General features: G+C 72.0%; 64 protein-coding genes (2 of these 64 running past the window's edge). 32 read left to right on the top strand and 32 right to left on the bottom strand.

The genetic code is table 11. The annotated features are described in order from the left end of the window. Both ACIA3K_RS13615 and ACIA3K_RS13610 read left to right on the top strand, forming a co-directional pair. A protein-coding gene (locus tag ACIA3K_RS13615) for an ABC transporter permease (RefSeq protein WP_396801137.1) crosses the window boundary here: on the top strand, positions 1-314 show its final stretch. 871 nt of this gene lie to the left of the window's left edge; the window shows 314 of its 1,185 coding nt (coding positions 872-1,185); its start codon lies beyond the left edge, outside the window; the stop codon is at positions 312-314. Between the two features lie 8 nt (positions 315-322). Next, positions 323-865: a hypothetical protein gene (locus ACIA3K_RS13610; RefSeq protein WP_396801135.1), complete on the top strand. Its 543-nt coding sequence runs from the start codon at positions 323-325 to the stop codon at positions 863-865. 74 nt (positions 866-939) lie between these two features. Here ACIA3K_RS13610 and ACIA3K_RS13605 read toward each other — a convergent pair whose 3' ends face one another. The 4 genes from ACIA3K_RS13605 to ACIA3K_RS13590 form a co-directional block, all read right to left on the bottom strand. Further along, positions 940-1,290 carry a DoxX family protein gene (locus tag ACIA3K_RS13605; RefSeq protein WP_396801134.1) on the bottom strand — a complete coding sequence of 117 codons (351 nt, stop codon included), beginning with the start codon at positions 1,288-1,290 and terminating at the stop codon, positions 940-942. A gap of 100 nt (positions 1,291-1,390) precedes the next feature. Continuing rightward, positions 1,391-2,158, bottom strand: a complete 768-nt coding sequence (locus tag ACIA3K_RS13600) for a hypothetical protein (RefSeq protein ID WP_396801132.1) — start codon at positions 2,156-2,158, stop codon at positions 1,391-1,393. A gap of 55 nt (positions 2,159-2,213) precedes the next feature. Beyond that, positions 2,214-2,813 (bottom strand): ClpP family protease, encoded by a 600-nt coding sequence (locus ACIA3K_RS13595; protein ID WP_396801130.1) that lies wholly within the window; start codon positions 2,811-2,813, stop codon positions 2,214-2,216. A gap of 136 nt (positions 2,814-2,949) precedes the next feature. Next, positions 2,950-3,537 (bottom strand): helix-turn-helix domain-containing protein, encoded by a 588-nt coding sequence (locus tag ACIA3K_RS13590; RefSeq protein WP_396801128.1) that lies wholly within the window; start codon positions 3,535-3,537, stop codon positions 2,950-2,952. Positions 3,538-3,714: 177 nt separating this feature from the next. On the opposite strand from ACIA3K_RS13590, the gene ACIA3K_RS13585 reads away from it, so the two are divergent. Further along, positions 3,715-4,728, top strand: a complete 1,014-nt coding sequence (locus tag ACIA3K_RS13585; RefSeq protein WP_396801126.1) for a potassium channel family protein — start codon at positions 3,715-3,717, stop codon at positions 4,726-4,728. A gap of 12 nt (positions 4,729-4,740) precedes the next feature. On the opposite strand, the gene ACIA3K_RS13580 is transcribed toward ACIA3K_RS13585, so the two are convergent. Beyond that, positions 4,741-5,223, bottom strand: coding sequence for a MarR family winged helix-turn-helix transcriptional regulator (locus ACIA3K_RS13580; RefSeq protein WP_396801124.1), 483 nt, complete (start codon positions 5,221-5,223; stop codon positions 4,741-4,743). 82 nt (positions 5,224-5,305) lie between these two features. Between ACIA3K_RS13580 and ACIA3K_RS13575 the strand changes: the two genes are divergently transcribed. After that, positions 5,306-5,950 (top strand): FMN-dependent NADH-azoreductase, encoded by a 645-nt coding sequence (locus tag ACIA3K_RS13575; protein ID WP_396801123.1) that lies wholly within the window; start codon positions 5,306-5,308, stop codon positions 5,948-5,950. A gap of 70 nt (positions 5,951-6,020) precedes the next feature. Here the strand turns inward: ACIA3K_RS13575 and ACIA3K_RS13570 are convergent, their stop codons facing one another. The 3 genes from ACIA3K_RS13570 to ACIA3K_RS13560 all read right to left on the bottom strand — a co-directional run bounded on the left by ACIA3K_RS13570 (position 6,021) and on the right by ACIA3K_RS13560 (position 10,559). After that, positions 6,021-7,055 (bottom strand): 2-oxoacid:ferredoxin oxidoreductase subunit beta, encoded by a 1,035-nt coding sequence (locus ACIA3K_RS13570; protein ID WP_396801121.1) that lies wholly within the window; start codon positions 7,053-7,055, stop codon positions 6,021-6,023. Continuing rightward, complete coding sequence (locus ACIA3K_RS13565) at positions 7,048-8,895, bottom strand: 2-oxoacid:acceptor oxidoreductase subunit alpha (protein WP_396801119.1); 1,848 nt, start codon at positions 8,893-8,895, stop codon at positions 7,048-7,050. The genes ACIA3K_RS13570 and ACIA3K_RS13565 overlap by 8 nt, the downstream gene beginning before the upstream one ends. 224 nt (positions 8,896-9,119) lie before the next feature. Continuing rightward, the gene (locus ACIA3K_RS13560; RefSeq protein ID WP_396801118.1) at positions 9,120-10,559 is read right to left on the bottom strand and encodes a hypothetical protein; all 1,440 of its coding nucleotides are present in this window, start codon (positions 10,557-10,559) and stop codon (positions 9,120-9,122) included. A 128-nt stretch (positions 10,560-10,687) separates the two neighbouring features. On the opposite strand from ACIA3K_RS13560, the gene ndhC reads away from it, so the two are divergent. After that, a complete protein-coding gene (ndhC, locus tag ACIA3K_RS13555; protein WP_355049038.1) occupies positions 10,688-11,065 on the top strand; it encodes an NADH-quinone oxidoreductase subunit A in 378 nt (125 codons plus the stop codon). A 166-nt stretch (positions 11,066-11,231) separates the two neighbouring features. On the opposite strand, the gene folP is transcribed toward ndhC, so the two are convergent. Further along, on the bottom strand, positions 11,232-12,101 hold the full coding sequence (gene folP, locus ACIA3K_RS13550; RefSeq protein ID WP_396801117.1) for a dihydropteroate synthase: 870 nt from the start codon (positions 12,099-12,101) through the stop codon (positions 11,232-11,234). Between the two features lie 153 nt (positions 12,102-12,254). On the opposite strand from folP, the gene ACIA3K_RS13545 reads away from it, so the two are divergent. From ACIA3K_RS13545 to ACIA3K_RS13530, 4 genes are read left to right on the top strand one after another with little or no spacing between them, the layout of a single operon-like run. Then, a complete protein-coding gene (locus ACIA3K_RS13545; protein ID WP_396801116.1) occupies positions 12,255-12,947 on the top strand; it encodes a DivIVA domain-containing protein in 693 nt (230 codons plus the stop codon). Beyond that, positions 12,944-13,441 (top strand): SRPBCC family protein, encoded by a 498-nt coding sequence (locus tag ACIA3K_RS13540; protein ID WP_396801115.1) that lies wholly within the window; start codon positions 12,944-12,946, stop codon positions 13,439-13,441. Before ACIA3K_RS13545 ends, ACIA3K_RS13540 begins: the two co-directional genes overlap by 4 nt. Before the next feature lie 57 nt (positions 13,442-13,498). Then, a complete protein-coding gene (locus ACIA3K_RS13535; protein ID WP_396801113.1) occupies positions 13,499-14,068 on the top strand; it encodes a DNA-3-methyladenine glycosylase I in 570 nt (189 codons plus the stop codon). A 25-nt stretch (positions 14,069-14,093) separates the two neighbouring features. Beyond that, complete coding sequence (locus tag ACIA3K_RS13530) at positions 14,094-14,717, top strand: hypothetical protein (RefSeq protein ID WP_396801111.1); 624 nt, start codon at positions 14,094-14,096, stop codon at positions 14,715-14,717. On the opposite strand, the gene ACIA3K_RS13525 is transcribed toward ACIA3K_RS13530, so the two are convergent. Genes ACIA3K_RS13525 through ACIA3K_RS13510 form a run of 4 tightly spaced genes read right to left on the bottom strand, consistent with a single transcriptional unit; the run spans position 14,714 to position 18,952 of the window. Then, positions 14,714-15,961 carry a DUF1501 domain-containing protein gene (locus tag ACIA3K_RS13525; RefSeq protein ID WP_396801110.1) on the bottom strand — a complete coding sequence of 416 codons (1,248 nt, stop codon included), beginning with the start codon at positions 15,959-15,961 and terminating at the stop codon, positions 14,714-14,716. The genes ACIA3K_RS13530 and ACIA3K_RS13525 overlap by 4 nt on opposite strands. Positions 15,962-15,979: 18 nt before the next feature. Further along, positions 15,980-17,278: a DUF1800 family protein gene (locus ACIA3K_RS13520; RefSeq protein WP_396801109.1), complete on the bottom strand. Its 1,299-nt coding sequence runs from the start codon at positions 17,276-17,278 to the stop codon at positions 15,980-15,982. Positions 17,279-17,337: 59 nt separating this feature from the next. After that, a complete protein-coding gene (locus ACIA3K_RS13515) occupies positions 17,338-18,129 on the bottom strand; it encodes an enoyl-CoA hydratase-related protein (RefSeq protein WP_355049030.1) in 792 nt (263 codons plus the stop codon). Positions 18,130-18,133: 4 nt separating this feature from the next. Continuing rightward, positions 18,134-18,952: a PaaX family transcriptional regulator C-terminal domain-containing protein gene (locus tag ACIA3K_RS13510; protein WP_355049029.1), complete on the bottom strand. Its 819-nt coding sequence runs from the start codon at positions 18,950-18,952 to the stop codon at positions 18,134-18,136. Between the two features lie 190 nt (positions 18,953-19,142). On the opposite strand from ACIA3K_RS13510, the gene ACIA3K_RS13505 reads away from it, so the two are divergent. Next, complete coding sequence (locus ACIA3K_RS13505) at positions 19,143-19,310, top strand: DUF3117 domain-containing protein (protein ID WP_007455245.1); 168 nt, start codon at positions 19,143-19,145, stop codon at positions 19,308-19,310. A gap of 146 nt (positions 19,311-19,456) precedes the next feature. Next, positions 19,457-20,932, top strand: coding sequence for a leucyl aminopeptidase family protein (locus tag ACIA3K_RS13500; protein ID WP_396801107.1), 1,476 nt, complete (start codon positions 19,457-19,459; stop codon positions 20,930-20,932). Between the two features lie 3 nt (positions 20,933-20,935). On the opposite strand, the gene ACIA3K_RS13495 is transcribed toward ACIA3K_RS13500, so the two are convergent. After that, the gene (locus tag ACIA3K_RS13495; RefSeq protein WP_396801105.1) at positions 20,936-21,523 is read right to left on the bottom strand and encodes an O-methyltransferase; all 588 of its coding nucleotides are present in this window, start codon (positions 21,521-21,523) and stop codon (positions 20,936-20,938) included. A gap of 299 nt (positions 21,524-21,822) precedes the next feature. Between ACIA3K_RS13495 and ACIA3K_RS13490 the strand changes: the two genes are divergently transcribed. Both ACIA3K_RS13490 and ACIA3K_RS13485 read left to right on the top strand, forming a co-directional pair. Then, positions 21,823-23,214, top strand: coding sequence for a S1C family serine protease (locus ACIA3K_RS13490; RefSeq protein WP_396801310.1), 1,392 nt, complete (start codon positions 21,823-21,825; stop codon positions 23,212-23,214). A gap of 76 nt (positions 23,215-23,290) precedes the next feature. Further along, positions 23,291-23,713, top strand: coding sequence for a preprotein translocase subunit TatB (locus ACIA3K_RS13485; RefSeq protein WP_355049027.1), 423 nt, complete (start codon positions 23,291-23,293; stop codon positions 23,711-23,713). 199 nt (positions 23,714-23,912) lie between these two features. Here the strand turns inward: ACIA3K_RS13485 and ACIA3K_RS13480 are convergent, their stop codons facing one another. From ACIA3K_RS13480 to ACIA3K_RS13470, 3 genes are all read right to left on the bottom strand, one after another. After that, positions 23,913-25,061: an Mrp/NBP35 family ATP-binding protein gene (locus ACIA3K_RS13480; protein ID WP_396801104.1), complete on the bottom strand. Its 1,149-nt coding sequence runs from the start codon at positions 25,059-25,061 to the stop codon at positions 23,913-23,915. 76 nt (positions 25,062-25,137) lie between these two features. Next, the gene (locus ACIA3K_RS13475) at positions 25,138-25,746 is read right to left on the bottom strand and encodes a DUF1003 domain-containing protein (protein ID WP_396801103.1); all 609 of its coding nucleotides are present in this window, start codon (positions 25,744-25,746) and stop codon (positions 25,138-25,140) included. Next, entirely contained in the window at positions 25,739-27,025 is a 1,287-nt protein-coding gene (locus ACIA3K_RS13470; RefSeq protein ID WP_396801101.1) for a magnesium transporter MgtE N-terminal domain-containing protein, read from the bottom strand. The genes ACIA3K_RS13475 and ACIA3K_RS13470 overlap by 8 nt, the downstream gene beginning before the upstream one ends. Positions 27,026-27,058: 33 nt before the next feature. Here ACIA3K_RS13470 and ACIA3K_RS13465 point away from each other — a divergent pair, with 33 nt between their 5' ends. Then, positions 27,059-27,934 (top strand): PhzF family phenazine biosynthesis protein, encoded by an 876-nt coding sequence (locus ACIA3K_RS13465; RefSeq protein ID WP_396801100.1) that lies wholly within the window; start codon positions 27,059-27,061, stop codon positions 27,932-27,934. A 12-nt stretch (positions 27,935-27,946) separates the two neighbouring features. Further along, complete coding sequence (locus tag ACIA3K_RS13460; protein WP_396801098.1) at positions 27,947-28,477, top strand: hypothetical protein; 531 nt, start codon at positions 27,947-27,949, stop codon at positions 28,475-28,477. A gap of 5 nt (positions 28,478-28,482) precedes the next feature. Here ACIA3K_RS13460 and ACIA3K_RS13455 read toward each other — a convergent pair whose 3' ends face one another. Then, positions 28,483-29,196, bottom strand: coding sequence for an HAD family hydrolase (locus ACIA3K_RS13455; protein WP_396801096.1), 714 nt, complete (start codon positions 29,194-29,196; stop codon positions 28,483-28,485). A gap of 94 nt (positions 29,197-29,290) precedes the next feature. On the opposite strand from ACIA3K_RS13455, the gene ACIA3K_RS13450 reads away from it, so the two are divergent. Beyond that, complete coding sequence (locus ACIA3K_RS13450; protein WP_396801094.1) at positions 29,291-30,250, top strand: DMT family transporter; 960 nt, start codon at positions 29,291-29,293, stop codon at positions 30,248-30,250. Between the two features lie 8 nt (positions 30,251-30,258). Here ACIA3K_RS13450 and ACIA3K_RS13445 read toward each other — a convergent pair whose 3' ends face one another. The 3 genes from ACIA3K_RS13445 to ACIA3K_RS13435 form a co-directional block, all read right to left on the bottom strand. After that, a complete protein-coding gene (locus ACIA3K_RS13445; protein ID WP_396801093.1) occupies positions 30,259-30,903 on the bottom strand; it encodes a hypothetical protein in 645 nt (214 codons plus the stop codon). A gap of 99 nt (positions 30,904-31,002) precedes the next feature. After that, positions 31,003-31,278 carry a hypothetical protein gene (locus ACIA3K_RS13440; RefSeq protein WP_396801091.1) on the bottom strand — a complete coding sequence of 92 codons (276 nt, stop codon included), beginning with the start codon at positions 31,276-31,278 and terminating at the stop codon, positions 31,003-31,005. 10 nt (positions 31,279-31,288) lie between these two features. Beyond that, positions 31,289-32,113 carry an SDR family NAD(P)-dependent oxidoreductase gene (locus tag ACIA3K_RS13435; RefSeq protein WP_396801309.1) on the bottom strand — a complete coding sequence of 275 codons (825 nt, stop codon included), beginning with the start codon at positions 32,111-32,113 and terminating at the stop codon, positions 31,289-31,291. A gap of 125 nt (positions 32,114-32,238) precedes the next feature. Between ACIA3K_RS13435 and ACIA3K_RS13430 the strand changes: the two genes are divergently transcribed. Beyond that, positions 32,239-33,195 carry an HpcH/HpaI aldolase/citrate lyase family protein gene (locus ACIA3K_RS13430; RefSeq protein WP_396801090.1) on the top strand — a complete coding sequence of 319 codons (957 nt, stop codon included), beginning with the start codon at positions 32,239-32,241 and terminating at the stop codon, positions 33,193-33,195. Positions 33,196-33,272: 77 nt separating this feature from the next. Here the strand turns inward: ACIA3K_RS13430 and ACIA3K_RS13425 are convergent, their stop codons facing one another. Beyond that, complete coding sequence (locus ACIA3K_RS13425) at positions 33,273-33,815, bottom strand: DUF4190 domain-containing protein (RefSeq protein WP_396801089.1); 543 nt, start codon at positions 33,813-33,815, stop codon at positions 33,273-33,275. 117 nt (positions 33,816-33,932) lie between these two features. Between ACIA3K_RS13425 and ACIA3K_RS13420 the strand changes: the two genes are divergently transcribed. Beyond that, entirely contained in the window at positions 33,933-34,838 is a 906-nt protein-coding gene (locus tag ACIA3K_RS13420; protein WP_355049015.1) for an SDR family NAD(P)-dependent oxidoreductase, read from the top strand. Here ACIA3K_RS13420 and ACIA3K_RS13415 read toward each other — a convergent pair whose 3' ends face one another. Next, positions 34,839-35,378: a DUF4190 domain-containing protein gene (locus ACIA3K_RS13415; protein WP_396801088.1), complete on the bottom strand. Its 540-nt coding sequence runs from the start codon at positions 35,376-35,378 to the stop codon at positions 34,839-34,841. Between the two features lie 176 nt (positions 35,379-35,554). Here ACIA3K_RS13415 and ACIA3K_RS13410 point away from each other — a divergent pair, with 176 nt between their 5' ends. After that, positions 35,555-36,751 (top strand): acyl-CoA dehydrogenase family protein, encoded by a 1,197-nt coding sequence (locus tag ACIA3K_RS13410; RefSeq protein ID WP_396801085.1) that lies wholly within the window; start codon positions 35,555-35,557, stop codon positions 36,749-36,751. A gap of 102 nt (positions 36,752-36,853) precedes the next feature. On the opposite strand, the gene ACIA3K_RS13405 is transcribed toward ACIA3K_RS13410, so the two are convergent. The 4 genes from ACIA3K_RS13405 to ACIA3K_RS13390 all read right to left on the bottom strand — a co-directional run bounded on the left by ACIA3K_RS13405 (position 36,854) and on the right by ACIA3K_RS13390 (position 40,231). Further along, on the bottom strand, positions 36,854-37,261 hold the full coding sequence (locus ACIA3K_RS13405; protein WP_396801083.1) for a CoA-binding protein: 408 nt from the start codon (positions 37,259-37,261) through the stop codon (positions 36,854-36,856). Between the two features lie 181 nt (positions 37,262-37,442). Further along, entirely contained in the window at positions 37,443-38,402 is a 960-nt protein-coding gene (locus tag ACIA3K_RS13400) for a DUF2092 domain-containing protein (RefSeq protein WP_396801082.1), read from the bottom strand. Next, on the bottom strand, positions 38,399-38,989 hold the full coding sequence (locus tag ACIA3K_RS13395) for an RNA polymerase sigma factor (RefSeq protein WP_396801081.1): 591 nt from the start codon (positions 38,987-38,989) through the stop codon (positions 38,399-38,401). Before ACIA3K_RS13395 ends, ACIA3K_RS13400 begins: the two co-directional genes overlap by 4 nt. Before the next feature lie 195 nt (positions 38,990-39,184). After that, positions 39,185-40,231: an Rv2578c family radical SAM protein gene (locus tag ACIA3K_RS13390; protein WP_396801079.1), complete on the bottom strand. Its 1,047-nt coding sequence runs from the start codon at positions 40,229-40,231 to the stop codon at positions 39,185-39,187. Between the two features lie 91 nt (positions 40,232-40,322). Between ACIA3K_RS13390 and ACIA3K_RS13385 the strand changes: the two genes are divergently transcribed. Beyond that, the gene (locus tag ACIA3K_RS13385) at positions 40,323-40,742 is read left to right on the top strand and encodes a thiol-disulfide oxidoreductase DCC family protein (protein WP_396801078.1); all 420 of its coding nucleotides are present in this window, start codon (positions 40,323-40,325) and stop codon (positions 40,740-40,742) included. Here ACIA3K_RS13385 and ACIA3K_RS13380 read toward each other — a convergent pair. The 3 genes from ACIA3K_RS13380 to trxA all read right to left on the bottom strand — a co-directional run bounded on the left by ACIA3K_RS13380 (position 40,706) and on the right by trxA (position 42,592). Then, positions 40,706-41,638 (bottom strand): MFS transporter permease, encoded by a 933-nt coding sequence (locus ACIA3K_RS13380; RefSeq protein ID WP_396801077.1) that lies wholly within the window; start codon positions 41,636-41,638, stop codon positions 40,706-40,708. The genes ACIA3K_RS13385 and ACIA3K_RS13380 overlap by 37 nt on opposite strands. Further along, on the bottom strand, positions 41,635-42,075 hold the full coding sequence (locus tag ACIA3K_RS13375; RefSeq protein ID WP_396801076.1) for a hypothetical protein: 441 nt from the start codon (positions 42,073-42,075) through the stop codon (positions 41,635-41,637). The genes ACIA3K_RS13380 and ACIA3K_RS13375 overlap by 4 nt, the downstream gene beginning before the upstream one ends. Before the next feature lie 154 nt (positions 42,076-42,229). Beyond that, positions 42,230-42,592 (bottom strand): thioredoxin, encoded by a 363-nt coding sequence (gene trxA / locus ACIA3K_RS13370; protein WP_030329190.1) that lies wholly within the window; start codon positions 42,590-42,592, stop codon positions 42,230-42,232. Between the two features lie 548 nt (positions 42,593-43,140). Between trxA and ACIA3K_RS13365 the strand changes: the two genes are divergently transcribed. From ACIA3K_RS13365 to ACIA3K_RS13315, 11 genes are all read left to right on the top strand, one after another. Then, positions 43,141-43,656, top strand: a complete 516-nt coding sequence (locus ACIA3K_RS13365; RefSeq protein ID WP_396801075.1) for a MaoC family dehydratase — start codon at positions 43,141-43,143, stop codon at positions 43,654-43,656. An 89-nt stretch (positions 43,657-43,745) separates the two neighbouring features. After that, entirely contained in the window at positions 43,746-44,270 is a 525-nt protein-coding gene (locus tag ACIA3K_RS13360) for a hypothetical protein (protein WP_396801074.1), read from the top strand. A 39-nt stretch (positions 44,271-44,309) separates the two neighbouring features. Beyond that, the gene (locus tag ACIA3K_RS13355; protein ID WP_355049320.1) at positions 44,310-44,933 is read left to right on the top strand and encodes an RNA methyltransferase; all 624 of its coding nucleotides are present in this window, start codon (positions 44,310-44,312) and stop codon (positions 44,931-44,933) included. A gap of 47 nt (positions 44,934-44,980) precedes the next feature. Further along, the gene (locus ACIA3K_RS13350) at positions 44,981-45,691 is read left to right on the top strand and encodes a DUF6758 family protein (protein ID WP_396801073.1); all 711 of its coding nucleotides are present in this window, start codon (positions 44,981-44,983) and stop codon (positions 45,689-45,691) included. Positions 45,692-45,807: 116 nt separating this feature from the next. Then, positions 45,808-45,966, top strand: a complete 159-nt coding sequence (locus ACIA3K_RS13345; protein ID WP_007455302.1) for a hypothetical protein — start codon at positions 45,808-45,810, stop codon at positions 45,964-45,966. Between the two features lie 6 nt (positions 45,967-45,972). Next, on the top strand, positions 45,973-46,848 hold the full coding sequence (locus tag ACIA3K_RS13340; RefSeq protein ID WP_396801072.1) for a PH domain-containing protein: 876 nt from the start codon (positions 45,973-45,975) through the stop codon (positions 46,846-46,848). 103 nt (positions 46,849-46,951) lie between these two features. Beyond that, positions 46,952-47,743, top strand: coding sequence for a SigE family RNA polymerase sigma factor (locus ACIA3K_RS13335; RefSeq protein ID WP_396801071.1), 792 nt, complete (start codon positions 46,952-46,954; stop codon positions 47,741-47,743). Next, positions 47,740-49,002: a hypothetical protein gene (locus ACIA3K_RS13330; RefSeq protein ID WP_396801070.1), complete on the top strand. Its 1,263-nt coding sequence runs from the start codon at positions 47,740-47,742 to the stop codon at positions 49,000-49,002. Before ACIA3K_RS13335 ends, ACIA3K_RS13330 begins: the two co-directional genes overlap by 4 nt. 93 nt (positions 49,003-49,095) lie before the next feature. Then, positions 49,096-49,968, top strand: coding sequence for a PHP domain-containing protein (locus ACIA3K_RS13325; RefSeq protein WP_396801068.1), 873 nt, complete (start codon positions 49,096-49,098; stop codon positions 49,966-49,968). A 41-nt stretch (positions 49,969-50,009) separates the two neighbouring features. Continuing rightward, complete coding sequence (locus ACIA3K_RS13320; RefSeq protein WP_355048999.1) at positions 50,010-50,624, top strand: MarC family protein; 615 nt, start codon at positions 50,010-50,012, stop codon at positions 50,622-50,624. Positions 50,625-50,668: 44 nt separating this feature from the next. Then, positions 50,669-51,589, top strand: coding sequence for a RecB family exonuclease (locus tag ACIA3K_RS13315; RefSeq protein ID WP_396801067.1), 921 nt, complete (start codon positions 50,669-50,671; stop codon positions 51,587-51,589). Positions 51,590-51,627: 38 nt separating this feature from the next. On the opposite strand, the gene ACIA3K_RS13310 is transcribed toward ACIA3K_RS13315, so the two are convergent. Both ACIA3K_RS13310 and ACIA3K_RS13305 read right to left on the bottom strand, forming a co-directional pair. Beyond that, positions 51,628-52,485 (bottom strand): oxygenase MpaB family protein, encoded by an 858-nt coding sequence (locus ACIA3K_RS13310; protein ID WP_396801065.1) that lies wholly within the window; start codon positions 52,483-52,485, stop codon positions 51,628-51,630. A 75-nt stretch (positions 52,486-52,560) separates the two neighbouring features. Further along, entirely contained in the window at positions 52,561-52,989 is a 429-nt protein-coding gene (locus tag ACIA3K_RS13305) for a Fur family transcriptional regulator (RefSeq protein ID WP_355048996.1), read from the bottom strand. A gap of 199 nt (positions 52,990-53,188) precedes the next feature. Between ACIA3K_RS13305 and ACIA3K_RS13300 the strand changes: the two genes are divergently transcribed. After that, positions 53,189-53,321 carry the start of a DUF2231 domain-containing protein gene (locus ACIA3K_RS13300; RefSeq protein ID WP_396801064.1) on the top strand. It continues 350 nt past the right edge of the window, so the window shows 133 of its 483 coding nt (coding positions 1-133); it begins with the start codon at positions 53,189-53,191; the stop codon falls past the right edge of the window.

Genomic DNA, 53,321 nt, shown 5'->3' with positions numbered 1-53,321 from the left:
ACATCATGTTGGTGACGGTGACCGAACGGACCCGCGAGATCGGCATCCGCAAGGCGCTCGGCGCTCCCCGCCGGACGATCCTGACGCAGTTCCTGATCGAGGCGACTCTGCTCAGCGTCATCGGCGGCGCTCTCGGCGTCGCGGCCGCGCTCGTCGGCAGCAGTTTCGAGATCGTCGGTGTCAAGCCGGTGATCGTGCCCAGCTCGGTCGCGCTCGCGCTGGGCGTTTCCATCGCCATCGGACTGTTCTTCGGTGGCCTGCCCGCCGCCCGCGCTGCCCGGCTGCGTCCCATCGACGCCCTGCGCTACGAGTAAGGACGATCATGAACGACGACACCGCCGTGCTCCAGAGGGTCCCGGGCGACGCGCAAGGAGGCGACGGCCTCTCCAGCGAATTGGCAAAGGCGGCCCCGCGCCGCTGGTGGAACCGGGCCACCGTGATCCTGGCCCTTGCCGTGCTGCTGGTCGGCGGGTTCGCGGCTGGTCTGCAGGTGCAGAAGAGCTATGGCGGTGTGTCGGCTGAGGCCGGCGGCGGGAATCGGTCGGCCGGCGGGCAGCGCGCAGGCCAGGGCGGCTTCGGCTCGGGCAACAGCCGCCCCGACGGCGGCGCGGCACCCACCTCCGCAGCTTCCCGGGGCCCGTCAGGCACCGCCGGAACGGTGAAGCTGGTCAACGGGACCACCATCTACGTCGAGACGGCGGACGGCGACGTGGTCACCGTCAGGACCGACGGCAAGACCTCGGTCGCCGTCGCCAGTAAGGGCAAGCTCTCCGACATCAGAGCCGGCCAGCCCGTGACCGTGCAGGGCAACGCGGGAGCAGACGGCACGGTGACCGCTACGTCGGTCACTTCCCAGTCGAAGTGAACCCCGATGACCAGGATTGGTCCCGTCCCTGCTCCGGCGACGAGCTCACCGACACGGCATGCCATCGACGACACCTACCAGTGGTAGGCCACGTTCACGACCAGCGCGGCCAGCACCGTGACGAAGAAGACGGCCCAGCCGACGAGCTTGCGTGACCGCACGCGCAGGTGCGCGATCAGCGCCCCGACGAAGTACAGCACCAGTCCCGCGGCCGCGAGTGTCCCCAGCAGCGGTACGGCGAACCCGGCCAGCAGCCCCACCGAACCGGCGGCCAGCAACGTGCCCAGCACGGGCAGCCAGGAGTGTGGAATCCCCTTCATGTCTGCCTGGGCCTTGGGATAGTCGTGGCCGATCAGGTAGGTGACTGCGGCGATGGCGGTGAACACCGAGGCGATGATGGTGACTGTCACGTATGCGGCGAACATGAGCCCTCCCCGTGGTCGTCGCCGTGCGGAGCGAACAGTGCCGCGACGTGTCGAGGTGCCCTCCGGGCCGTCCCGGAGGGCACCTCGTCATGCGCGGGGGTCAGAGGAACTTGTACATCTCGGCGGAGGCGGCCTCGGTGTCGGCGGCCGGCGGGGCGGCCACGGTGACCTTCTCGCCGAAGCCGCTCATCTTCATGTCGGTGACGAGGTCACCGAGGCTCTTCGTGGCGATCGTGTAGGACAGGGCGGTGAGCCGCCCGTCGGCGTCGACGGTTGCCTCGAAGGGGATCGCCGTTGGCTCCTTCGCCAGCTTGGCGGTCGATTCGAGGCCCTCGCGCATGCCGCCGTCGGTGCTGGCGGTCTGGGCGGCCTTGTTGAGGTCGGAGGTGCCGCTGTAGTGGCCGGGGCTGACCTCCTGGGCGGCCACGACGCCGCCGATGAGGCCGGTCTGTGCCTTCAGGTCGAACGACTGGCGCAGCGAGCTGGTCGGCCGGAGCTTGTTGAGATCGATCTTCATCCAGGGCTTCTCGCCGTCGAGCGAGTCCGACTTGATGTAGGCGACGTCGCCGATCAGCCGGGCCTCGATCGGCTCCGGGGCGGAGCCGGTGACGTGGACCGTCTTGGCCGCGGGGTCGACCTTGCCCTTGAGGCTGATCGACTGGCCGCCGGCCTTGACCGAGGCGTCCATGGTGACCGTGCCGGCGAGGCTGCGCTCCATGGCCTGCCGGACGGCGGCGGCCGGTTCGAGCTTGGGCGTGGTGGGAGCCGAGGACGGTTTGGACCCTCCGGCGTCACCGGAAGTGGTGCCGCAGCCGGCCACGAGGGCGGCGGCGAGGGCAATCGAGAGGACAGGGATCAGTCGACGCATAGACGTGACCCTAACCAAGAAGGTCCACTCTGGGGGGCCCGGCCAACACGGTGGGTCAATCCGCCGGCAGTTGTTCGGCGCGGGTGAGCACCCGGTCGACGAGGCCGTACTCCCGGGCCTGCTCGGCGGTGAACCAACGGTCCCGGTCCCAGTCGCGCTGGATCTCGTCGAGGGTGCGTCCACTGTGCTGGGCGATCAACTCCTGCATGGTGCGCTTGACGTGCAGCATGTTCTCCGCCTGGATGGTGATGTCCGAGGCGGTGCCGCCCATCCCGCCGGACGGCTGGTGCATCATGACCCGGGAGTGCGGCAGCGCGTACCGCTTGCCGGCCGCTCCGGCGCAGAGCAGAAACTGTCCCATCGAGCCGGCGAGGCCGAGCGCCAGCGTGGCGACGTCGTTGCGGACGTAGCGCATCGTGTCGTACACCGCCATACCCGCCGTCACCGAGCCGCCCGGCGAGTTGATGTAGAGGTAGATGTCGCGGTCGGCGTCCTCGGCGGCGAGCAGCAGGATCTGCGCGCAGATCTGGTTGGCCGACTCGTCGGTCACCTCGGTGCCGAGGAAGATGATCCGCTCCCGTAGCAGCCGCTCGAACACCTGGTCACCGAAGGTCGGCTGACCGCTGTCCAGCATTCGCACGTCGTACCCGATCATGTGTCGCCGCCTTCCGCGCTGCCGGCGGGCGGCGGAACCGCCTGGGGAACCGGCTCCTCCAGCGTGCGCGCGGCGGCGGTCGCGGCCCAGGGATTCTGCCGCCGGCAGATCGGCCCAGGGCAGAACCCCAGCCGGCCTACATCCGGGTCAACCGCCGCCGGCCCGTCCGGGCCCGGCGGCAGGCCAGCAACTTGGAGGTACGAGGACCGGGGCGCCCGGCCGGTGCGGAGGCGATCAGTCGAACTCGCAGCCCCGCCCCTCCGACAGTCGACCCGACGGGCGAGGCTGGACCGCCGACGTGCAGGATCGGCCCGCCCAGCCGCAGCACCGGCCCGGCCGGCTGCCGTGCGGAGGCCGGAGCGGCCGCCACGGGGGGCGTCGCCCCACCGGGCTGGAAGCCGATTCGGAATGCGGGGCGGGTCTCGTTACGTGGCGCGGGCACCTGTTCGAGCCGGGCCAGAGCGGCCCGGGGCGCGGCGGGGATGCGACGCTCGACGCGGCGCAGGTCGTCGCGGGCCGCCTCGAGCAGGTCGGAGAGTTGGATGCCGAGGGCTCGGCAGATCGCCGCCAGGACCTCCGACGAGGCCTCCTTGCGCCCGCGCTCGACCTCCGAGAGGTAGGGCACGGAGACCCCGGCCGCCTCGGCCACCTCGCGCAGGGTGCGGCCCTGGCCCTGGCGTAGCCGGCGCAGCACCCCGCCGATCACTCGTCGCAGCAACGACATGCGGACCTCACTCTCGCGGTCGACGTCGGGGACCCCTCCCATCATCATGCCGGTTGCCGACGGTCGGGGCCGACCCGTGCCTGCCGCGTCGACCATCGTCGTAGCCCGGGCGTGCGGAGCGCCCCGTACCCGCTATGTTGTGGACGTGCAGGCGACGGCGGCGGGGCAGGTTCGACGGTGATCCATTTTCCCGCGCAGCGCCGGGGCCCGCTGAGCGCGCTGAGCCTGCGGCTCGCGGCCGCCCTCGGCCTGGTCTTCGCCGTGGTGGCAGCGGTCTACCTGGACCGGGACGGCTACCGCGACGTCAACGAGGACGGCCTCACCCTGCTCGATTGTTTCTACTACGCGGTGGTCTCGCTCTCCACCACCGGCTACGGGGACATCACCCCCGCCGCGCCGTCGGCCCGGCTGGTGAACGTCCTGTTCGTCACCCCGGCCCGGGTGCTCTTCCTGATCATCCTGGTCGGCACCACCCTGGAAGTCCTGACCGAGCAGTACCGGACCGGCCGTCGCCTGTCGCGGTGGAGGAGAACCGTGAAGGACCACGTCATCATCTGTGGCTACGGCACCAAGGGTCGCAGCGCGGTCAACGCCCTGATGGAGAACGGCCTGGACCGGTCGAGGATCGTGGTGGTGGAGCGCAGCACCGCCGCACTGCGGCAGGCCACCTCGGCGGGGCTGGTGGCGATCGAGGGCTCGGCGACCCGTTCCTCGGTGTTGAACGAGGCGCACGTCCGGCACGCGAAGGCAGTGATCATCGCGACCGACAGCGACGACGCGTCGGTGCTGGTGGCGTTGACCGTTCGGCAACTCACCGCCGGTCAGGTCCGGATCATCGCGGCCGCCCGCGAGGCGGAGAACGCCCCGCTGCTCAAGCAGAGCGGCGCGCACCACGTGATCGTCTCCTCGGCGACCGCCGGCCGCCTGCTCGGTCTCTCGACCTCGGCGCCGCCGCTGATCGACGTCGTGGAGGATCTGCTCACCCCGGGGCAGGGGATGGCGTTGGCGATGCGCTCTGCGGAACGGGACGAGGTGGGCCGTTCACCGCGCGAGCTGGACTCCCTGGTGATCGCCCTGGTGCGCCGGGGCAAGGTGGTCACCCTGGCCGACAAGGCCGGCGCGGTGATCGAGACCGGCGACATGCTCGTGCACGTCCGCGACGACCGCCCGCAGTCCGCGGCCACGGTCTGACGCCCGCTGCGCTCAGCAGGCGTCCGCGTCCACCTCATTGATGGCTTCCGTGCACAGAATCGGTGTCGTGGTGGCGGCCCGCCGCAGCAGATCGTAGAGCGTCTCCCGCTCGGCCGGCTGCAGCGCTCCCAGCACCTCGTCCTCGGCGCCCGCTAGGGCGCATTCGGCCTCTTTGAGGCGTTTTGCCCCGCCTTCGGTGAGTTCGACGACGTGCCGCCGACGGTCCTGGGGTGAGCGTCGCCGCTCGACGAGATCCTTCGCCTCGAGGTCGTTGAGCAGCCCCACGATGTTGGTGCTGTCCATCTCCAGGGTGCTCGCGAGCGCCTGCTGACTGATGCCGCCGCCCGCGCGCAGCACCGTGAGCGCGACCAGGTGCCGGGGGCGCAGGCCCAGTGGCGCGAGCACCGACTCCGCTCGCAATCGCATCCGCCGCGCCAGGTGGTCCAGCAGGGCGCCCGAGCGGTGCTCCGTGGGCTCCAGCGGCAGGGCGGACATGTGACCCAGTCTACCGGCGCGGTGGAACATCTGCCTGCTATAAATAGTTGGTGCAACACAGACGATCCTTGGAGGAGGAATCATGAACCTGCTGCATATCGATTCGAGCATTCGGGGTGACTGGTCGGTCAGCCGGCAGCTCACCGCCCGGGCCGCCGAGGCCTGGCGTGCGGCGCACCCCGATGGCACGGTGACCTACCGTGACCTGGGCGCCGAGCCGCTGCCGCACCTGGACTCCGACGGCGGGCTGGCGCGCATGACGCCGCCGGACCAGCACACCCCCGCCCAGCGCGCCTCCTGGGAGCTCAGCGAGCGCCTCGTCGACGAGGTGAAGCGGGCCGACGTGGTCCTGCTCGGTTTGCCGCTCTACAACTTCGGAGCCCCCAGCAGCGTCAAGTCCTGGGTCGACCACCTGATCGTCGCCGGCCTCACCTATGACCCGACGACCCAGGAGGGCCTGCTCAGCGGTCGCGAGTTCGTGGTGGTGGCCACCCGGGGCGGCGGCTACGGCGAGGGCACCCCGCGGCACGGCTGGGACCATGCGGAGCAGTGGCTGCCGCACGGCCTGTCGATGACCGGCCTGGAGCCGCGCTTCATCACCACGGAACTGACCCTGGCGCCCACCGTGCCGGCGATGGCCGAGCTGATTCCGCTGCACGAGGCCAGCCTCGCGTCGGCCGAGAAGGAAATCGACAACCTGTGGACGCCGGCCTCGGCCCAGCGCTGAGACGGCACCCGGCACGGACGAGAGCGGCCGCCCCGATCGGGGCGGCCGCTCTCGTTTCAGGTCCGACAGGTCAGAGGATCGTCCAGGTGTCGCCACTGCCCAGCAGGCCCGCGAGCTGCTGCTCGGGCGTCTCGGTGACCGTCGCCTTCGCCGTCGCCAACTGCTCCTGCACCACGCTGTCGTAGGACGGCCGGTCCACCGAGCGGAACACGCCGATCGGCGTGTTGCGCAGGTCCAGGCCGGGCAGCCGGGACAGCGCGAACGCGTACGCCGGGTCGGTCACCGTCGCGTCGTGTACGACGATCTCCTCGGGGCGTACGGAGTTGGTCTCCCGGACCTCCAGCCCGAACGCGCCCGGCGGGTGCACCACGCAGAACCGACCGTCCGCCCCGAAGGTGATCGGCTGGCCGTGCTCCAGGCGGATCAGGTAGTCGTCCCGGGTGGACGGGTCCTTGAGCTGCTCGAACGCCCCGTCGTTGAAGATGTTGCAGTTCTGGTAGATCTCCACGAACGCCGAGCCCTGGTGCTCGGCGGCGGCCCGCAGGACCGACTGGAGGTGCTTGCGGTCGGAGTCGATCGTGCGGCCGACGAAGCTGGCCTCCGCACCCAGAGCGAGCGAGAGCGGGTTGAACGGCGCGTCCGCCGAGCCGGCCGGCGTCGACTTGGTGATCTTGCCGACCTCGGACGTGGGCGAGTACTGCCCCTTGGTCAACCCGTAGATCCGGTTGTTGAACAGCAGGATCTTGAGGTTGACGTTGCGCCGCAGCGCGTGGATCAGGTGGTTGCCGCCGATCGACAGCGCGTCGCCGTCGCCGGTGACCACCCAGACCGACAGGTCGGGACGGGACACCGACAGGCCGGTCGCGATCGCCGGCGCGCGGCCGTGGATCGAGTGCATCCCGTACGTGTTCATGTAGTACGGGAAGCGTGACGAACAGCCGATCCCGGAGACGAACACGGTCCGCTCGCGGGGGATGTTCAGCTCCGGCATGAACTGCTGGATCGCCGCCAGGATGGCGTAGTCACCGCAGCCGGGGCACCAACGCACCTCCTGGTCGGACTTGAAGTCCTTGGCGGTGAGCTTGAGGGCGACGGGCTCAGACATTCTTCAGGACCTCTTCCAGCGTCGTCTCCAGCTCGGCGGCCGTGAACGGCAGGCCGCGGACCTGGTTGTAGCTGATCGCGTCGACCAGGTACCGGCCCCGGATGACGTGGGCGAGCTGGCCCAGGTTCATCTCCGGGATGACCACCTTGTCGTAGGAGCGCAGCACCTCACCGAGGTTCGCCGGCATCGGGGCCAGGTGCCGCAGGTGCGCCTGGGCGATGGACAGGCCGCGCTGGCGGACGCCACGGCAGGCCGCGCCGATCGGTCCGTACGTCGAACCCCAGCCGAGCACCAGCACGCGGGCGTCGCCGTCCGGGTCTTCCACCTCGATGTCCGGCACTGGAATCGTCTCGATGCGGGCGGCCCGGGTGCGGACCATGAAGTCGTGGTTCGCCGGGTCGTACGAGATGTCGCCGGTCTTGTCGGCCTTCTCCAGCCCGCCGATCCGGTGCTCCAGGCCCGGCGTGCCGGGGATGGCCCACGGACGGGCCAGGGTCTCCGGATCGCGCAGGTACGGCAGGAAGGTGGTGCCGTCCTCGCCGTTGGGCGCGGTGGCGAAGTCGACGCGCAGGTCGGGCAACGACTCGACGTCGGGCAGCAGCCACGGCTCGGAGCCGTTCGCCACGTAGTTGTCCGACAGCAGGATCACCGGCGTGCGGTACGTCAGCGCGATCCGGGCCGCCTCCAACGCCGCGAAGAAGCAGTCCGACGGCGACTTCGGCGCGATCACCGCGACGGGCGCCTCGCCGTGCCGGCCGTACAGCGCCATGTTCAGGTCGGCCTGCTCGGTCTTGGTCGGCATGCCGGTCGACGGGCCGGCCCGCTGCACGTCCACGATCACCAACGGCAGCTCCAGTGCCACCGCGAGGGAGATCGTCTCGCTCTTGAGCGCCACACCCGGGCCGCTCGTGGTGGTCACACCGAGCGCCCCGCCGTAGGAGGCGCCCAGCGCAGCGCCGACCGCGGCGATCTCGTCCTCGGCCTGCATGGTCAGCACGCCGAAGCGCTTGTGCTTGCTCAGCTCGTGCAGGATGTCCGACGCCGGCGTGATCGGGTACGCGCCGAGGAAGACCGGCAGGCCCGAGCGGACCCCGGCGGCGACCAGCCCCAGCGACAACGCCGCGTTGCCGGTGATGTTGCGGTAGGTGCCGGGAAGCATCTTGGCCGGCTTGACCTCGTAGCGGACGGAGAAGTCCTCGGTCGTCTCGCCGAAGTTCCAACCCGCCTTGAACGCGGCGACGTTCGCGGCGACCAGCTCCGGTCGCTTCGCGAACTTGCGCTCCAGGAAGCGCAGCGTCGACTCGGACGGCCGGGAGTACATCCACGAGAGCAGACCGAGGGCGAACATGTTCTTCGACCGCTCGGCGTCCTTCTTGGACACCTTGTGTTCGGCCAGCGCGCCGACCGTCATCGACGTCAGCGCCACCGGGTGGACGACGTAGCCGGCCAGCGAGTCGTCGTCGAGCGGGCTGCTCTGGTAGCCGACCTTGGCCAGGTTTCGCTTGGTGAACTCGTCGGTGTTGACGATGATGTCCGCGCCGCGCGGCAGGTCGGCCAGGTTGGCCTTGAGGGCCGCCGGGTTCATCGCCACCAGCACGTTGGGCGCGTCGCCCGGGGTGAGGATGTCGTAGTCGGCGAAGTGCACCTGGAAGCTCGAGACGCCCGGCAGCGTGCCGGCGGGGGCCCGGATCTCGGCGGGGAAGTTCGGCAGCGTGGAGATGTCGTTGCCGAGCTGCGCCGTCTCCGAGGTGAACCGGTCGCCGGTCAACTGCATGCCGTCGCCGGAGTCGCCGGCGAACCGGATGACCACCCGGTCGAGTTGACGGATCTGCTTGGTCACTGTGCCACCTTCGTTCGCGACTGCGGGCTCGCAAGCGCTGTCGTTCCCCACCCAGAGCCTACGTCGAACGGACCCTCGGGCTTCCCCGGAGGTCCGCCGACTGAGACCAGATCAACGTGAGAATTGCTATGTAATGCGGGGTTTCGCCCCGCCCGCCGTAATCCAGATCACCGTCCGCCGACCCGGGACGACCCCGGCCGGCGGCGGCCAGGGTCGTCGATCGATCAGTCGGTGGGCGGGGCCGGGGGCTCGCTCACCGGTCCGCCGAACCGGCGCCGCAGCGAGGTGGTGGCCAGCGCGAGGGCCAGCACCACCAGCAGCGCGGAGACCGCGACCAGGATGACCGCGGTGCGCTGGACCGAGGTCATGCTGTCGTCGGTGTTGGCGCCCGCCGGCAGTACGCCCTGGGAGCCGGTCGGCGCGGGCGGCGAGACGACCGGCGTGGCCAGCGCCGCCGCCGCGGTGATCCGGAAACTCATCTGCAACCGCCGGGTCGCGCCGTTGCGCGGGTCGAGTTGACCGACCACGGCCCCGGAAAGCGGCGCCTCCCGCTGGGCCTGTGGCGTCGCCTCCACCGGTAGCCGCAGCTCACGGGTCTCGCCGGCGGACAGCAGACCCGCGTCGCAGCGGGTACGGGACGCGTCGAGAGCCACGCAGCCCGGCGGTGGGGCGGGCGCGCTCACCCCGGCCGGCAGGACCACCTCCACCAGCCCGGCGGCGTCCACCGTGCCGGTGTTGCCCAGCCGCACCGCGAGGGTGCTCTGCGCGCCACTGATGTCGAACGCGACCTCGTCGGCGGCCAGTGCGATCCCGGGCACCGGCGGACCGGGCGGGAACAGCACCGCGAAGCCCTGGTCGTCGGCCACCTCGCCGGGCGTCCCCGGCACGTCCGCGACGACCCGCACCGAGCCGCTGAGTGGCATCCGCTCCCAGGCGTCGCCGGCGACCCGCAGCCGGATCAGGCTGCTGAACCGGGTGCCCGCCTCGGTCGTCCACGCCCCGCAGCGGTACGCGCCGCCACCCTCGTCGACGCACCCGTTCGTGCCGGCGTCACTCAGCCCGGCCGGCAGGGTGTACGACAGCCGGACGCGCTGCGTGGCCGTGCCGGTGTTGGCCACGGTGACGCGTAGCGTGGTGGTCGTGGCGGGCGCGTTCCAGTACGACTCCGAGAGGGAGACGTCCTCGGTGGTCACCTGCACGCCGAGAGGGCTCGGCGGCGGGGCCTGTGTGCCGCCCGGCGCGGGCGGGTTGACCGGTGGGACCGGGGGTGCGGGTGGCCCGGCCGTCGGCGGACGGGTGGCGCCGCCCGGGGCGGGAGCGCTGGTGACCGGCGGCGGGGGAGCGGTCGTCGGCGGCGGCGCCGGCGGTGTGGTCTCCGGCGGCGGTGCGGTGGTCGGCGGGGCCGGATCGGTCGGCGCGGGATCGCCGCCCGGATCCTCGGTCGGAATGGGATCCTGCGGCCCAGTGGTCTCCGGATCCGGGTCGGGATCGGGCGCCGACTCCGTCACGGCGGTGACCGGGTGGGCGCGCGGCGCCGCCGCGCTGGCGAGGGCCGGTGCGACGGCGAGCGCCGCGAGCAGCCCGAGCGCGAGCGACGTTGCCAGGAGGGGGGTGGGATGCCGCCCTGCGGCCCAGCGATCGGGCGAAACCTTCACGCGGGCCATCTGTCCTCCGGTTGCGGGGGTGGGAGTCCAATACTCTTAATAGTTGCCCCGGTGCACTAGTCCCACCTGGAAACAAATCCGTAACGTGTTGGGGACGGTCCCTCCGGGGCGGGCGGTAGGCTCCGGGCGTGACCGGTTACCTGGGCTCGTACGCGACGCTCGGGCTCTTGCTGCTCGTGAGCGTCCTGTTCTTTGTGACGGCGTTCTCGGCCAACCGGGTGTTACGTCCCGCCCGCCCGGCCGACCCGCTCGGCAAGCGGGCCAGCTACGAGTGTGGGCTCGACCCGGTCGGCGGGGACTGGGCGCAGATGCAGATCCGCTACTACGTCTACGCGTACCTCTACGTGCTGTTCGCGGTCGAGGCGGTGTTCCTCTTCCCATGGGCGGTGGTCTTCGACCGACCCGGCTTCGGCCTGGTCACGGTGGTGGAGATGGCGCTCTTCGTGGCGGTGCTCGCCCTCGGCATCCTCTACGCCTGGCGCAGAAACATCCTCCGCTGGACCTAACCCCTCCACCCCACCCCGGGTCCGCCCAGTCGCGTTGATCATGAAGTTATTGTCCCGACACGCCGCAGGGCAGGGCAATAACTTCATGATCAACGGGGTCGGGCGGGTCGGGCGGGTCGGGCGGGGCGGGTGGGGCGGGTGGGGCGGGTGGGGCGGGTGGGTGGGGTTAGGCCAGGGCTCTTCTGGTGGCTCTGGGTGGGCGGTCGCCGCGGATCGAGGCCACCATGTCCAGCACTCGGCGGGTCGGCCCGACCTGGTGGGCCCGGAACACGCGGGCGCCCAGCCAGGCGGAGACCGCCGTCGCGGCGAGCGTGCCCTCCAGGCGCTCGCCCACCGGAAGGTCGAGCGTCTCGCCGATGAAGTCCTTGTTGGAGAGCGCCACGAGCACCGGCCAGCCGGTCACGGTCAGCTCACCCAGCCGGCGGGTGATCTCCAACGAGTGGCGGGTGTTCTTGCCGAAGTCGTGCGCCGGGTCGATGAGGATCCCGTCGGGGCGTACCCCCTCCGCCACCGCGCGCTCGGCGAGCCCGGTCACCGTCGTGACCACGTCGGTGACCACGTCGTCGAAGGCGGCGCGGTGCGGCCTGGTGCGGGGGGTCAGGCCGCCGGCGTGCGAGCAGACCAGCCCGGCGCCCGTGCTCGCCGCGACCCGGGCGAGCGCCGGGTCGACGCCCGACCAGGTGTCGTTGAGCAGATCCGCGCCGGCCGCCACGGCCTCCGTCGCCACCTCGGCGCGCCAGGTGTCGATGGAGATCACCACCTCCGGGAACGCGGACCGTACGGCGGCGATGGTGTCCACCGTGCGTCGGATCTCCTCGGTCACGTCCACCTCGGTGCCCGGACCGGCCTTGACCCCGCCGATGTCGATGATCTCGGCGCCCTCGTCGACCGCCCGTTCGACCGCCCGGAGCGCGCTGTCCGCGGCGAAGGTGGCGCCCCGGTCGAAGAACGAGTCCGGCGTGCGGTTGACGATGGCCATCACCACCAGCTCACCCGGCGCGAACGTCCGCGAACCAAGCCGAAGTGCCCCGGCCATGCCGCCTCCCGACTCCTGCGCGCCGTCGCCGCTGCTCCGGCCGTTCCCGACGCTAGCCGGTCCGCGGCGGTGCCCGCCGGGCGGGCGTGGGCGTCGATGGCTGATCGGGGTGGTGGGGTCGCTACCGGCGGGCTGTCGTGCCACGATCAGTGCATGGGTCAGCTTCTGCTCCTCCTGGTCGTGGCGTTGACCGTCGCGGCGGTGGTTTTCGGCGTGACGGTGCTGGTCGGCGGGCGCGATCCCGGTCTCGCTCCGACGGAACCGGATTCGCAGGCCGTACCGCTGCCGGGCACCCGGCCGCTGCGCGAATCCGACGTCGGCGCGGTCCGCTTCGACACCGGTCTGCGTGGCTACCGGATGGCCCAGGTCGACCAGGCGATGCGCCGTGCCGCCTACGACATCGGCTACAAGTCCGAACTGATCGGCGTGTTGGAGGCGGAGGTCATCGCGCTGCGCGAGGGCCGGACCGACGACGCGGACGCGCTGCGCCGGGCGCGGGAGCAGTCCGCCGGTGCGGCGCCCGACGCCACGGCAGCCGAGCCCGTGGCCACCTCCTCGCCGGCCGACGCGGACGGCGTGGCACCGGCGACCGACCCGGCTAAGGACGCCGACGGCATTGCCCCGACCACGTCTTCGGCTGTGGATGCCGACGGTGTCGCTCCGGCCACCTCTTCGGCTGTGGATGCCGACGGCGTCGCTCCGGCCACCTCTTCGGTTGCGGATGCCGACGGCGTCGCCCCGCCCGCCGACGAGGCGAGCATCCGTACGCCCGCCGACGACGCCTCGACCGGGGCCTCCCGGGGCGCCGGACAGCAGGGCGCGGTGGTCCGGTCGGAGTCGGCGTGACCGGCCCGGAGAGCGCCGACGCTCTCCGGGAGGCGGCCCAACCGGGCGCCGGTGAGGTGACCGCCACGGTCATCGTCAACGCGCCGGCACCCCGCGTCTTCGCCGCGCTGCTCGCCTGGGAACGGCAGTCCGACTGGATCCCGTTCACCCGGGTCCGGGTCGTCGAGGGCGACGGGCGCGAGGGCAGCCGGATCGAGGCGGTGACCGCGCTCGGCCGGGCGACGCTGCGCGACGAGATGCTGGTGGTCCGGGTGGACGAGCCGTACGAGATCGGCGTGGTGCACCACGGCCAGGTGCTGCGCGGCCCGGGTGTCCTGCGCTGCACCGAACTCGGGCAGGCCCGTACCCAGGTCGTCTGGCACGAGTGGTTCCACCTGCCCGGCGGCGCGGCCGGCCGGCTCGCGTGGCCGGTGCTCTGGCCCGGTTCCAAACTGGGCCTCACCCAGGCGCTCAAGAGGTTCGCGCGGCTGGTCGAGCAGGGCCGCCTGCCCTGACGGCGTCGTCGACCGGTTGAGCATGGGCTGTCGGTGCGATGGCCTAGCGTGTGCGACGTGAGTGACCTGGTGATTGGCGCCGACGGGCTGGCCCGCTGCGCCTGGGGGGCGAGCACCCCCGACTATGCCGTCTACCACGACACCGAGTGGGGTCGGCCGCTGCGCGGCGACGACGCGCTCTACGAGCGGATGACCCTGGAGGCCTTCCAGTCCGGCCTGTCGTGGCTGACCATCCTGCGCAAGCGGCCGGCGTTCCGGCTGGCCTTCGACGAGTTCCACATCCCCACCGTCGCCGGGTACGACGACACGGACGTGACCCGGCTGCTCGCCGACGCCGGCATCGTCCGCAACCGGGCCAAGATCGAGGCGGCTATCGCCAACGCCCGCGCCGCCCTCGAACTGCCCGACGGGCTGTCCGCGCTGCTCTGGTCGTTCGCACCGGAGCGCCGGCCGGCCCGTCCCGCCTCGTTCGCCGAGTTGGCGCCGATCACCGCCGAGTCGACGGCGATGGCCAAGGCACTCAAGAAGCGCGGCTTCCGGTTCGTCGGCCCCACCACGGCGTACGCCCTCATGCAGGCCACCGGGATGGTCGACGATCACATCGTCGGCTGTCACGTCACCCGCTGACTGCCGGCGTGATGGGATGGCAGGCATGACGACCGAGACCGCGTACCGGGCCGACGGGCCCGGCCACGCCGACGGGCCGGGCACCTGGGCCGTGCTGCTGCCCGCCGAGCGTTACGAGGCCGAGCGGCTCGTGCACCACGACTCGCTGAAGCTGACCGGCCTGACCGACGCGGGGCGGCCGGGCCCCGGCGACCGGGTGGCGGTGCTGGCCGACGCGCCGCCGCGCCTGGTGGCCCTGGGCCGGGTCGCCGCGCCGACCCAACGGCACCGTGAGGACCCGGACGACCCGCAGTCCCCGGTCGAGCCGGAGACGCTCGTGGTGGCGTACACCCGGCGGGCCTTCGACGAGCCGGTGCCGGCCGACCTGCTGACCCTCGACGGGCCGGTCACCGCACTGGATCCGGCGACCTTCCGGGCGCTGGCCGACCAGCTCGGACCGCCCCCGGCGCGGCGTACCTGGCTGGTCAGCCTGGACCTGCCGATCGAGGCCGGCACGCCCGCCGAGGCGGTACGCCTGTTCTGGTCGTACGTGCAGGAGCTGGGGCCGCGTGAGCTGCCCGCCTTCGTCGCGCCGTCCGGCGACGAGCTGGCCATGCAGGCGTTCGTGCTCGGCGCGGAGGCCAACCAGGACCCGGAAGAGGACGACTAGGCCGGGAAGAGCTTGTCGAGGCGTCCGCGCCAGTCGGCGAGCACCGGGCCCGGGTCGGTGTCCAGCACCCGTTCCAGCAGCGTGGCGTAGACGTCCCGGAAGTCGGTCGTGTACTTCAGGTCCCCGTCGTCGAGGTCGGTGAGGCTGGGCGCGTCCCCGTGCCAGCCGCCGCGTACTCCCGCGCCGAGCAGCAGCATGTCGGACGCGGTGCCGTGGTCGGTGCCGTCGGAGGCGTTGGCCCGGACCCGGCGGCCGAACTCGGAGTAGACGGCCACCACCACCTTGCGGCCCGCCTCGGTGCGGCTCATCCGGTCGGCGAACCTGGTCAACGCCCGGTCGAGCTGACCCAGCAGCACGGCCTGCAACTGCTTCTCGTCGGCGTGCGTGTCGAAGCCGCCGAGCGAGACCGAGAAGGCCCGGGTGGACACCCCGGCCTCCACACACTGCGCGACCAGGTCGAGCTGCGCGTCCAGGGGCGTACCGGCCCCTCCGGTGGCGGTGGCCGGGGCCTGGTCGCCGTCCGGGTCGGTCGTGTCCGGGTCGGCGGAGTCGCGGACCTCGCGGATCATCTCGTCCACCGAGCGCATGTCGGCGAAGCAGGCGGCGGCCCGGGCGCGGGCCGGCGACTCGCCCGCCTCGGCGGCGGAGAGGGCCTTCAGCGTGTCCGCCGACAGTCCCTTGGTGGCCTTGCGGTCGGTCACCGGGACGGCTGCGCCCGCGCTGCGCTCACCGGCGAGCAGCGGCGGCAGCGCCGGCTCGAAGGAGACCGCCAGTCGGGGGTCGCCGCCCGCCCGGTCGAGCCAGCGGCCCAGCCAGCCGGTGGTGCCGGGCCGGTCCGGTTGCGCGGTGTGCCAGATGTCCATCGACCGGAAGTGGCTGCGGTCCGGCTTCGGGTAGCCGATTCCGCGCACGATCGCGAGTCCACCGGTGGACCAGCGCTTGTGCAGGCCCTCCAGCGCCGGGTTGAGGGCGAAGTCGTCGTCGAGGCGACGCACCTCGCTGTCGGGGTACGCCAGCTCGGGGCGGGCCGCCCGGTAGGCCGGGTCGCTGTACGGGATGACGGTGTTCAGGCCGTCGTTGCCGCCGTAGAGGGTCACCAGCACCAGCGTCTGTGACTGCGGGTCGCGGTCTCCGGCGGTGTCCAGCAGGTCCCGCAGGCTGTACGCGCCCGCGCCGGCGGCCAACGCGCCCGCGCCGACCACCCCGCTGGTGAGCAGGAACCTGCGTCGGGTCAGGGTGTCCATCTTCTCGACTCCTTCCGCTCAGCTGACGGTGTACTCGGGGCTGACCAGGCCGGCAGCCAGTAGTTTTCGAGGTTCGCCGGCCAGCGGGGTGAGGGCGGCCCGGGTACGGGCGCTCCACCCGTCGACGACCAGCAGCCGGGCCAGGGCGTCCGCCCGTCCGGCGCTGGGCGCGGCGGTCAGCCGGTCCAGCATCGCGGGACTGGCTGCGGTGGCGAGCATTCCGGCCAGCCGGAGCCGGGCCTGCAACGACGAGGTGGTCAGCCAGGCGGGGCCGGCCGGCCAGCCACCCACGCTGGGCGGTCGCAGCGGCACCTGGTCCAGCGCGTTCAACCCGCTCAGCAGTTGCTTGCGTTGCTGCTCCGGCAGCTCCTTGGGGCGGATGCCGAGCTGTCGCAGCGCGCCGACCATCCACTCCACGGGCTGCTTCACCAGCGTGCCGCGGGTCTGGGCGAAGGCCGGTGACGAGAACAGCGCCCGCAGGGTGGCGACGGTGTCCGCGCCGGCCAGGCCGTCCGGCGTTTGAACGTCGGCGCCGGCGAAGCGGAACCAGAGCCGCCGGGCCACGAACGTCGCCGCCGCCGGCTGGGCGGCCAGCAGTCCGGCGTACGCCTCGGCGTCGAACCGGCCGGTCTGCCCGAGGATCGTCTTGTCGCCGGGGTCGTGTCGTTTGGTCTCGAAGCGGGCCACCCCGGTACGGCGGTCGACCGTCCAGCCGGTCAACGCCCGCGCGCCGGCCTTCACGTCGGCCTCGGTGTAACCGCCGATGCCGAGGGTGAACAGCTCCATCAGCTCGCGCGCCAGGTTCTCGTTCGGCGCCTTACGGGTGTTCTTCTGCCCGTCCAGCCAGATGATCAGCGCCGGGTCGCGCACCATCGCGGCGACCAGGGGGGCCAACGGCCCGCGCCCGTGCCGGCGCAGCGTCTCCAACTGGCCCTGCATCATCCGCGCCGACTTGACCTTCTGGGCGCTCGTCGCCCAGTGCCCGTGCCAGAAGAAGAGCAGTTTCTCGGTGAGCCCGTCCTCGGCGGCGACCATCCGGTCCAGCCACCACAGGGTCACCTGCGCAAGTTGCTCCTTGCGCTGGGCGTTGGCCTTCTGCCGCTGCTCGCGGGTGGACTCCTTGGTCAGCGCGGCGTATGGGTCGGCGGGCAGGGCCGGCGGTGGCGTGGCCGCCGCGCCCCGGTCGGCTCGCCCCGGGGCGAGCAGGTTGTCCAGGGTCGCCGCCGGCCCGGCCCGTTCGGCCGCGTCCACCTCGTCGGCGGTCGGCCCGAAGGTGGCCCGACGCAGCAGGTGCGCCACCGCTTCACGATCGCTCATGGAAACCGACGCTAGGCGGCCCGCATACGAGGACGGTAAGGGCGGGGTGCGAATCGCGTTCAGTGTCCCTCGAAGACCGGTTTCTGCTTGGCGACGAAGGCGAGGGTGGCCGCCTTGTGGTCGGCGGTGGCGCCGCAGATGGCCTGGGCCTGGGCCTCGGCCGAGAGCGCGTCGGCGAGGGTGCCGGCGTCGGCGATCGAGAGCTGCCGCTTGATCGCCCCGTACGCGACGGTGGGGCCGGCGGCGAGTCGGGCGGCCAGTTCCTGCGCGGCCGGCAGCACCTGCTCGTCGTCGTCCATCAGCCGGGTGAGCAGCCCGAGCCGGCAGGCCTCCTCGGCGCGGACCGGTTCGGCCAGCATCAGCAGCTCGACGGCCTTGGCGTGGCCGACCAGCCGGGGCAGGGTCCAGGAGGCGCCGGTGTCGGCCGCCAGACCGACCTTGGCGAAGGCCATCAGGAAGCTGGTGCTCGGCCCGCCGATGCGGATGTCGGCCAGGAAGGCCAGCGACGCGCCCGCCCCGGCGGCCATCCCGCGCACGGCGGCCACCACCGGCTTGGGCAGGTTGGCCAGCCGGGCGGCGATCGGGTTGTAGTGCACCCGGACGGTGCCGAGCGGGTCGGTCGAGCCGTTCTCGAGCGTCGAGGTGTGCTCGCGCAGGTCCTGCCCGGCGCTGAAGGACCCACCCGCGCCGGCCAGCACGACCGCCCGGCAGGACCGGTCGGTCTCCAGCTCCGCCAGCGTGTCCCGCAGCGCCTCCTTCAGCGCGACGTCGAACGCGTTCATCGCCTGCGGCCGGTTCAGCGTGAGGGTGACGACGGCGTCGGTCCGGTCGACGAGCAACGGCTCGGTCACGTGTCTAACGACCCTTCTGTCGAACGATGCGGTTGCCGGCGTCGAGGCACTGCTCGACGTACCGGTCGGCGGCTGGACGCAGGCGGGCCGCGTGCCGGTCGAAGAAGCTGGCCGCGGCGGTGCCGGGCCAGCGCTCGGGCAGCAGCGCCGGGGGCAGCTGCGGGTCCCGGAACAGGAAGGTACGCCACGCGTGCACGAGCCGGAACCGGACCGCGTACGCCTCCTCGTCGCTGCTGCGTACGGTGACCGCGCTCAGGAGCGGACGCTGGTCGGCGACGAACCGCTCGTACGCGCGGCCGATCTCGGCCAGGTCCCACGCGCGACGGACGACGCCCATCGCGCCCGGGGTGCCGGAGAAGTGCGATGCGGTGAACCGTTCGAACCGGATGCCGGCCTCGGCCAGCAGCAGGTCGACGTCCTCGGCGGGGCGGGTCGCGACCCAGGTCTGCTCGTCGAGGGTGCCGTAGCCGAGGAAGCTGAGGGTGGCGGCGAGTCGTTGCCGGTCCCGCCGGGAGCCCGGCGCGTCGAGGACGAGCAGATCGAACCGGCCGTCCCAGGTGACCCGGCCGGTCCGGTAGATCCGGGCGGCCGCCTCGTCGAGTCGTCGGGCGGCTTTTGGTGTGATCGAATATCCCGGTCCGGAGGCCAGCCGGAGCGGGTCGAGCCAGCCTTGACGCACCATCCGGGACACGGCGGTGCGAACGGCGGGCGGCGCGATTCCCAACGGCGCCAGTAGCTTGACCAGGGCGGCGACCGGTGCGCGGCCACCCCTCGGTCGGAGATGGTCGCCGTACAGGTCGAAGAGTGCCGACCGTGCCTGCATGACCGCACATTGTGACAGGCCTTCTCAAGATAAGCTAGATGCTGTTACATCAATGCTGCTCCGGTTTGGGTCCGGCGGTGTTCATCAGGGAAAATCGTCTGTCGACACCCCCGCGAGCGTTGCGGGTGGTCGTGACGAAGTGGCTGTGGGGCAACCCACCGACCCTGGTGTAGGTCTGAGGGGAGACAACATGGCGGCGATGAAGCCGCGGACGGGCGACGGTCCGCTGGAAGTCACCAAGGAGGGTCGGGGCATCGTCATGCGTGTCCCGCTGGAGGGCGGTGGCCGGCTCGTCGTCGAGATGACTCCCGACGAGGCCAACGCGCTCGGTGACGCGTTGAAGGCAGCCGCCGGCTGAGTGAGGGACGATCCGGACGGCGTACGCCGGTCGGAGCGTTTCTTGGACCCTGAGCCACCGGGAGCGCCGGTGGCTCAGGGTCTTCATATCTGTGCGCGGGCATGGCCCGATCCACTTTGTGAAACTTCCTGGAGGTGCGGTTCCGCGTGCTCGCCATCCGTCCGCTCGCCGAGCCCGAACGGCTCGACGTCCTCGTCCTGCCCGTACGCCCCGCCGAAGCTGCGGCGGGAGGTGACGTCTCGGCAGAGCTGGTGCCGACCGCTGTGACGCCGCCCGGCGGTACCGCCGACGAGGCGGCCGCGCTGGTGCCGGCCGCCCGACTGAGCGGACGGGCCGGCGAGATCAGCACCCAGTTGCGTCCCGGGCGCGACCCCGGTCGGCTGGTGCTGCTGGGTATCGGCGACGGCGGGGAATCCTCCTGGCGGACGGCCGGCGCGGCCCTGGCCCGCGCTGCGTCAGATGAGACGCATATCACTATCGCCCTGCCGACCGGGGTGACTGCGGCCGCCGTACGCGGGCTGACCGAGGGTCTGCTGCTCGCCTCGTACCGGTTCCGGCTGACCGACGTCGACGAGCCGCGCGCGCTCGACGGCGTCGACCTGCTGGTCACCGACCCGGCGGCGCACGAGGACACGGTCGCCACCGCGCGGACCACCGCCGCGATGACCCGTCTCGCGCGCGACCTGACCAACACCCCCTCCTCGGTGAAGACCCCGCAGTGGTTCGCCGACCAGGTGGCCGCCGCGTCCGCCGACCTGCCGGACCTGCGCCTGACGGTCCGTGGTCCGGCCGAGTTGGCCGCCGAGGGCTTCGGCGGGATCCTCGCCGTGGGCGGTGGCTCGGCCAGCGGCCCGCGTCTGCTGGAGATGGACTGGCATCCCGCGAACGCGCGTACCCACGTGGTGCTGGTCGGCAAGGGCATCACCTTCGACACCGGCGGCATCTCGATCAAGCCGGTGCCCGCCATGAAGCTGATGCGCAAGGACATGGCCGGCGCGGCGGCGGTCGTCGCCGCCACCCTCGGCGCGGCGGCGCTGCGCCTGCCGGTCCGCGTCACCACCCTGGCCCCGCTCGCCGAGAACATGGTCAGCGGCTCGGCGTTCCGTCCGGGCGACGTCATCCGGCACTACGGTGGGACGACCAGCGAGACCACCAACTCCGACGCCGAGGGCCGTCTGGTCCTCGCCGACGCGCTCGCCTACGCGGTACGGCAGCTCAAGCCCGACCTGCTCGTCGACCTCGCCACCCTCACCGGCGCCAACGCCGTGGCGCTGGGCAAGCGGACCGCCGCCCTCTACAGCGAGAACGACGACCTGGCCGCCGACGTGCTGAACGCGATCGAGGCGGCTGGCGAGGCGGCCTGGCGGATGCCGCTGCACGGCGACTACGTCGAATACCTGGGCAGCGAGATCGCCGACCTCTACAGCGCGCCCACCCAGGGCGCCGGATCGGTCACGGCGGCGCTCTACCTCCGCGAGTTCACCGGTGACCTGCGGGACCGCTGGCTGCACCTGGACATGTCCGCCCCGTCCTGGGCGGACGGCGACCACGCGGAGTTGAGCCGGGGCGCGACGGGCTGGGGCGTCCGCTCGCTGCTGCGCTGGCTGGCCGCCGTCGACTGACGGTCAGCACTTCACGGCGGCGAGCACCCCGTGGCCGACCGGGAGCAGCGCGGGGATCCAGTGCTCCGACTCCCGCAACGCCTTGATCGTCTCGCGGACCGTCACCGTCCCCGCGTCCCGGGCGGCCGGGTCAGCGATCCGGCCGCCGGCCAGCATCCCGTTGAGCGCGAGCACCCCGCCCGGGCGCAGCAGCCGCAGCGCCGCCTCCACGAAGGCGTGGAACCCGGTGGCCTCGGCATCGACGAAGACGAGGTCGTACGCCCCGTCGGCCAGTCGGGGCAGCACGTCCAACGCGCGGCCGGTGATGATGCGGGTACGGCCGCTGGCGAAGCCCGCCTCGGTGAAGATCCGTCGCGCGATCCGCTGGTGCTCCACCTCCACGTCGATGGTGGTGAGCACACCGTCGGCACGCATGCCGCGCAGCAGCCAGACGCCGCTCACGCCCGTGCCGGTGCCGATCTCCACGACCGCGCGGGCGTTGCCGGCCGCGGCCAGCAGCCGCAACGCCGCCCCCGCTCCGGGTGTGACCGCTTCCAGGCCCACCTCGTGGGCCAGGCTGCGGGCGGTGCGGAGCACGAGATCCTCGGTCACGTACGACTCGGCGAACTGCTGAGCCTGGGTCGTCGAACTGCCGGAACCGGCGACCGTGGCGATGGGGCACCTCCGGGCGGCGCGTGGTGCGGGGGGCGGGTTGGCACTGTGAGCGTAGAGGCGACCGGCGCGAGGCGCAGCCGCGCCTCCGCCCTCTCCGTGATCACCGGAGGCAACCGCTGACTCCACCGCGCGCATCCGTGCGATCCTGGAAGCGGTATTCCGTGAGTCTCGACCGCGCCGAACCGTGGCCGGGCGAGGCCGCACGGGATCCGGGGGACGGACTGGGAGGCACCGACGTGACCGACGGCTGGGAATGGCGCCGGGACGGTGAGACTCCGGCACCGGCGCGCCCGCCGGGGGCAGGAGCACCGCCGGAGGGGCCGCCGGCCGCGCCGGGGAGCGGCACCGCGCCCTCGGCCGCCGACACCGCATCCACGGCCGAACCCCCGAGCGTGTCGTACCCGAATCCACCGCCCTCCACCGCTGGCGCGTCGCCGTGGTGGTCCGACGCGCTCGGCGATCCGTGGCGTGACCCGGCGGCCCCCACCGCGGTCGTGGTGCCTTCGGTGGTGCCTGCCGGCACCGAGCCGGAGCGGGTCACCGACCCGGACGCGCCCGGCCGACCGACGCTGCGACACCTGCTGCTCATCCCGGTGATCACCGCTCTGCTGGCCGGCACCCTCGGCGGCGCGCTGGGCTACGCGTTCGCGGTGCGTGGCGGCGCGGCCGGCACGGTGCTCGGTGCGGCGGCCGCGGATCCACCGGCGTTGGCCCAGCGCAAGCCGGAGTCGCTGGCCGGGGTCGCCGAGCGGGTGCTGCCCAGCGTGGTCACCATCCGCGTCAGCAGCCTCGGCGGGACCAGCGAGGGCTCGGGCTTCATCGCCAGCGCCGACGGGCACGTGATCACCAACGACCACGTGGTGGCCGGCAGCAGCGGCAAGGCCTCGGTGGTCTTCAACGACGGCAGCTCCGCTCCGGCGACCGTGGTCGGTCAGGATCCGGAGTCCGACATCGCGGTGATCAAGGTGAACCGGACGGGTCTGCGACCGGTGGAGTTCGGAGATTCCGACGCGCTGGCCGTCGGTGACCCGGTCCTCGCCGTAGGCTCACCCCTGTCGCTGGCCAACACGGTCACCGCCGGCATCGTGAGCGCCCTGGACCGGACGATGCAGGCCGGTGAGCCGGGCGGCCCGGTGCGCTACTACGCGGCGATCCAGACCGACGCGGCCGTCAACCACGGCAACTCGGGCGGCCCGCTCGTCGACGGCGCCGGCCGGGTGGTGGGCGTCAACTCCACGATCAAGTCGCTGGTGGCCGAGGGGCAGGAGGCCGGCAACATCGGTCTCGCCTTCGCCATCCCGATCAACCAGGCCAAGCGGGTCACCCAGGAGATCATCGGCACCGGCAAGGCCCGGCGTACGGTCATCGGCGCCCAGGTCGGCGGGCCGGGCGCGGGTGGGGGCGGCGGCGTACGACTGGCCGCCGTGGAGCCCTCCGGACCGGCGGCCGGGGCCGGGCTCAAGGTCGGCGACGTGATCCTGAAGCTCGACGGCCGGCCGATGACCGAGCCGACCGACCTGATCGCCCTGGTCCGCAAGTTCGCGCCGGGGTCGGTGGTGACCGTCGAGTTCCGGCGGGGAACCACACGACGGAACACGTCGGTGACCCTCGCCGCGGATGCCAAGTGAACAGCGGGTCACCCCCTGCCGGAAAGCCGCCCGACGTGCGTAGTCTTGCTGCTGACGCCGAGAGGAGGCCCGCGGGATGTTCGAGAACCTGAACATGTGGGAAGTCGGGGCGCTGCTGCTTCTGGCGCTGTTGATCTTCGGTGACCGGTTGCCCGCCGTGATCAACGACGGCCTACGGCTGGTCCGTAACCTGCGGAACATGGCCCGCAACGCCACCGGCGACCTCAGTCGTGAGCTGGGCACCGACATCCAGCTCGAAGACCTGCACCCGAAGGCCTTCATCCGTAAGCACCTCCTCAGCGAGGAGGACGAGGCGGCGATCCGCAAGCCGCTACAGGGCGTCTACGACAACCTGCGCGCGGACGTCGACGGTGTGCACAACGAGCTGAAGGACGTGGCCAACGCCGCGGACCTGCGCTCGAACGGGACGCGACCCGGCACCGCCACCGGTACGCCCTCCGCGCCGGCGCCCCGGGTCAGCTACGACGACGCCACCTGATCCGACCCGGCACCCCCCGGTCCTGGTCCCGCCGTTGCGGGCACAAGCGCCAGCCTTGATCGACTCGGTCTCAAGGAAAGCGGCCGATCAAACGGCGTGGGACAGCCCGACTTTCCGAAACCCGAGTTGATCATGACGCGCCGCCCCAGGCCGAGCGCTGGCGCGGCGTAACCCGCTCAGCGCCCGGCGGCAGACCCGGTCAGCGCCCGGCGGGCTTGAGGCCGAGCGGCTTGCCGAGCAGCGACTCACGGCGCAGCGCGAGCCGGTCGGCCACGCCACCGAGCGCCTGCGCGGCCGGGGACTCCGGCTCGGCCAGCACGATCGGGTTACCGGCGTCGCCGGCCTCGCGGACCCGGGTGTCCAGCGGGATCTGTCCCAGCAGCGGCACCTGGGCGCCGATGGTCCGGCTCAGCGACTCGGCGACCGCCGTGCCGCCACCGGCCCCGAAGATCTCCATGCGGGATCCGTCCGGCAGCTCCAGCCAGGACATGTTCTCGATGACGCCGACGACCCGCTGGTGGGTCTGCAGGGCGATCGCCCCGGCCCGCTCCGCCACCTCGGCGGCGGCGGTCTGCGGGGTGGTGACGATCAGGATCTCCGAGTTGGGCAGGAGCTGGGCCAGCGAGATGGCCACGTCGCCGGTGCCCGGCGGCAGGTCGAGCAGGAGCACGTCCAGGTCGCCCCAGTAGACGTCGGCGAGGAACTGCTGGAGCGCCCGGTGCAGCATCGGGCCGCGCCACACCACGGCCGCGTTGCCCGAGGTGAACATGCCGATCGAGATCACCTTCACACCGTGCGACTGCGGCGGCATGATCATGTCTTCGACGCGGGTGGGTCGGCCGTCCGCGCCGAGCATCCGGGGCACCGAGTGACCGTAGATGTCGGCGTCCACCACGCCCACGGAGAGCCCCCGGGCAGCGAGCGCCGCCGCCAGGTTGACCGTCACGCTGGACTTGCCGACCCCGCCCTTACCGCTGGCCACCGCGTACACGCGGGTGCGCGAGCCGGGCTGGGCGAACGGGATGACCGGCTCCTCGCTCGCGCCGCCGCCGCGCAACTGCGCCTGTAGCGACTGCCGCTGCTCGGGGCTCATCACGCCAAAGTCGATCTCCACGCCGGCCACGCCCGGCACCGCCGCCACCGCGGCGGTGATGTCGGTGCGCAGCTTGTCCTTGAGCGGGCAGCCGGCGACGGTGAGCAGCAGCTCGACCCGGACGACGCCGTCCGCGCCGATCGTGGCGGAGCGGACCATGCCCAGTTCGGTGATGGGCCGGCGGATCTCCGGGTCGTTGACGGTGGCCAGGGCGGCCTGGATCGCGTCCTCGACGGTGCTCACGGGTGCTGACATGCCCGCAATGCTACGTCGCGGGGCATCCCGACCGGCCGCTGGCCGAGGGTGGTGTGAGCCAAACGATGAGCCCTCGTCAACGCTCGGGCCGGGCGTCGCGGGCGTAGTCGCCGTCCAACTCGTCGCGCGGCTCGTCCAGCCCCGGGCCGCCGGTCGGCCGTTGGCTGCCCTTGTCCTGTTGCCGGCGCTCCAGGCGTTGCCGGCGCTGCCCCGCCTCGTCCAGCTCCTCGGCCAGGCGGGTCAGCTCGGAGCGGAGGAAGTCCCGGGTGGCGACCTCGCCGAGCGCGATCCGCAGCGCGGCGATCTCCCGGGCCAGGTACTCGGTGTCCGCCTTCTGGGCCGTGGCCCGCCGCCGGTCCTCCTCCAGGGCCAGCCGGTCCCGGTCGGCCTGCCGGTTCTGGGCCAGCAGGATCAGCGGCGCGGCGTAGCTGGCCTGCAACGACAGCACCAGCGTGAGGAACGTGAAGGTGTACGGGTCGAAGCGCCACCCGGCCGGGGCGAGGGTGTTCCAGCCGAACCAGATCGCGATCACCACCGTCATGACGACGATGAAGTTCGCGGTGCCCATGCCCCGCGCGATCCCCTCCGACCAGCGGCCGAACGCCTCCGCGTCGAACCGGGGGAGGGTGATGCCCCGGGGCTCGCGGGGCTGGTCGAGCCGCTCCGTGCGCCGCTGCTCAGCCACCGTCGCCGTCCAGTACCGCGTCGGGGGTGCCCGGGGCGCTCACGGCGTCCCGGTCACGCCAGTCCCGGGGCAGCGAGTGGTCCAGGACGTCGTCGACCGTGACGGCCCCGACCAGCCGGCTGTTCCGGTCGATCACCGGCATGGCGACCAGGTCGTAGGTGGCCATGCGGCGGGTGATCTCCGGCAGTGGGGTGGTGGGACGCAACGGGTCGATGTCGTTGACGACCACCTTGCCCAGCAGGTCGGCCGGCGGTTCGCGCAGCAACGCCTGGAAGTGCACCATGCCCAGGTAGCGGCCGGTCGGCGTGTTCTGCGGGGCCCGGGTCACGAAAACCTGCGCGGCGACCGCGGGGGAGAGCTGCGGCTCACGGATCCGCGCCAGCGCCTCGGCGACGGTGGCGTCCGGCGGCAGGATGACCGGCTCCGAGGTCATGACGCTGCCCGCCGTGCCCGGCGTGTACTTCAGGAGCTGGCGTACCGGGTCCGCCTCGTCCGGCTCCATGAGGTCCAGCAGGACGTCCTGCTCCGGTGGGGGCAGCTCGTTGAGCAGGTCGGCGGCGTCGTCCGGGTCCATCTCCTCCAGCACGTCGGCGGCCCGTTCCCGGTCCAGCGCGGCGAGGATCTCCACCTGGTCGTGCTCCGGCAGCTCGCTGAGCACGTCGGCCAGCCGCTCGTCGTTCAACGCGGCGGCCACCTCGTTGCGTCGGGCGTCCGGCAGGTCCTGCAGGGCGTTGGCGAGGTCGGCGGGGCGCATGTCCTCCAGGACGGCGAGCAGGTTCGCCGTACCCCGGTTGTCGGCGATGCCGCTGAGGCCGCGCACCCGGTCCCACTCGACCTGATGCAGGTGGCCGCGGCGGCTGAGCCGGCCGGTCTGCTCGCGGACCGCGACCCGGGTCAGCGACCACTCGCCGCCCCTGGAGCACTCCATGGCGACGTCCACCACCGCGCCGGGCTGGCCGCCCGGGTCGAGCTGTACGCGCCGGTCCAGCAGCTCCTGGAGTACGAGCAGCTCGTTCGGGCGCTTCTCGAAGCGTCGCAGGTTGAGCGTGCCGGAGCCGAGCACCACCGCCTCCGCGTCGATCGACGTGATCCGGTTGATGGAGAGGAAGATCCGCCGACGCATGGGCATCTCGGCGACCAGACCCACCACCTCGGGGGGACGGGCGGTGGCCCGCAGCCGTGCCACGGCGTCACGGACCCGGCCCACCTGGTCACCGTTCGGATCGTAGACGGCGACTCCGGCGAGGCGGGCGATGTAGACCCGGGTCGGCGTACTCACGGGCACCAGCCTAAGCGCCTAGTGTTTATCAACATGTCGACCTTGGCCTACGAGATCGTGGACGTCTTCACCGACCGCCCGTTCGCCGGCAATCCGCTGGCCGTGGTGTTCGGCGCGGAGGCGCTGGCCACCGAGCAGATGCAGGCGCTCGCGCTGGAGTTCAACCTCTCCGAGACGGTGTTCGTGCTGCCACCTACGCAGGTCGGCGCCACCTACCGGGCCCGCATCTTCACGCCGGTCGAGGAGTTGCCGTTCGCCGGGCACCCGAGCGTCGGCGCGGCGGTCACCGCGAGCCGACGTGGGATGTTCGGTGTGGGGCAGGTCACTCAGGAGTGCGGGGCCGGCGTGCTGCCGATCGAGGTGACGTCGTCCGGGGCGACGCTCACCGGAGGCGTTCCCACCCTCGGCCCCGAGTTGGACCCGGAGCCGCTGCTGGAGATCGCCGGGCTGGGCGCGGACGACCACGACCCGGCCGGGCCCGCTCCCCGGGTGGCCGGCTGCGGGCTGGAGTTCCCCTATGTGCCGGTCCGCCCGGACGCGGTGGCCCGGGCGCGGGTGAACCCGGCGGCGGCGGAACGGTTGGGGGTGGCGCACGTCAGCGTCTTCTCCTGGGACGCCGGCACGCAAACCGCGCACGCTCGGGTCTTCGTGCCGGGGATGGGCGTCCCGGAGGACCCGGCGACCGGTTCGGCGGCCCTCGGGCTGGGCGTCTGGCTGGTGGCCAGCGGGCTGCTGCCGGCGGACGGGCTGTCGCACTATTCGGTGCGCCAGGGCGTGGAGATGGGCCGCCCGTCCGCGCTGGGCTGCACGGTGACCGCGGCGAACGGCGTGGCGGTCGGCGCGACCGTCGCCGGCCAGGTGATGCCGGTGGCCCGGGGCGAGATCGCCGTGCCGCCGTTCGTGGGCTGAGCGACGGCGTCGATGCGGGAGGATGCGGGTGTGACGGACGAGGACCCTGCCGGTGGCACGCCGCTGGTGGACGAGGCGATGAAGAAGGCCGCCGTGGCCTGGGTCAGCGTGTCCGGTGGGCCGGCGCTCGCGCTCTGGTGCGCCCCGCTGGAGGGCGCGCTCCTGGTGGTGAGCGGGCCGGGCGAGCAGGCGGCGCCGGGCCTCGCCGACGCGACCGAGGCGCAGGTCAGCCTGCGCGGTGACCACGGGGGGCGGATCGTCACCTGGCCGGCCCGGGTGACCCGGCTGGCACCGGGCACCGAGGCGTGGGACACCGCCGCGCCGCTGGTGGCGGGTAAGCGCCTGAACGCGCCCGGTCCGACCACCGACCTGGTGGCCCGCTGGGTCGCCGACGGTTGCGCCCTGAACCGCCTCGCCCCGGCCGGCACGCCCCTGGCCGGCACGGAACTGCCGTCCGACGCGCAGACCGAGCCGCCCCGGGAGACCCCGGCGGTCCGTGCCACCCGCAAGCCGTTCCGCCTGCACCGGGTCCGTCGCCGCTGATCGGGTCAACTCGCCGCGACAGCGGCGGCAGCGACCTTGGCATCCACGAGGTCGAGCACCTCACGCAGGGCAACTAGGGTGGTGCCGCGCCACTGACGGTCGGCGTTGAAGACCATGTGCTCGGCCAGATCGGGCGCGGCCAGCCGGACCGCGGTCATGCCGGCCCGTTCGGCGCCGGTCAACTCCTGGCTGCCGCCGTCACCCACGTACAGGCAGGCGTCCGGCGTGAGCCCGAGTCGACGGCAGGCGGTCAGGTAGAGAGCGGCATCCGGCTTGCAGCGTCCGACCTGCACGGAGAAGACCCGCACGTCGAGCAGCGGCGCGACGGGGAGTTGCGGCAGGAAGGCCGGCAGTTCGTGCGTACAGTCGCTGATCACGCCGGTGCGGACGCCGCGCTCGCGCAGCGCCGCCAGCACCGGCACCGCGTCGGCGCGCAGCCGGGTGTCCGCGCGGATCGCGCGGTGCCGGGACACCACCGCCGCCCGCAGGGCCGGGTCACTCGGGTGTACGCCCGCCTGGGCGCAGACCCACCGCATGGTCGTCTCCGCGTCGCCGAGCCGACCGGTGGCCCGCTCGTAGTAGGTGCGGTTCAGCACCTCGCTCAGCGTCTCGCTGGGACATCCGAGCAGCTCGGCGGTGCCGAGGTGCGCGGTGCCGCGCTGCACCGAACGGGTCAGCGTGCCGAAGAAGTCGAACAGCACCGCCTGGTAGCCGGCCATGGGGGAGCGCCTTTGCGGTCGAGGGTCGTCGGCGCGAACGCGCGTGATCGTAACGGAGTGCTGACGGTCCGTGCTGTCCGTGGTCGTGTGAAGATTGCTTCCCGTGTCCCCTCGACCGCCCCTGGACCCGTTGACCACCGGCGCGATCGGCCTGGCCGTCGTCGCCGTCTCGTCCTCCGCGCCGTTGATCGCGTACGCCGCCGCCCCGGCGCTGGCCGTCGCGCTGTGGCGCAACCTGCTCGCGGTGGTCGTGCTGAGCCCGTTCTCGCTGACCCGCAGGCGCGGCGAGTTCCGTGCGCTCGCGGCGCCCACCGGCCGGCGGGAGGGACTCTTCTGCGTGCTCTCCGGGATCGCGTTGGCCGCGCACTTCGCCACCTGGATGCCGAGCGTGCGGCTCACCTCGGTCGCCATGGCCACCGCGTTGGTCGCCACCCAGCCGGTCTGGCAGGGGCTGATCGCCCGCGTGCAGGGTCGCCGGCTGCCGCCGATGGTCTGGACGGGGATCGCCGTGGCCGTCGGCGGGGCGGTCGTCGCCACCGGCGCGGACGTGGGTGTGTCCGGCCGGGCGGTCGCCGGCGACCTGCTGGCGGTGACCGGCGGCGTCTTCGCGGCCGTCTACACCGCCTTCGGTGAACGGGCCCGAGCGAGCATCAGCACCACCACGTACACGACCATCTGCTACGGCATCTGCGCGGTGATCCTGCTGGTGATCTGCCTGCTGGGCGGGGTCCGCGTGGTCGGCTTCGACGGGCGTACCTGGCTGGCGATCCTGGCCCTGGTAGCGGGTGCCCAACTGCTCGGGCACTCGATGTTCAACTACGCCCTGCACAAGGTCTCGGCGACGACGGTGAGCGTGCTCATCCTGCTGGAGGTGCCCGGCGCGGCGCTGCTCGCCTGGCTCTGGCTGGACCAGGTGCCCCGCCCCTACGCGCTGGTGGGGATGGTCCTGCTGCTCGTCGGCGTGGCGGTGGTGGTGCTGGGCGGCGCCCGCGCCGCCCGCCGCGCCACGCCGCCCACCCCGCTGCCCGCCGACGCCGCCCCGCTGGAGAGCTGAGCAGCCGCTCACAGGTACGCCGCGAAGTGCTCCTCCACGACGTTGGTCAGCTGCTCACCGTCGAGCGTGCCGTCGACCCGGATCACCCGTACGCCCAGCCGTTCGGCCTGCGCCGCCGCGTCCGCCGCGACCAGGTCGTCGCGCGCCCACCGGTTGCGCAACGCCCGGTCCGGGTCGCTGACCCCGGCGGCGACCGTGCGCGCGCGTGGCAGGCGGGCGATCTGGCGGGCGCGGAACTCGGCGGTGGGCGCCAGCACCACCAACTGCCCGACCGACCCGACGACCGCCGCCACCAGCTCGGGGCGCAGCCCCCACCCCTCGGCCACGACGCGGCGGCCGGTCACGAGCGCGCTCAGGTCGTCCAGGACCCAGGCGAAACGGCGGGGGAAACCCGCGAGAGTGTCGGCGGCCATCTGGGCCGGGTCGGTGTGGACCCAGGTGGTGTCCGGGTCGGGCCCGGCGGGCGGTGCGCCGCGTCGGACCCGGTCGGCGATCCGCCGGTCGTCGTGGCCGCGGGCGTCGTGTCGGTCGTAGAGGTACGCGGTCAGGCCGTGTCGCAGGGCCAGGTTCACGGCGACCGTGGACTTGCCGGCCCACTGTCCACCACCGATCCAGAGGGCGTGCCGCGCGGTGGCTGTCGCATCGAATTCCATGGCTCGACCCTGGCCGTCGCGCCAGCCAAGATCAAGTCTTGTTCTTGCCCACCCCGGGTGATGAAGTAAGGAGAGACGCCTCGCCCGGAGCTGCCGACCTCAGACGTCGTACGCCTCGATGACGCGGGTGGTCGGGGCGGCGTCGCCGAGGTCGTGGCGCAGCGTGGCACGCTCCGGGTCGACGAGGAACGACTCGTATCCGGTGCGGGCCGCGAACGTGATGACGTGCACCTCGCTCCGCCCGTCGGTGCCGCGCAGTCGCCGTTCCAGCCGGCCGTCGTGCCGGCCGAGCAGGGCCAGCACGGTGTCCTCGTAGCGCTGCCCGGCGGTTTCGGCCCCGGCGGCATACTCGACGATCGCGACAAGCGTCAGCATGGCGGCCACGCTACCCATCGATGCCGACGGCCGTGGCGCTGGCTTCCCAGAGCCGGGACGCGAGCTGTGGGTCCGCCGCCTTGCGGTACGGCCGACGCGGCCGGCGGTTGTAGTAGTAGCCGCCGCCGGCGAGCCGGGCCGGATCCTGGTTCGCGAGCCAGATGAGCGTCTCGGCCCCCTTCTCCGGGCTGCGGAAAGGCATGAACCGCATGCCGAAGGCGACCAGCCGACTGTCGTTGGCGAACCGGGTCCGCACCACTCCCGGATGGAAGCTGTACGCGGAGATGCCCGGCCAGCGCCGCGCCGCCTCGGCGGCGAACAGGATGTTCGCCTGCTTGCTGGTGCCGTACGCGCCCATCGGGTGGTAGGCGCGCAGCGGCCTGTTGAGGTCGTCCGGATCGAGCGCGCCGAAGCGGTGCGCACCCGAGGCGGTCACCACCGTCCGGCCCACCCGGTCGGCCAGCAGGTTCGTGAGCAGGAACGGGGCCAGGTGGTTGGCCTGGATCGACAGCTCGAAGCCGTCGACGGTGGTGAGCGGTTGGAGCGCGATGGCGCCGGCGTTGTTGGCCAGCACGTCGATCCGGTCGTACGCGTCGCGCAGCCGCTCAGCCAGCCCGCGTACGTCGTCGAGGACCGCGAAGTCGGCCCGGAACAGCTCCGGGCGCTCGCCGGCCGTCTCCCGTACGCGCTCCGCCGCGGCCTGTAGTCGGGCCGGGTCCCGCCCGACGAGCACCACCTGGTCGCCACGGCAGGCGAAGGCCACCGCGGCGGCCAACCCGATGCCGGAGCTGGCACCCGTCACCACCACCAGCCGACGCCCAGTGAGATCTTCCACAGGTCCATTCACCGCGGTCATGGCGCGAGGTTACCGTGGCGTCACCACGCCCTTTGGGATCGTTAAGTTCTCCTCGGATTCAGGTGGCGTCGGCGTGCCCGCCGGTCGCTGGAAGGAGCACATCCATGGCCGCAGTCGGTCGTCCCCGCCGCTCGTGCCTGGCCGTACCGGGTTCCAGCGTGAAGATGCTCGGCAAGGCGCAGGGGCTCCCCGCCGACCAGGTCTTCCTCGACCTGGAGGACGCGGTGGCGCCGTTGGCCAAGCCGGAGGCGCGCAAGAACATCGTGGCCGCCCTCAACGACGGCGACTGGGCCGGCAAGACCCGGGTGGTACGGGTCAACGACCTGACCACCCCGTGGACGTACCGGGACGTCATCGAGGTGGTCGAGGGCGCCGGCGCGAACCTCGACTGCATCATGCTGCCGAAGGTGCAGGACGCCGGTCAGGTGCGGTGGCTCGACCTGACGCTCACCCAGATCGAGAAGACGCTCGGCCTCGAGGTCGGCCGGATCGGCATCGAGGCGCAGATCGAGAACGCGGCCGGTCTGGTCAACGTGGACGAGATCGCGGCCGCCTCGCCCCGGGTCGAGACCATCATCTTCGGCCCGGCCGACTTCATGGCCTCGATCAACATGAGGTCGCTGGTGGTCGGCGGGCTGATCCCGGACTATCCGGGCGACCCGTACCACTACATCCTGATGCGCATCCTGATGGCCGCCCGCATGCACGACAAGCAGGCCATCGACGGCCCGTTCCTGCAGATCCGGGACGTCGACGCGTTCCGCGAGGTGGCGAAGCGGTCGGCGGCGCTGGGCTTCGACGGCAAGTGGGTGCTGCACCCGGGCCAGATCGACGCCGCGAACGAGGTCTACCAGCCGGCGCAGGCCGACTACGACCACGCCGAGCTGATCCTCGACGCGTACGAGCACTACACCTCGGAGGCCGGCGGCAAGCTCGGCGCGGTGATGCTGGGCGACGAGATGATCGACGAGGCGTCCCGCAAGATGGCGCTGGTGATCGCCGCCAAGGGTCGCGCCGCCGGCATGAGCCGTACCTCGTCGTTCACCCCGCCGGCCGGGTGAGCGGCCGGGCCGGGTCGACCGCCGCCGGCCGTCGACCCGGTCCAGCATTCGGCGGTACGCCCACCAGCGCGCCCGCCTCAGTAGCCGCTGTCGCTGCTCGCGCCCGTCGTGACCGCGAAGATGATGACGGCGACGTACGCGGCGATCCCCAGCACCATCAGCGCGGTGACGATCCAACCGACGATGATGCCGGCCTTCGCCAACCCCTCGCCGTCCTCGCCGTTGGTCCGGATCTGCTTCTGCGCGACGTGGCCGAGGATCGCCCCGATCGGCGCGGTGATGCCGCAGGAGGCGAGACCGACCAGCGCCAGCACCAGCGACGCGATGGCCAGCCCGTTGGTCTTCGCCGCCGGCGGGTAACCGTAACCGGGGTACTGCGGCGGGTAGCCCGGCGGCGCGTAACCGGGCGCGGGGTAACCGGGCGGCGGGTAGCCGGGCACCGGCGCGCCGGGTGGCAGCTGCGCGCCCGCGTACGGGTCGACCGGCGCGTACGGGTCCACGGGACCGGGCTGGGCGGGCACCGGCTGGCCGGCCACCAGGGTCGGGTCCGGCGGTGTGCTCGACGGCTGAGCCGACCAGGTGGGGTCGTTCCAGTCGCCGGGAGGCGGGGGATTGGTCATGCGTGATCTCCGTCGGCTCGGGTGCGCCGTCAGAGTAGCCAGGAGTGACCAAACCCGACGCCCCCGCTCCCGGGTGCCGCGTTGCCCGGGCCAGTCGTAACGGGCAGGATTCCTGGCATGGCAACTGATGCGCGTGCCGCGGACCGTTCCGGCAGCCGACCGCGACGGGACGTGAGCCGTCCGGGTGTGGCCCGGCGCGGTCGGGCGGCCACGTCGACCGGCGCGACCGGCGCCGACGAGCCGGTCGCGCTGCCCGATCCGGTGACCATGCGGCTCGACGGCCGGGTAGCCCTGGTGACGGGCGCGGGCAGCCCGGACGGCATCGGGTACGCCACCGCGCGGCGCCTCGCCGACCTGGGGGCGCGGGTCGCCATCGTGTCGACCACCCGACGCATCCACGAGCGGGCCGGTGAGCTGGGCGTGACCGGGTTCGTCGCGGACCTGACCGACGAGTCCGAGGTAGGCGCGCTGGCCGACGCCGTGGCCGAACAGTTGGGCGACGTCGAGGTTCTGGTCAACAACGCCGGCCTGGCGAGCCGGACCAGTCAGGGAGTGCTGCGGCCGGTCGCGCAGCTGACCTACGACGAGTGGCGCGGCGAGATCGACCGCAACCTGTCCACCGCGTTCCTGTGCAGCCGGGCCTTCATCGGCGGAATGGCCGAGCGGGGCTGGGGGCGGATCGTCAACCTGGCGGCCACCGCCGGCCCGGTCAACGCCCTGCCCACCGAAGCCGCGTACGCCGCCGCCAAGGCCGGTGTCGTCGGGCTGACCCGCGCGCTCGCCATGGAGATGATCGCCGACGGGGTGACCGTGAACGCGGTCGCGCCGGGCACCATCTACACGGCGGCGTCCACGATGGCCGAGATCAAGCAGGGTCTGGGCACCCCGGTCGGCCGACCGGGCACCCCGGACGAGGTCGCCGCCGCGATCAGCTTCCTCTGCTCGCCGGCCGCGTCGTACATCACCGGTCAGATGCTCGTGGTGGACGGCGGCAACAGCGTCCGCGAGGCCCGGTTCCGCTGATCAGTAGCCGCGGCTGTCGCCGTTGTTCGCGAAGATGACCAGCGCCAGCCAGCCGCAGCAGGCCAGCAGGATCAACGCGGTGAACACGTACCCGAGGATCAGGCCCCAGGTCGCGAGCTGGTCGCCCTCCTCGCCGCTGGTGCGGATCTGCCGCTTGGCCACGTGACCGAGGACGGCGCCGGCCGGGGGGAACACGAAGGCGAACACCAGCGACAGGATCGCCAGCACGTTGGTGCCCCGGCCGGGGCCGCCGGGAGGCGGGCCGTACTGGCCGTAGGGGCCCTGCGGCGGGTACGGCGGCTGCTGACTCCAGTGCGCTGGCTGATGCGGCCCCTGCCGCTCGTACGGCGACGGCTCGTCGGCAGGCGGCCCGTACGGCGAGCGCTCCGGCGGCCCGGAGGGCGACTCGTCCGGCGGTGGCGCGTACGGCGACTGGCCGGCCGGCGGTGGCGCGTACGGCGACTGGTCCCGGGGTGGCTCGTAGGGTGACGGCGGCGGCTCGTCTCCCGGCGGGCCCGACGGCGGCGGTGGGTAGCTCACGGCTGTCCTCCTCCTGTCGGTGCCGGAAAAGTCCTTCTTGCCGGACGCTACCCGCAGCGGTGAACCTTTTCACAGCGGTTGTGTGGACTGGTCACCTTGGCCTGGCGGGCGGGGAGACCGATACTTACCGAGCGTTCAGTTACCCACGAGTAGTGCGCTGATCCCCGGAGGCCGAGATGGCTCGACTCGCCCAGACGCCCGGCCTCACCGACGTGCAGCAGTCGATCCTGGAGACCGTCCGGGAGTTCGCCGACAAGGAGATCATCCCGCACGCCCAGCGGCTCGAACACGCCGACGAGTACCCCACCGACATCCTCGACGGGATGCGCGAGATGGGGTTGTTCGGTCTCACCATCGACGAGGAGTACGGCGGGCTCGGCGAGTCGCTGCTCACGTACGCCCTCGTGGTGGAGCAACTCTCCCGGGGCTGGATGTCGATCTCCGGGATCGTCAACACCCACTTCATCGTGGCGTACCTGATCTCCCAGCACGGCTCCGCCGACCAGAAGGCCCGACTGCTGCCGAAGATGGCGACGGGCGAGGTGCGCGGCGCGTTCTCGATGTCAGAACCGGAGACCGGCTCCGACGTCTCGGCGATCAAGTCCAGGGCGGTCCGTGACGGCGACACCTATGTCCTCAACGGGCAGAAGATGTGGCTGACCAACGGCGCGTACTCCTCGGTGGTCGCCACCCTGGTCAAGACCGACACCGGCGCCGACTCGGTGTACGGCAACATGAGCACCTTCCTGCTGGAGAAGGAGCCGGGCTTCGGCGAGACCGCGCCCGGCCTCACCATCCCCGGCCGGATCGAGAAGATGGGCTACAAGGGCGTCGAGACCACCGAGATGGTGCTCGACGGCGTGACCGTGCCCGACTCCGCGATCCTCGGCGGGCCCGACCAGGTGGGCCGCGGCTTCTACCAGATGATGGACGGCATCGAGGTCGGCCGGGTCAACGTCGCCGCCCGCGCCTGCGGCATCTCCATTCGCGCCTTCGAACTCGCCGTCGGCTACGCCCAGCAGCGCAAGACGTTCGGCCAGCCACTCGCCAAGCACCAGGCCATCGCCTTCAAGCTCGCCGAGATGGGCACGAAGATCGAGGCCGCGCACGCCCTCATGGTCAACGCCGCCCGACTCAAGGACGCCGGACAGCGCAACGACGTCGAGGCCGGGATGGCAAAGCTGCTCGCCTCCGAGTACTGCGCCGAGGTCGTCCAGGAGGCGTTCCGCATCCACGGCGGTTACGGCTACTCCAAGGAGTACGAGATCGAGCGGCTGATGCGCGAGGCCCCGTTCCTGCTGATCGGCGAGGGCACCTCCGAGATCCAGAAGACCATCATCAGCCGAGGCCTGCTCAAGGAATACAAGCTCTAACCCCCACCCTGTTTCCCGCGATCTTGCAGTTACTGTGGCGACTTAGAGTGCATAACGGGGCAGAACGTCGACCGAAAGTGCAAGATCGCGGGGGAATGCGGGTCAGCGGAGGCGGGTCAGGTTTCCGGCGGCGCGTTCGACGATGAGGCAGCGGTCCTCGACGTACTCCATGCCGGCCTCCTGGGCGATTTCGCGCGCCTCGGCCGACACGATGCCCAGTTGCAGCCAGACGGCCGGCGCGCCGATCGCCGCCGCGTCCCGCACCACCTGCACGGCGTCGGCGGCCGGCCGGAACACGTCGACCAGGTCGACCGGGTGCGGGATGTCCGCCAGCGACGCGTACGCCCGCTCGCCGAAGAGCTCGTCGACGCTCGGGTTCACCGGGATGATCCGCCAGCCGTACCGCTGCATCTGCAGCGGGACGCTGTGCGCGGCCTTCGACGGGTCGCGGGACGCGCCCACGACGGCGATCACGGCGGAGTCGGCGAGGATCTGCTGAGCGGTACGCACCCGCCGACTGTAGCTCCGCCGGCCCGCCAGAGGCAGGCGAGGAACTTGCAACGCCCAAAGGCCCGACTGGCCGCCCCCAGCAGCCAGTCGGGCCCGGCCGGCGCTTCGCGTGAAGCGAAGCAGACCGGTTACGACGTGGGTTGCCGCTCCCCGGAACCCAGCAGGCGGCAACCCACGGCGGTCAGTTGGTCGTCGGGCTGGGGACCTGGTCGGGGCTCTTGGGAGCGGTGAACGGCCCGCCCTTGGTGGCCTTGCTCCCGGCCTTGTCGTAGCCGGCGGGCGGCGTCAGGTCGAAGTGGCTCAGATTCGCATCGGTGCGGGGCAGCCACTCGAAGGTGCTGACCTGGGCCTTGTCGGTCATCTTCGCGCTCTTGTCGGAGACCGTCTTGTACGGCAGGAACGAGGTCGTGTCCACCCAGAGTTCCGCCGCATAGGTGGCCGTCCCCGCCTTCAAACGCAGGTGCACCGTGTCGTGCCCGTCCACCTTCTCCTGGCCCACGATTTCCAGGCTCCCTCGGGCGAGCCACGCCCTGATGCTCGTGGGGTCCTCCGGCACGAATACCGTGCTGGTCGCCTTCTCCGCCGGCTCGACGAACTGGAAGTACGTCCGCTCAAGATGGCTGATCTGGGTGCCACGGAATTTCCCCTCGGCGACGATCGACACCAGCGTGGAGTCCGGGCGGCCGTCGCCCTGGAAGATGTCGACCCGGCGACGCCCGGTCTGCTTGTCCTCCCAGGAGTCGATCCAGCCGCCCCGGTAGGTGTGGTGCACGTTCACGACGTAGTCGTCCGCCTCGCCCAGCGCGGCCTGGGTCTGGTTGCTGACGTAGGTGACATCGCGCAGCTGCGACGGCTGGGACGCGTCCGTCGAGCTGGCGGTGCCGCCCACCTGCCCGGTCCGGTCGGCCGTGCCCAGCACGACACCGCCGGTGGCGAGTCCGGCCAGAGCGAAGGCGGTGGCGGCCGCGATTGCCGGACGGCGCAGATACCAGCGCTTCGCGGCCGGTCGTCGGTACCTGGTCCCGTTGAGGATCGCGTGCCGCATCCGGTCGGTCGCGTCCGTTCCAGGGCCGGTCAGGTCCTCGCGAAAGGCGACGAGCAGCTCGACGCCCGCGTTGTCAGATTCCACGTTGTCGTTCATCCGTTTCCTTCGTTCGCAGCGGCGGACGGTGCGTAGTGGGCCGGCATCGCGAGGCGCAGGCGTGCCTTGGCCCGGTGGAGGCGGGAGCGGACGGTGCCCGGTGCCAGGCCGAGCGCGGAGGCCAGCTCTGGATAGTCCAGGCCGGCCCAGATGTGCAGCAGGAGCAGGTCACGTTGGTCGTGTGGCATCGCGGCGAGAGCGCCGGCCAGGGCCCGCGTGGCAGCCTCGGCGTCGAGCCGTTCGTCGGACCGGTCGGCGAAGTTGTGCTGACCGGAACCACCGAGTGGGTCCCTGCCTGACTTCTCCAGTGCCCGCAGCCACCGCACCTCGGCGCGGTGGTAGTTCCGCAGCAGGTTGCTCAGGATGCCGAACAGCCACGGACGGGCATTGGCCATCGACGCGTCGTAACGGTCCCGTCGCGAGAACGCGATCAGGAACGTCTCGGCGACCAGATCCTCGGCGAGCTGCCGCCCGACCCGGCGGGAGCTGAAGTTGTACAGCCAACCGCCGTACCGCTCGAACAGCTCCCCGAACAGTTCAGGCGCTCCCGTTACCAACAGCGCGTCGGAGCGCTCGGTCACAGTCATGTCCCGATGGCCCCCTGCTTTGACGGTGTGTTCATGCCCTGTTCTTGTCTGGCGCCGCCGTCAGGTTCCGTCGTCTCGGTCCCACACCGTCGCGAGCGTTCCCGCGCCCTGCCGACAGCTCGTCAGAGGCGCGGGTCAGGGCGCACGGGGGAGGGTATCGCCGCAGGTCCGGGGGCTTCTCGCCCGGCGCGGGAGTTAGAGCAGGGTCAGTTGCTCGGCGGCGGGAGCGGGTGGCGGCTCGGGCAGGCGGCGGTTGTCGCCCACCTCGCCCCGGAGCAGTCCGTGGCGGCGGGCGGCGATCCGTACCCGTGCGGTCAGCTCCCGCTGGTACGCCTGCGGGGCGTACGCGCCCGAGCCGTACAGCTCGCGGTAACGGGCGACGAGGTCCGGGTGCTCCCGGGCGAGCCACTGGGCATACCACTCACGGGCGCCAGGGCGCAGGTGCAGCGCCAGCGGGGTCACACTCGTCGCTCCGGCGGCCGCGATCGCCGAGACCGTGGCGTCGATCGACTCCTCGCTGTCGCTGAGGCCGGGCATGATCGGCGCCATCAGCACCCCGACCGAGAAGCCGGCGTCGGTGAGCCGGCGGACCGCGTCCAGTCGGCGGCTCGGGTGCGGCGTGCCCGGCTCGACGCCCCGCCAGAGCTCGTCGTCGACGAAGCCCACCGAGAAGGAGATGCCGACGCTCGTCACCTCGGCCGCCTGACGCAGCAGGGGCAGGTCGCGCAGGATCAGCGTGCCCTTGGTGAGGATGGAGAACGGGTTGGCGAAGTCCCGCAGGGCCGCGATGATCTGCGGCATCAGCCGGTAACGACCCTCGGCACGCTGATAGCAGTCGACGTTGGTGCCCATCGCGACGTGCGCGCCCCGCCACTTCGGCGCGGCCAGCTCTCGCCGTACCAACTCACCGGCGTTGACCTTGACGATCACCTGCCGGTCGAAGTCCGCACCCGCGTCGAGATCGAGGTAGGTGTGAGTGTTTCTCGCGTAGCAGTAGACACAGGCATGGGTGCATCCACGGTACGGGTTGATGGTCCACTCGAAGGGCACCCGGGACTGGCCCGGCACCCGGTTGAGGATGGACTTGGCCTGCACCTCGTAGAACGTCATCCCGGCGAACTCGGGGGTGTCGAAGGTGCGGACGACGGCGCCGGGCAGCGCCAGCGGCAGGGGTGGCGTCGCTGGCGCTGCCCTCTCGGGGCTTCCCTCGACCGGGGGAGCGGTGAGGTTGTCCCAGCGCATGGGCATTATTCGAACACGTGTACGAGGTCCGCGCAAGTGACCCGCCGGACACCCGTGACTGATCGTCGCTCGGACGGGGCAGGATGGACGCATGGAGAGGTCGACCTTCGTCTACGACGGTGACTGCGCGTTCTGCACGACCTGTGCGGAGTTCATCGAACGCCGGATCCCGACCGGCGCACGGGTGGTGCCCTGGCAGTTCGCCGACCTGGACGCGCTCGGCCTCACCGTGGCCGAGTGCGAGGAGGCCGTGCAGTGGGTCGGCGCGGACGGCTCCCGCGCCGCCGGTCCGGACGCCATCGCGAAGCTGCTGGCCGGCAGTGGTCCGGTGTGGCGGGTGGCCGGCGCGGGTCTGCGGTTCCCGCCGGTGCGCGCGCTGGCCTGGCCGGTGTACCGCTGGGTGGCCCGCAACCGCCACCGCCTGCCGGGCGGCACGGCGGCCTGCTCGCTCCCGCAGGAGGCGCGGGAACGCCTCTACGGCCCGACCGGTCGTCCGACCGCCGGCGCCTGATCACCCAGCCGGGCCCGATCGTCGAGCCGGGCCTGATCGGGTGGCGCGGACGTCGGCTCGGCGTCCACCGGGCCGCGTCCGGCGAGGCGGCGTGCCCACACCAGCGGTCGTACCCGCTCCAGGGGTAGGAAGCTGGTCATCGCGGCCAGGTGTGGCGCGAACGAGATCGTGATGGTCGCGATGGTCACCACGTGGAACGAGTAGAAGAAGCCGACCATGGCCACTCGCCAGCGGGCCGGTAACAGGAACACCACGGGGCTGAGCAGCTCGAAGGCCACGATGCCGAACTGGGCGACGATCAGCAGGTACGGCACCTGGGCGATGAGGTCGGCCAGGTCGGTGCCGCGTCGGATGATGGCCCGGGCCAGCACCGAGCCGGTCAGCCAGTCCAGGCCGCCGAAGCGCAGCTTGGCCCAGGCGGCCAGGAAGTACGTGCAGATGACCGCGATCTGGGTGACGCGCAGGGCCCAGCCGCCGGCCTCCGTGCGGGTGGTGTCGCCGTGGCGCGCCCGGCCGGCGGTGGGCAGCACGGCCAGCGCGACGAGCAGGCCGAACCGGTCGTGGTCGACCTTGCCGTAGCTCATCGCAATGATCATCCACTCGAGGTACAGCGCGCAGACCGTCCAGCCGAGCAGCCGGGGTGCCCGGCCGGTCGCGGCGAGCAGGGCGGCGAGCAGGAGCCCCCAGAAGATCACCGCGACGACCGTCGGTGTCGGGGTCGGCAGCGGGAGCAGGCGGCCGATCAACAGCGGCTGGTACAGCTCGCCGGGCACGCTGGCTCTGGTGCGTACCCATGGGGTGAAGACCACCAGGTCGGCGGCGACGAAGAGGTAGATCAGGGTCCGGAACGCGGCGATCCGTCCGCGGGGCACCGCCTCGGTCAGCCAGCGGGTCACCGGGAGACCTGCCAGCTGACGATCGTCTCGTCGGTGTGCCGTCCCGTGGGCCGGCCGGCGCGGATGCCCTGCCAACGGATGACGATGCGGACCTCGACCAGCGCGGAGGCGTCCGGGTGACGTTCGGCGTACGCGTCGGCGACCTCGGCGAGCAGCGCGGGGTCGGCCGCGTACCGGTCCTGCTGGCCCTCGATCTCGGCGCGACGGATGCCGGTCGCGTCCTGGTCGAGGTCGACCACCGCTCCGGCGCTGTTGACGCCCTCCACCCGGGTGTCCGGGGCGGGGGCGTTCGGCGGGTTCGAGGTGGCGTACATCCGGAACGGGCCGAATGGGAAGTCGTCGTCGCTACCCCAGAACGTGCCCAGCAGCAGCAGGACGAGACCGAGTGCGGTCACGCCCAACCGGGTCGTGCGCCCACGGGTGGTCAGGGTCTCCATCGGGTGGTGACGATACGGGATGTACCGGCCGTCTCGGGTCCCTCCGACGGTCAGTTCCGCCTGCCCGGGTCGGTGATCATGGGCGGCTGTCGGAATATGACGAAAGGCCGGACCCGAACCGGGCCCGGCCTTCGCGTGCCGTCGCGGGGACGGCTCAGTGGTTGTGCTCGGCCAGCTGCTTGCGGACGTCGTCCATGTCCAGAGCCTCGACCTGCTCGATCAGGTTCTCCAAGGCCGACTCGGGAAGGGCGCCCGGCTGGGCGAAGACGATGACGCCGTCGCGGATCGCCATGATCGTCGGGATCGACCGGATGTCGAACTTCGCGCCCAACTCCTGCTGGGCCTCGGTGTCGACCTTGCCGAACACGATGTTCTGGTGCTTCTCCGAGGAGCGCTCGTAGACCGGGGCGAACCGCTTGCACGGACCACACCAGTCGGCCCAGAAGTCGACCAGGACGATGCCGTCGTTGCCGGTCACCTCGTCGAAGTTCGCCGAGGTCAGCTCAACGGTTGCCATTGCACTCTCCGATCACCGCGGGTTGTCTGCGTCCCGTAGAACCAGGGCTGACCGTATCGAATTCCCGGGCCGGTGCGCGCGAAACGTGCGCGGGGCTGCGCGGGGACCCTGACGAGCATCGAGCGTTGTGAGTTCATCTCGTCCTGCGGAACGCAAGTGCATGACGCACTTGCGTGACCTGCGGTAATGGGAGCGTTTCCAGGGAGATCCACCCGATCGAGCGCTACGAATCGGTAACTTGAGCCCTGACGAGGAGGTATCCGGCCTGCGGAGATCGCTGATCAACCTCGCCTCCGTCACCGAGAGTAGTGTTACGAAAAGATAAATGTGACCGCGATCTCTGTTGAAGTTACGGCACCGTAGGGCAGAATTCCTCACATCAGAGCGTGGGCGGCGGGTGCCGGGGAGGGCCCCGCCGCTCATTGCGTCTCCCCCCGGGTGAGTGACCGGTGTGACATTTCCGCCGAGGTCCCGCCCCGACCGTCGCCTTAACCAGCGGTAAGGCATGCTGTGCCGAACTCCATCGCCGCCCGTCGAAGGGGACCAGGATGCAGTTCGGCCGCTACTACGAGGAGTTCGAGGTCGGCGCGGTCTACCGGCACTGGCCGGGCAAGACCGTCACCGAGTACGACGACCACCTCTTCTGCCTGCTCACGATGAACCACCACCCGCTGCACCTGGACGCCCACTACGCCGAGACGTCCAGCCAGTTCGGGCGCAACGTCGTGGTCGGCAACTACATCTACTCCCTGCTGCTCGGCATGTCGGTGCCCGATGTCAGCGGCAAGGCCATCGCCAACCTTGAGGTGGAGTCACTGCGCCACGTGGCGCCCACCTTCCACGGCGACACCATCTACGGCGAGACGACGGTGCTCGACAAGCGGGAGTCCGGCTCCAAGCCCGACCGGGGCGTGGTGTCGGTGGAGACCCGGGGCTACAACCAGGACGGCACCATGGTCTGCGTCTTCCGCCGCCGGGTCATGGTCCCCAAGAAGGAGTACGCGGCCAGCGCCGTGCCGGACGGGGTGGACCCGGAGCGTCCCAGCTTCCCCACACCGCGCTGAACGCGGTCGGCGGGCCGCGTGCCGCCGGAACGGGACGTCTCCAGCCAGCAGGTTCTGCCGGTTGCGGCCGCGTTGCCGCTCCGAGGCTTATGCTGACGCCGGAGGTTCCGATGAGCCACTCCGTCGCCGGAGAGCCGCCCTCTGCCGGCCGCCGTGCCGCACCCTTGACCACCGCCGTCTACTCCGCCGCCGAGTGGGATCTGCTCACCAGCCTGCCCGCTCGGGTCCTCGTGGCCGCCGCCGCGCCCGGCGCCGGCCGCCCGGAGCGCGGGGTGGAGGCGGGCCTGGCCGGCCTGGACGCGGTGGCCGCCGGCCGTGGGTTCGACAGCGATCTGGTCCGTGCCGTGGTCGCCGCGATCTACGCCCGGCACGATGGCGCGCCGGCTCCCGCCGAGCGGCTCACCGATCTGGTGGACCTGCTGGCCGCGTGCCGGGCGGCGGCCCGGGTGCTGCGTCGGCGTGCCGATCCGGCCGACTCGGCGGCGTACCGCCAGTGGGTGCAGTCCGTCGCGGCCCGTGTCTGCCGGGCGGTGCCCGGCCTCGACGGGCATCCGACCAGCCCGGCGGACCGGCGCTTCCTGGACCGGCTCGGTGACGCGCTCGGCCTGGGCTGAGATCGCCGGGCGCCGGGGTGGCCGTACTCTCTGATGACCGTGACCGACGACCAGCTTGAGGTGGGTGTGGGCCCCTGGCCCGGGGACCTGCCCGAGGATCCGCGCTACGACCCGCAACTGCTGGCCGAGGGCGACCGGCGCAACGTCGTCGACCGCTACCGCTACTGGCGGCACGAGGCGATCGTCGCCGACCTGGACCGACGGCGGCACGGCTTCCACGTCGCCATCGAGAACTGGCAACACGACTTCAACATCGGCACGGTGGTCCGCAACGCCAACGCGTTCAACGCCGCCGAGGTGCACATCGTCGGTCGACGTCGGTGGAACCGACGCGGCGCGATGGTGACCGATCGCTACCAGCACGTCCGGCACCACGAGACGATCGAGGCGTTCGTCGCCTGGGCGGCGGAACGGCGGCTGCCCGTGCTCGGCATCGACAACCTGCCCGGCTCCCGGCCGATCGAGACCGCCGTCCTGCCGCGTGACTGCGTGCTGCTCTTCGGCCAGGAGGGCCCGGGCCTGTCCGCGCCCGCGCGGGCCGCCTGCGCCCAGCTCCACTCCATCGCCCAGTACGGCTCCACGAGGTCCATCAACGCGGGTGTGGCCAGCGGCATCGCCATGCACGCCTGGATCCGGACGCACGCCGGCCCACCGCCGGACTGACCGTCGCCCCGTGGACGCGATCGGCGTTCCGGCTTGACGTGCCGGCGATGCGGGGTGACGGTGGGGATGTGAGTGTCGCGGTGAGTTGTCCGAGATGCGGGGGCCCGGTACGGGCGCCGGATCTGATGCACACCGAGTCGAGGTGCCTGCGCTGCGGACCCGTGCCGCCGCTGCACGTGCCCGAACACATCGGGGCGGAGATCGTCGCGAGCGTGGTGGAACGGATCACCGCGGCTCCCGGTCCACCCGGGACACCACTGTGGTGCCCGTGGCCGCTGCCGCCCGGTTGGACCCTCACCGGCGTGGCGTACGCCGGCGACGACCGCACCGGCGTGCGGGCGACCGCGGTGGCCTGCGCGGGGCCCGCGCCGCTCGACGACGGCCCGGCGGATCTGGTCTTCGTGGCCGAGGAACCGGGCGTGGGCCTGGGTACGCGACTCGCCGGCCTGGCCGGCCCCGATCCCGGACCGGAGCTCGCCGACGCGCTGACCGACCCCGGCCCCGGGCACCCCGAGCACGTCGGGCAGGCCAGGATCAAGGTCGGCGGGCACCCGACTCCACTGTGGTTGGTTAATTCTCCGACGGATCGAAGCGCGTACGCCGGCGAGGCTCGGGGAATGTGGCTGCATGCGATAGCCTGGCCGGCGAGTGCGGGTCATCTGCTCGCGGAGGATGTCGTGTTACACGACCTGACCGAGTGGACTCCGCCCGAACTCGTGTACGGCGCACCGTCCCCGTACCTGTCCGGGAGAGCTTGACATCTCTTTCGGCTTGACGGAGAACGGACGCAGATATTCACTGTACGACACCACACTGATACTCTGGGTGCCGCTGCGGTAATGGGACCCGGCGCCGCGCGAGAGGATGGCCCGCCATGGTCAAGAAGGTCCTCACCTGGGCCGGAATCGCATTCTTGATCTTCTTCGTCGCCTATCGGCCAAACTCTGCGGCTGATGTGTTCAAGTCGCTGGGCGGCGGGATCATGGACATCGCCCAGGGGTTCGGCGACTTCTTCACCAGCCTCGTCGCCTAGCCGCCGATGGGCAGCCCCTCCGGTCCACCCTTCGACCCGGACGACCCCGACCGGGACCGTCGCGAGCGCGACACCGAGCCGATTCCGCGGATCGGGCCCGATGACGGCCCGGGCTACGGCGCCGGTCCCGGCCTGTCCGATGGGCCATCCCTTTCGGACGACGTCGGCTACGGCGACGGGCCCGGCTATGCCGGCGAAGGGCGGTCCGGTCGGGCCTGGATCCGCGATCCCGACGCCGCCAACCAGCCGCCGCAGATCTCCGAGGAGGAGCTGGCGGGGCTGCGCGCCGACGCCATGGGGTCGACACCCCGACGGGTCCTCCCGTTGGAGGACGAGCCCAGCTCGCTGGTCGCCCGTTACCTCTTCCCCACCGAGCGTTACCGGGGTGAGTGGAAGCGGCACTGGATCCACCTCACCAACCCGCTCCTGATCGGCGTCGCGGCGACCTTCGTGCTCGGTTACCTCTCCGGCTTCCTCGCGGGGCGGAGCGTGGGCGCGTTGACGACCATCGCGGTGCTGCTCTGGTTCGCCGTCATGGGCTGGGTGGCGTGGAAGGTCGCCGACTGGTGGTATGACCGGTTCATCCTGACCAACAAGCGGGTCATGGTGGTCAACGGGATCGTCACCCGCAAGGTCGCCATGATGCCGCTGGTCCGGGTCACCGACATGAAGTACGAGCAGACCCCGACCGGCCGGGCGCTCAACTACGGCACCTTCGTGCTGGAGTCCGCGGGCCAGGAGCAGGCGCTGCGGGAGATCAAGAATCTGCCCAACCCGAACGAGCTCTACCTACGAGTCGTCGAAGAGATGTACGAGCCGCAGGCGGTCGAGGCGCGGTTGGGCAAGGAGGCCGACGAGGCCAAGGCCGACGACGGCGCGTGAAGGTTTTCGTCCGAACATCGGAGCAAGTGCGCACCTTTCGTCATGGACCGCAGCGCCGCTGACGTGGCACTCTTCCAGAACGGTTTGGGTGCGGAGGTGTGTGGTGGCGAGCAGGGATCCCCTGGAGGAGGAGTTTCGCGAGTTCGTCGCGGCTCGCTCCGCCGCCCTGCTCCGTACCGCATATCTGCTCTCCGGCGACTGGGCGACGGCCGAGGACCTGCTCCAGACGGCGCTGACGAAGACCTACCTCGCGTGGAAGCGACTCGGCGGGATCGAGGCGGTCGAGCCGTACGCCCGGCGTGTGATGGTCAACACGTCGACGAGCTGGTGGCGGCGGCGCTGGCACGGTGAGCGCCCCACCGAGGTGCTGCCCGAGCGCCCCGGGCTCGACGAGATCGAGCGGCAGCTCGACCGCGACCTGCTCTGGCGGCACCTCAAGGAGCTGCCCAGCCGGCAGCGGGCGGTGCTCGTCCTGCGCTACTACGAGGACCTGTCGGAAGCGCAGACGGCGGCCCTGTTGGACATCTCGCCAGGAACGGTGAAAAGTCAGGCATCCAGGGCGCTGGCCACGTTGCGCCGGCGCATGGGCGCCGACGCCCCGGATCTGGCCGCCGAGCCGACCGGCACCGCCTCGCGGCGCGGCCGCGACGCGGCTGCCCCCCGCTCCCGAGCGGCTGCCCGACCCGGCGGTACTGCCCAGGCGGTCCCGTCCGGCCCGGTCGGCGGGATGGCCGGAGCCCGCTCCGCGGCGACACCGGGTCCCAGCGTCGGTCGGGCCGCTCCCAGGCCGGTCGCGCCGCGCCCGTCCGCGCCCCATCCGATCGCCCCGGCGCTCGACCTGCCCACCGCTTCGGTGGCCGTGCCTGTCGGCACCGGCCCCGGAGAGCAGCAGTGAACGTCTTTCCGCGGCCCCGCGACAACCTCACGGGTGGCCTGCGGCGTCCTAATCAGGTGCGACGTGACCAGCTCGAAGGTGCGGTGCGGGAGGCTCTCTCGCGCCAGGTCGCCGTCACCCGTCCACTGGCCGCCGACCCGGCCGGTCAGGCCATCCGACGCGCCAACCGGATCCGACGGCGGCGTGCCGGCGTCGGTATCGCGCTCGGGGTGGTCACCACAGTGCTGATCGGCGCCGGCATGACACACCTCTCCGGCGGCTCCGACCAGCAGGGGCCGCCCATCGTCGTCATCGGCGACCCGGACCTGTCGGCCCAACCGCTCGCCACGGCCAGCGCCGCCCCGCCTCCGACCTCGTCGAAGGCGCACGCCGACGTGCTCTTCGCCGGCGCCTTGATCGACGCCGACGGCAAGCGTCTGGCGCTGCCCGGTGTCGGCCCCGCCGAACTCGCGCACCGGCTGCCCAACGGCACGGGTCTGCTGGTGGTCGGAGCGCCCACCGCCGCCGGGCGCTCCCTCTGGGTCGCGCAGGACGACGGCCTGGTGCAGGTGCTGCTGGCTGGCGCGGGTCAGATCGTTCTCGCCCCCGACGGCACGCAGGTCGCCTGGCGGGACGGCGAGGACCTGCTCGTGGCGGGAGTCGTCGGCACCCAGCTCATCGGCACGGTGCGTATCGCGGTCCCGGACAGCGCGCAACCCGTCCGGTTCGTCGGCAGCAGCCTGCTGGTCCGACTCGATCCGACCCGGCCGGGTCACGTCCTGTGGCGGCCCGGCGCGGACGAGCTGACCGAGGTGCCCGAGCAGGACACCCTCAACATCTACGGTTCGCTGCCGGACGGGCGGCTGGTCAGCCAGGTGTCGGCGAACTCGGCGGACGAAACCTGCCTGGCGTTTGTCGATCCGAAGCGGGCCACGAAAGCGGCACGTACCGCCTGCGGCAGCCACTTGAGCCCGGACGGCGTCGGCGGGATGTCCGACGACGGACGGTGGCTCCTGGTGAACGGGAAGGTCGGGTCGACCGACCGCTCCCTGCTGGTCGACCTGGAGCGGCTGGACACGACGCTGGACGCCGTACCCGTCGGCCCGGCGGTGAGCGGCACGGTCACCTGGACAAGCGACTCGGACGTCGCCTACGTCGACAGCTCCGGCTGGCTGGTCCGGGTGAACGTCAAGCGGGTCCGTGGCGGCGAACAGGCCGAGTCGATGCCCGTGGCCGGCCTCGAGCCCGGCGACCGGCCGGTCCTGGTCAGCGGCTCCTGACCCGGCCGGGTCGGCCGGCTGGCCGGGCCGGGCACCGGGGGATCGCCGCCACCTACGCGAGTCTGCTTCGGGTCCGCTCGGTAGCGTCGGGGAGTGACCTCGCGTACCGGCTCCGCGCCCCGGATCGACCTGCACGCCCACTCGACCGCCAGCGACGGCACGCTGACGCCGGCCGAACTGGTCCGTGCCGGCGCGGATGCCGGTCTGGACGTGCTGGCCATCACCGACCACGACACCACCGCGGGCTGGGCACCGGCCGTACGGGCGTTGCCGCCCGGCCTGCTCCTGATCCGGGGCGCCGAGCTGTCCTGCCGCTGGGAGGGCGCGGAACCGGCGATCCCGCTGCACCTGCTGGCCTACCTGTTCGACCCGGAACACCCGGAGTTGGCCGCCGAGCTGGCTCGGGTGCGGGCCGCCCGCGAGGAGCGCGGTGAGCGGATCGTGGCGCTGCTACGCGCCGACGGCATCGACGTGAGTTGGCCGGAGATCCTCGCCGGCGCGGCCGGCGGGACAGTCGGTCGCCCGCACATCGCGCAGGCGCTGATCCGCGCCGGCCTGGTTGCCGACACCCGTGCCGCGTTCGGCCCGGACTGGCTGGGTGAGCGGTACCGGCTGCCGAAGGAGGACATCGACGTCTTCCGGGCGGTCCGGCTGGTCCGGGCCGCCGGGGGCGTACCGGTGTTCGCCCATCCCCGGGCCACCCGACGTGGCCGGGTGGTGCCCGACGAGCTGATCGCCGAGCTGGCCGCCGCCGGGCTGGCCGGGCTGGAAGCCGACCACGAGGACCACAGCCCGGCCGAACGTGAGCACGTCCGGGCGCTCGCCGCCGAGCTGGGCCTCCTGGTCACCGGCTCCTCCGACTTCCACGGCACCCACAAGACCGTCCGGCTCGGCGCGTTCACCACCGGCGTCGAGGCGTACGAGCGAATCGTCGCCGCCGGGGTGACCGAGGTCGCTTCGGCCTGATCCGCGTATTTCGCCCACCGTGGCGCGGCTAGGTTGCTCACGTGGATCTGAAGCTGTTCGGCGAGGTTTTCGTGACCCTGCTGGTGATCACCGACCCCCCGGGCATGATGCCGATCTTCCTGGCGCTGACCGGGCCGCTGCCCGCCCGCGACCGCAACCGGGCGGCGTGGCAGGCCGTCGCGCTCGCTCTCGGTGTGATCGTGATCTTCGCGGTGGCCGGGCAGACGTTGCTCGACTATCTGCACGTTGACCTGCCCGCGTTGCAGGCCGCCGGTGGGCTGCTGCTCGTCCTGGTCGCCCTGGAGCTGCTGACCGGCAAGGCCGACGACCCCAGCCAGCAGGTCACCTCGAACATCGCGCTGGTGCCGCTGGGCACCCCGCTGCTGGCCGGACCGGGCGCCATCGTGGCGACCATGCTCTTCGTCCAGCAGGCCGACGGGTTCGGCGACTACACCGCGATCGCCGCGGCGATCCTCGCCGTCATGGTCGCCGTGTGGATCGTGCTGCGCTTCTCCGGCGGCATCGTCAAGATCCTGCGTCCCGGAGGCATCGAGGTGCTGACCCGGATCGCCGGCCTCCTCCTTGCCGCGATCGCCGTCCAGCTCATCGCCGACGCGGTGGCCGCGTTCGTGACGCACTACGTGAACATGACCTGACCGGGACAGTCCGGATGTCAGGGGTGGATGGCAGGATCGCAGGCGTGCGACGAGCCTCTTCATCCGGACGATCCGCCGCTGGCGGTCGGACCCCTCAGCAGCGTCCCGGCGGCGCCGAGCAGCTCGGCTTCGAGGGGATGCCGGAGCGTCTGTTCGTCTGCACCCCGAGCAAACTCGGTGCGTACGCCGACTGCCCCCGCCGCTACCGCTACTCCTACGTCGACCGTCCCACACCGCAGAAGGGCCCGCCCTGGGCCCACAACTCGCTCGGCGCCAGCGTGCACACCGCCCTGAAGAACTGGCACGCGTTGCCCGCCGACCGACGCCGCCCCGAGGCGTTGGCCACCCTGCTCAAGGGCACCTGGGTCCGTGAGGGCTACCGCGACGACGAGCAGGAGCGGGCCGCCTACCGGCGGGCGCTGAGCTGGCTGGAGGCGTACGTCGAGACGTTGGAGCCGGAGGCCGACCCGCTGGGTGTCGAGCGGGTGGTGGCGGTCAAGACCGCCGTCCTGGCCTTCAACGGCCGCACCGACCGCATCGACTCCCGGCCGGGTCCGGAGGGTCCGGAGCTGGTGATCGTCGACTACAAGACGGGCCGCACCGGGCTGGACGCCGACGACGCCCGGGGCTCGCAGGCGCTGGCTCTCTACGCGTACGCGGCCGAGCGGGTGTTCCGCCGGCCGTGCCGCCGGGTCGAGCTGCACCACCTGCCGACCGGCACGGTCGCCGGTCACGACCACACCGTCGAGTCGCTGGCCCGCCAGTTGACCCGCGCGGAGGACACGGCCCGCGACATCATGGCCGCCGAGCGGGTCGTCGCCGACGGCGGTGACGCCGACGAGGCGTTCCCGGTCGCGCCCGGGCCGCGCTGCGGCTGGTGCGACTACCGGCGGCACTGTCCCACCGGGGCGCAGACCCCGGGCAAGGAGCCGTGGGCGGCCGTGGAACGAACCGTCGAGGGCTGATCGCGTCCGTCGGCCAGCTCGACGCCGCGCGCGTGCGGTCAGCCGGCCAGCGCCGCTCGATCGGCCGCACGTTGCTTGGCGGCCTGAATCAACGGCCCCTCCAGGTAGCGACGGGGCACCGCGCCGAGCGCCAGTCGCAGCGCGCGAACGCTGAGATCCGCCGACAACTCGGTGGTGGGCAGCCCCAACCCGCCGTACATCCGCCGGGCCCATGGGGGGAGCAGCGCGAGCGCGGTTCCGGCGATCCCGAGGTACGCCCACCGTGGGGGACCGAGGTTGAGGCCCAGCCGGGCCGGCAGACCGAGCTTCCACGGCAGCGGTGGGGCGGTGAGGAACAGCGCCGTCTCGGCGGCTTCCCGGGTCATCCGCAGCTCCGGCCGAACGGCACGGTAGTAGTCCTGGACCTCGGCGGCGGTGCCCGGCACCGTGGCCGGGTCCAGCCCGACGAGGGCGGCCGACCGACGTTGCTCGGTGTAGTAGCCGTCCACCTCGTCATCGGTGAGCGGCAGACCGGCCCGGCGGGCGGTGCTGAGGAACGACTCGACCTCGGTGACGTGCACCCAGCGCAGCAGGGCCGGGTCGTCGATCCGGAACTCCTCGCCGGTGGCGGGGTCGGTGGCCCGCAGCCGGGCGTGCAGTCGACGCAGCCGCGCGCCGGCCTGCTCCGCGTCGAGGGTCGTGCCGTAGACGGTGGTCTCCACGTAGGTGGCCGTGCGGACCAACCGTCCCCACGCGTCCGTGCGGTAGTTGCTGTTCTGCGCGACGCCGGCCATGGCGCGCGGGTGCAACGCCTGGAGGTAGAGCGAGCGCAGGCCGGCGACGATCAGGATCGGCTCCTCGTGCACCTTCCACGTGACCGAACCCGGACCGAAGAGGCCGAGGTCATCGGAGTCCACCGACCAAGCGTGCCACGGCCGGCGCGCCGGTGCCGGCCAGCACGGCCGGCCGGGGTTCCGGCGACGGGGAAGAGGTCAGCCGTCGGCGGCGCGGCGCGACTGACAGCTCGGGCAGAGACCCCAGAACGTCACCTCCGCCTCGTCCACCTCGAAGCCGTGTGCGACGCCCGGATCCAGGCAGGGTGCGCTGCCCACCGCGCAGTCGATGTCGGCGATCTCGCCGCAGCCCCGGCAGACCACGTGGTGGTGGTTGTCGCCGACGCGTGCCTCGTACCGGGCGGGGCTGCCGGCCGGCTCGATCCGGCGGGACAACCCGGCCCTGCTCAGCGCCCCCAGCACGTCGTAGACCGCCTGGGTGGAGACGGAGTCGAGGCGCTCCCGGACCCGCCGGGTGATCTCGTCGACCTCCAGGTGGCCACCGTCGGCGAGGACATCCAGCACCGCCAGGCGCGGACGGGTCACGCGCAGCCCTCGCGATCGCAGCAGTTCCTCACCTCTGGACACGCGCCAATGACAGCACGCGCGACCAGCGACGACAACAGTCGGCCGAGGGCGGTGGCCACGCGCACAGCTCGTAGAGATCGATACGAGCACTGAACCTCATCAGCGCCGTGCGCGTGTCTTTCGGGGGAGAGCCCGGGGACGACCGGCGGTTCGTACGTACGCTGGCGATCCCGGGACCGTGATCCGCCTGGAGGTGTCGATGTTCGAGAAGATCCTGGGTCTACCGACACACGTCTTCGTCGTGCACGCGATGGTGGTCTTCGTCCCCCTGCTGGCGGTGCTGGCCATCGCGTACGTGGGGCTGCCGCGCTGGCGGCACCGACTGGACTGGG

Source organism: Micromonospora sp. NPDC051543 (genome assembly GCF_044454415.1).
Lineage (GTDB): Bacteria > Actinomycetota > Actinomycetes > Mycobacteriales > Micromonosporaceae > Micromonospora.
The sequence above is the reverse complement of the archived record's forward strand: the minus strand, read 5'-3'. Positions and strand labels throughout refer to the sequence as shown.

Coding starts and splice junctions, on each gene's coding strand:
- ACIA3K_RS13360 (WP_396801074.1), top strand. CDS start 43,746: ATGCTGACGCCGGAGGTTCCGATGAGCCACTCCGTCGCCGGAGAGCCG.
- ACIA3K_RS13425 (WP_396801089.1), bottom strand. CDS start 33,815: ATGACCAATCCCCCGCCTCCCGGCGACTGGAACGACCCCACCTGGTCG.
- ACIA3K_RS13595 (WP_396801130.1), bottom strand. CDS start 2,813: ATGATCGGGTACGACGTGCGAATGCTGGACAGCGGTCAGCCGACCTTC.
- ACIA3K_RS13440 (WP_396801091.1), bottom strand. CDS start 31,278: ATGCTGACGCTTGTCGCGATCGTCGAGTATGCCGCCGGGGCCGAAACC.
- ACIA3K_RS13560 (WP_396801118.1), bottom strand. CDS start 10,559: ATGGCCCGCGTGAAGGTTTCGCCCGATCGCTGGGCCGCAGGGCGGCAT.
- ACIA3K_RS13350 (WP_396801073.1), top strand. CDS start 44,981: ATGCGGGGTGACGGTGGGGATGTGAGTGTCGCGGTGAGTTGTCCGAGA.
- ACIA3K_RS13600 (WP_396801132.1), bottom strand. CDS start 2,158: ATGCGTCGACTGATCCCTGTCCTCTCGATTGCCCTCGCCGCCGCCCTC.
- ACIA3K_RS13460 (WP_396801098.1), top strand. CDS start 27,947: ATGCGGGAGGATGCGGGTGTGACGGACGAGGACCCTGCCGGTGGCACG.
- ACIA3K_RS13590 (WP_396801128.1), bottom strand. CDS start 3,537: ATGTCGTTGCTGCGACGAGTGATCGGCGGGGTGCTGCGCCGGCTACGC.
- ACIA3K_RS13365 (WP_396801075.1), top strand. CDS start 43,141: ATGCAGTTCGGCCGCTACTACGAGGAGTTCGAGGTCGGCGCGGTCTAC.
- ACIA3K_RS13395 (WP_396801081.1), bottom strand. CDS start 38,989: ATGACTGTGACCGAGCGCTCCGACGCGCTGTTGGTAACGGGAGCGCCT.
- ACIA3K_RS13610 (WP_396801135.1), top strand. CDS start 323: ATGAACGACGACACCGCCGTGCTCCAGAGGGTCCCGGGCGACGCGCAA.
- ACIA3K_RS13505 (WP_007455245.1), top strand. CDS start 19,143: ATGGCGGCGATGAAGCCGCGGACGGGCGACGGTCCGCTGGAAGTCACC.
- ACIA3K_RS13465 (WP_396801100.1), top strand. CDS start 27,059: ATGTCGACCTTGGCCTACGAGATCGTGGACGTCTTCACCGACCGCCCG.
- ACIA3K_RS13570 (WP_396801121.1), bottom strand. CDS start 7,055: ATGTCTGAGCCCGTCGCCCTCAAGCTCACCGCCAAGGACTTCAAGTCC.
- ACIA3K_RS13605 (WP_396801134.1), bottom strand. CDS start 1,290: ATGTTCGCCGCATACGTGACAGTCACCATCATCGCCTCGGTGTTCACC.
- ACIA3K_RS13390 (WP_396801079.1), bottom strand. CDS start 40,231: ATGCGCTGGGACAACCTCACCGCTCCCCCGGTCGAGGGAAGCCCCGAG.
- ACIA3K_RS13510 (WP_355049029.1), bottom strand. CDS start 18,952: ATGCAGGCACGGTCGGCACTCTTCGACCTGTACGGCGACCATCTCCGA.
- ACIA3K_RS13525 (WP_396801110.1), bottom strand. CDS start 15,961: ATGGACACCCTGACCCGACGCAGGTTCCTGCTCACCAGCGGGGTGGTC.
- ACIA3K_RS13575 (WP_396801123.1), top strand. CDS start 5,306: ATGAACCTGCTGCATATCGATTCGAGCATTCGGGGTGACTGGTCGGTC.
- ACIA3K_RS13445 (WP_396801093.1), bottom strand. CDS start 30,903: ATGGAATTCGATGCGACAGCCACCGCGCGGCACGCCCTCTGGATCGGT.
- folP (WP_396801117.1), bottom strand. CDS start 12,101: ATGGCCGGGGCACTTCGGCTTGGTTCGCGGACGTTCGCGCCGGGTGAG.
- ACIA3K_RS13480 (WP_396801104.1), bottom strand. CDS start 25,061: ATGTCAGCACCCGTGAGCACCGTCGAGGACGCGATCCAGGCCGCCCTG.
- ACIA3K_RS13385 (WP_396801078.1), top strand. CDS start 40,323: ATGGAGAGGTCGACCTTCGTCTACGACGGTGACTGCGCGTTCTGCACG.
- trxA (WP_030329190.1), bottom strand. CDS start 42,592: ATGGCAACCGTTGAGCTGACCTCGGCGAACTTCGACGAGGTGACCGGC.
- ACIA3K_RS13340 (WP_396801072.1), top strand. CDS start 45,973: ATGGGCAGCCCCTCCGGTCCACCCTTCGACCCGGACGACCCCGACCGG.
- ACIA3K_RS13420 (WP_355049015.1), top strand. CDS start 33,933: ATGGCAACTGATGCGCGTGCCGCGGACCGTTCCGGCAGCCGACCGCGA.
- ACIA3K_RS13375 (WP_396801076.1), bottom strand. CDS start 42,075: ATGGAGACCCTGACCACCCGTGGGCGCACGACCCGGTTGGGCGTGACC.
- ACIA3K_RS13410 (WP_396801085.1), top strand. CDS start 35,555: ATGGCTCGACTCGCCCAGACGCCCGGCCTCACCGACGTGCAGCAGTCG.
- ACIA3K_RS13345 (WP_007455302.1), top strand. CDS start 45,808: ATGGTCAAGAAGGTCCTCACCTGGGCCGGAATCGCATTCTTGATCTTC.
- ACIA3K_RS13400 (WP_396801082.1), bottom strand. CDS start 38,402: ATGAACGACAACGTGGAATCTGACAACGCGGGCGTCGAGCTGCTCGTC.
- ACIA3K_RS13520 (WP_396801109.1), bottom strand. CDS start 17,278: ATGAGCGATCGTGAAGCGGTGGCGCACCTGCTGCGTCGGGCCACCTTC.
- ACIA3K_RS13580 (WP_396801124.1), bottom strand. CDS start 5,223: ATGTCCGCCCTGCCGCTGGAGCCCACGGAGCACCGCTCGGGCGCCCTG.
- ACIA3K_RS13530 (WP_396801111.1), top strand. CDS start 14,094: ATGACGACCGAGACCGCGTACCGGGCCGACGGGCCCGGCCACGCCGAC.
- ACIA3K_RS13485 (WP_355049027.1), top strand. CDS start 23,291: ATGTTCGAGAACCTGAACATGTGGGAAGTCGGGGCGCTGCTGCTTCTG.
- ACIA3K_RS13545 (WP_396801116.1), top strand. CDS start 12,255: ATGGGTCAGCTTCTGCTCCTCCTGGTCGTGGCGTTGACCGTCGCGGCG.
- ACIA3K_RS13430 (WP_396801090.1), top strand. CDS start 32,239: ATGGCCGCAGTCGGTCGTCCCCGCCGCTCGTGCCTGGCCGTACCGGGT.
- ACIA3K_RS13455 (WP_396801096.1), bottom strand. CDS start 29,196: ATGGCCGGCTACCAGGCGGTGCTGTTCGACTTCTTCGGCACGCTGACC.